General features: G+C 60.9%; 48 protein-coding genes and 1 pseudogene (2 of these 49 cut by a window edge). 17 read left to right on the plus strand and 32 right to left on the minus strand.

Features of this window, described 5'->3' with window-relative positions:
- The 4 genes from ABGT83_RS10435 to ABGT83_RS10450 all read left to right on the plus strand — a co-directional run.
- On the plus strand, positions 1-398 hold the end of the coding sequence (locus ABGT83_RS10435) for a conjugal transfer protein TrbL (RefSeq protein WP_346687456.1). 604 nt of this gene lie to the left of the window's left edge; 398 of the gene's 1,002 nt are visible here — the last part of the coding sequence; the start codon falls outside the window, past its left edge; it ends in the stop codon at positions 396-398.
- Positions 399-478: 80 nt separating this feature from the next.
- Entirely contained in the window at positions 479-970 is a 492-nt protein-coding gene (locus tag ABGT83_RS10440) for a DNA gyrase (RefSeq protein WP_346687458.1), read from the plus strand.
- Positions 971-979: 9 nt separating this feature from the next.
- Entirely contained in the window at positions 980-4,852 is a 3,873-nt protein-coding gene (locus ABGT83_RS10445; protein ID WP_346687460.1) for a VaFE repeat-containing surface-anchored protein, read from the plus strand.
- Position 4,853: 1 nt separating this feature from the next.
- On the plus strand, positions 4,854-4,976 hold the full coding sequence (locus tag ABGT83_RS10450; protein WP_346687462.1) for a hypothetical protein: 123 nt from the start codon (positions 4,854-4,856) through the stop codon (positions 4,974-4,976).
- Between the two features lie 142 nt (positions 4,977-5,118).
- Here ABGT83_RS10450 and ABGT83_RS13475 read toward each other — a convergent pair whose 3' ends face one another.
- From ABGT83_RS13475 to ABGT83_RS10510, 13 genes are all read right to left on the minus strand, one after another.
- Positions 5,119-5,385 carry a helix-turn-helix domain-containing protein gene (locus ABGT83_RS13475; protein WP_418252474.1) on the minus strand — a complete coding sequence of 89 codons (267 nt, stop codon included), beginning with the start codon at positions 5,383-5,385 and terminating at the stop codon, positions 5,119-5,121.
- 101 nt (positions 5,386-5,486) lie between these two features.
- The gene (locus ABGT83_RS10455; protein WP_346687464.1) at positions 5,487-6,230 is read right to left on the minus strand and encodes an ABC transporter permease; all 744 of its coding nucleotides are present in this window, start codon (positions 6,228-6,230) and stop codon (positions 5,487-5,489) included.
- Complete coding sequence (locus ABGT83_RS10460; RefSeq protein ID WP_346687466.1) at positions 6,217-6,954, minus strand: ABC transporter ATP-binding protein; 738 nt, start codon at positions 6,952-6,954, stop codon at positions 6,217-6,219. The genes ABGT83_RS10455 and ABGT83_RS10460 overlap by 14 nt, the downstream gene beginning before the upstream one ends.
- Before the next feature lie 68 nt (positions 6,955-7,022).
- Positions 7,023-7,790: a MerR family transcriptional regulator gene (locus ABGT83_RS10465; RefSeq protein ID WP_346687468.1), complete on the minus strand. Its 768-nt coding sequence runs from the start codon at positions 7,788-7,790 to the stop codon at positions 7,023-7,025.
- Between the two features lie 44 nt (positions 7,791-7,834).
- Positions 7,835-8,359 carry a hypothetical protein gene (locus ABGT83_RS10470; protein ID WP_346687470.1) on the minus strand — a complete coding sequence of 175 codons (525 nt, stop codon included), beginning with the start codon at positions 8,357-8,359 and terminating at the stop codon, positions 7,835-7,837.
- Complete coding sequence (locus ABGT83_RS10475) at positions 8,356-9,546, minus strand: relaxase/mobilization nuclease domain-containing protein (RefSeq protein WP_346688033.1); 1,191 nt, start codon at positions 9,544-9,546, stop codon at positions 8,356-8,358. Before ABGT83_RS10475 ends, ABGT83_RS10470 begins: the two co-directional genes overlap by 4 nt.
- Before the next feature lie 11 nt (positions 9,547-9,557).
- Entirely contained in the window at positions 9,558-9,935 is a 378-nt protein-coding gene (locus tag ABGT83_RS10480; RefSeq protein ID WP_346687472.1) for a hypothetical protein, read from the minus strand.
- A gap of 289 nt (positions 9,936-10,224) precedes the next feature.
- Positions 10,225-10,488, minus strand: coding sequence for a helix-turn-helix domain-containing protein (locus ABGT83_RS10485; RefSeq protein WP_346687474.1), 264 nt, complete (start codon positions 10,486-10,488; stop codon positions 10,225-10,227).
- 93 nt (positions 10,489-10,581) lie between these two features.
- On the minus strand, positions 10,582-10,998 hold the full coding sequence (locus ABGT83_RS10490) for a YjdF family protein (RefSeq protein WP_346687476.1): 417 nt from the start codon (positions 10,996-10,998) through the stop codon (positions 10,582-10,584).
- 164 nt (positions 10,999-11,162) lie between these two features.
- On the minus strand, positions 11,163-11,519 hold the full coding sequence (locus ABGT83_RS10495; protein ID WP_346687478.1) for a helix-turn-helix domain-containing protein: 357 nt from the start codon (positions 11,517-11,519) through the stop codon (positions 11,163-11,165).
- A 17-nt stretch (positions 11,520-11,536) separates the two neighbouring features.
- Positions 11,537-12,892, minus strand: coding sequence for an MATE family efflux transporter (locus ABGT83_RS10500; RefSeq protein ID WP_346687480.1), 1,356 nt, complete (start codon positions 12,890-12,892; stop codon positions 11,537-11,539).
- Positions 12,893-13,287: 395 nt separating this feature from the next.
- Positions 13,288-13,668 carry a YraN family protein gene (locus ABGT83_RS10505; protein ID WP_346687482.1) on the minus strand — a complete coding sequence of 127 codons (381 nt, stop codon included), beginning with the start codon at positions 13,666-13,668 and terminating at the stop codon, positions 13,288-13,290.
- 306 nt (positions 13,669-13,974) lie between these two features.
- On the minus strand, positions 13,975-14,688 hold the full coding sequence (locus tag ABGT83_RS10510; protein WP_346687484.1) for a hypothetical protein: 714 nt from the start codon (positions 14,686-14,688) through the stop codon (positions 13,975-13,977).
- A 336-nt stretch (positions 14,689-15,024) separates the two neighbouring features.
- Here ABGT83_RS10510 and ABGT83_RS10515 point away from each other — a divergent pair, with 336 nt between their 5' ends.
- Complete coding sequence (locus ABGT83_RS10515; protein WP_346687486.1) at positions 15,025-15,438, plus strand: DUF3788 domain-containing protein; 414 nt, start codon at positions 15,025-15,027, stop codon at positions 15,436-15,438.
- Between the two features lie 119 nt (positions 15,439-15,557).
- On the opposite strand, the gene ABGT83_RS10520 is transcribed toward ABGT83_RS10515, so the two are convergent.
- Together ABGT83_RS10520 and ABGT83_RS10525 are read right to left on the minus strand one after the other, a co-directional pair.
- Positions 15,558-16,355 (minus strand): hypothetical protein, encoded by a 798-nt coding sequence (locus ABGT83_RS10520; protein ID WP_346687488.1) that lies wholly within the window; start codon positions 16,353-16,355, stop codon positions 15,558-15,560.
- Positions 16,346-17,470 (minus strand): amidoligase family protein, encoded by a 1,125-nt coding sequence (locus tag ABGT83_RS10525; RefSeq protein ID WP_346687490.1) that lies wholly within the window; start codon positions 17,468-17,470, stop codon positions 16,346-16,348. The genes ABGT83_RS10520 and ABGT83_RS10525 overlap by 10 nt, the downstream gene beginning before the upstream one ends.
- 767 nt (positions 17,471-18,237) lie before the next feature.
- Here ABGT83_RS10525 and ABGT83_RS10530 point away from each other — a divergent pair.
- Positions 18,238-19,680: an ATP-binding protein gene (locus ABGT83_RS10530; protein WP_346687491.1), complete on the plus strand. Its 1,443-nt coding sequence runs from the start codon at positions 18,238-18,240 to the stop codon at positions 19,678-19,680.
- A 203-nt stretch (positions 19,681-19,883) separates the two neighbouring features.
- Here the strand turns inward: ABGT83_RS10530 and ABGT83_RS10535 are convergent, their stop codons facing one another.
- The 10 genes from ABGT83_RS10535 to ahcY form a co-directional block, all read right to left on the minus strand.
- Positions 19,884-20,093, minus strand: coding sequence for a hypothetical protein (locus tag ABGT83_RS10535; RefSeq protein ID WP_346687493.1), 210 nt, complete (start codon positions 20,091-20,093; stop codon positions 19,884-19,886).
- A gap of 296 nt (positions 20,094-20,389) precedes the next feature.
- Entirely contained in the window at positions 20,390-21,643 is a 1,254-nt protein-coding gene (locus ABGT83_RS10540; protein ID WP_346687495.1) for a hypothetical protein, read from the minus strand.
- Positions 21,631-22,593: a ParB/RepB/Spo0J family partition protein gene (locus tag ABGT83_RS10545; RefSeq protein WP_346687496.1), complete on the minus strand. Its 963-nt coding sequence runs from the start codon at positions 22,591-22,593 to the stop codon at positions 21,631-21,633. Before ABGT83_RS10545 ends, ABGT83_RS10540 begins: the two co-directional genes overlap by 13 nt.
- Positions 22,586-23,371 carry a ParA family protein gene (locus ABGT83_RS10550; protein ID WP_346687498.1) on the minus strand — a complete coding sequence of 262 codons (786 nt, stop codon included), beginning with the start codon at positions 23,369-23,371 and terminating at the stop codon, positions 22,586-22,588. The genes ABGT83_RS10545 and ABGT83_RS10550 overlap by 8 nt, the downstream gene beginning before the upstream one ends.
- A 424-nt stretch (positions 23,372-23,795) precedes the next feature.
- Complete coding sequence (locus ABGT83_RS10555; RefSeq protein WP_009305493.1) at positions 23,796-25,166, minus strand: tyrosine-type recombinase/integrase; 1,371 nt, start codon at positions 25,164-25,166, stop codon at positions 23,796-23,798.
- Positions 25,123-25,437 carry a helix-turn-helix domain-containing protein gene (locus ABGT83_RS10560; RefSeq protein ID WP_239442811.1) on the minus strand — a complete coding sequence of 105 codons (315 nt, stop codon included), beginning with the start codon at positions 25,435-25,437 and terminating at the stop codon, positions 25,123-25,125. Before ABGT83_RS10560 ends, ABGT83_RS10555 begins: the two co-directional genes overlap by 44 nt.
- Before the next feature lie 68 nt (positions 25,438-25,505).
- Positions 25,506-26,018 (minus strand): type II toxin-antitoxin system PemK/MazF family toxin, encoded by a 513-nt coding sequence (locus ABGT83_RS10565; RefSeq protein ID WP_009305495.1) that lies wholly within the window; start codon positions 26,016-26,018, stop codon positions 25,506-25,508.
- A gap of 242 nt (positions 26,019-26,260) precedes the next feature.
- The gene (locus ABGT83_RS10570) at positions 26,261-26,713 is read right to left on the minus strand and encodes an RNA polymerase sigma factor (RefSeq protein ID WP_013981114.1); all 453 of its coding nucleotides are present in this window, start codon (positions 26,711-26,713) and stop codon (positions 26,261-26,263) included.
- Between the two features lie 823 nt (positions 26,714-27,536).
- Positions 27,537-28,256 (minus strand): 4'-phosphopantetheinyl transferase family protein, encoded by a 720-nt coding sequence (locus ABGT83_RS10575; RefSeq protein ID WP_009305497.1) that lies wholly within the window; start codon positions 28,254-28,256, stop codon positions 27,537-27,539.
- A gap of 41 nt (positions 28,257-28,297) precedes the next feature.
- Positions 28,298-29,554 carry an adenosylhomocysteinase gene (ahcY, locus tag ABGT83_RS10580; protein ID WP_009305498.1) on the minus strand — a complete coding sequence of 419 codons (1,257 nt, stop codon included), beginning with the start codon at positions 29,552-29,554 and terminating at the stop codon, positions 28,298-28,300.
- Positions 29,555-29,782: 228 nt separating this feature from the next.
- Here ahcY and ABGT83_RS10585 point away from each other — a divergent pair, with 228 nt between their 5' ends.
- The 3 genes from ABGT83_RS10585 (at position 29,783) to ABGT83_RS10595 (ending at position 31,182) form a co-directional block, all read left to right on the plus strand.
- Positions 29,783-29,923: a hypothetical protein gene (locus tag ABGT83_RS10585; RefSeq protein ID WP_021416144.1), complete on the plus strand. Its 141-nt coding sequence runs from the start codon at positions 29,783-29,785 to the stop codon at positions 29,921-29,923.
- A 44-nt stretch (positions 29,924-29,967) separates the two neighbouring features.
- Complete coding sequence (locus ABGT83_RS10590) at positions 29,968-30,159, plus strand: aspartate/glutamate racemase family protein (RefSeq protein WP_370751961.1); 192 nt, start codon at positions 29,968-29,970, stop codon at positions 30,157-30,159.
- A gap of 156 nt (positions 30,160-30,315) precedes the next feature.
- Complete coding sequence (locus ABGT83_RS10595; protein WP_001255868.1) at positions 30,316-31,182, plus strand: aminoglycoside 6-adenylyltransferase AadE; 867 nt, start codon at positions 30,316-30,318, stop codon at positions 31,180-31,182.
- A gap of 425 nt (positions 31,183-31,607) precedes the next feature.
- Here ABGT83_RS10595 and ABGT83_RS10600 read toward each other — a convergent pair whose 3' ends face one another.
- The 5 genes from ABGT83_RS10600 to ABGT83_RS10620 all read right to left on the minus strand — a co-directional run bounded on the left by ABGT83_RS10600 (position 31,608) and on the right by ABGT83_RS10620 (position 38,037).
- A complete protein-coding gene (locus ABGT83_RS10600; RefSeq protein ID WP_346687505.1) occupies positions 31,608-32,681 on the minus strand; it encodes a PLP-dependent cysteine synthase family protein in 1,074 nt (357 codons plus the stop codon).
- A 29-nt stretch (positions 32,682-32,710) separates the two neighbouring features.
- Entirely contained in the window at positions 32,711-34,003 is a 1,293-nt protein-coding gene (gene metK, locus ABGT83_RS10605; RefSeq protein ID WP_009305500.1) for a methionine adenosyltransferase, read from the minus strand.
- Positions 34,004-34,061: 58 nt separating this feature from the next.
- A complete protein-coding gene (locus ABGT83_RS10610; protein WP_232228699.1) occupies positions 34,062-34,310 on the minus strand; it encodes a metal-dependent transcriptional regulator in 249 nt (82 codons plus the stop codon).
- A 150-nt stretch (positions 34,311-34,460) separates the two neighbouring features.
- Entirely contained in the window at positions 34,461-36,197 is a 1,737-nt protein-coding gene (locus ABGT83_RS10615) for an ABC transporter ATP-binding protein (protein ID WP_009305502.1), read from the minus strand.
- The gene (locus ABGT83_RS10620; protein ID WP_009305503.1) at positions 36,187-38,037 is read right to left on the minus strand and encodes an ABC transporter ATP-binding protein; all 1,851 of its coding nucleotides are present in this window, start codon (positions 38,035-38,037) and stop codon (positions 36,187-36,189) included. Before ABGT83_RS10620 ends, ABGT83_RS10615 begins: the two co-directional genes overlap by 11 nt.
- Before the next feature lie 136 nt (positions 38,038-38,173).
- On the opposite strand from ABGT83_RS10620, the gene ABGT83_RS10625 reads away from it, so the two are divergent.
- Positions 38,174-38,851 (plus strand): TetR/AcrR family transcriptional regulator, encoded by a 678-nt coding sequence (locus tag ABGT83_RS10625; protein WP_009305504.1) that lies wholly within the window; start codon positions 38,174-38,176, stop codon positions 38,849-38,851.
- Here ABGT83_RS10625 and ABGT83_RS10630 read toward each other — a convergent pair whose 3' ends face one another.
- On the minus strand, positions 38,852-40,393 hold the full coding sequence (locus ABGT83_RS10630; protein ID WP_009305505.1) for a (2,3-dihydroxybenzoyl)adenylate synthase: 1,542 nt from the start codon (positions 40,391-40,393) through the stop codon (positions 38,852-38,854).
- A 145-nt stretch (positions 40,394-40,538) separates the two neighbouring features.
- On the opposite strand from ABGT83_RS10630, the pseudogene ABGT83_RS13480 reads away from it, so the two are divergent.
- The 7 genes and pseudogenes from ABGT83_RS13480 to ABGT83_RS10660 all read left to right on the plus strand — a co-directional run.
- Positions 40,539-42,020 (plus strand): annotated as a pseudogene (locus tag ABGT83_RS13480) (condensation domain-containing protein); the annotation flags it as partial.
- A gap of 12 nt (positions 42,021-42,032) precedes the next feature.
- On the plus strand, positions 42,033-47,861 hold the full coding sequence (locus ABGT83_RS10635; protein WP_346687510.1) for an amino acid adenylation domain-containing protein: 5,829 nt from the start codon (positions 42,033-42,035) through the stop codon (positions 47,859-47,861).
- Positions 47,858-53,251: a non-ribosomal peptide synthetase gene (locus tag ABGT83_RS10640; protein ID WP_009608914.1), complete on the plus strand. Its 5,394-nt coding sequence runs from the start codon at positions 47,858-47,860 to the stop codon at positions 53,249-53,251. Before ABGT83_RS10635 ends, ABGT83_RS10640 begins: the two co-directional genes overlap by 4 nt.
- Positions 53,248-54,270, plus strand: a complete 1,023-nt coding sequence (locus tag ABGT83_RS10645; RefSeq protein ID WP_009608947.1) for an NAD-dependent epimerase/dehydratase family protein — start codon at positions 53,248-53,250, stop codon at positions 54,268-54,270. The genes ABGT83_RS10640 and ABGT83_RS10645 overlap by 4 nt, the downstream gene beginning before the upstream one ends.
- Positions 54,267-55,250 carry a Gfo/Idh/MocA family oxidoreductase gene (locus tag ABGT83_RS10650; protein ID WP_009305512.1) on the plus strand — a complete coding sequence of 328 codons (984 nt, stop codon included), beginning with the start codon at positions 54,267-54,269 and terminating at the stop codon, positions 55,248-55,250. The genes ABGT83_RS10645 and ABGT83_RS10650 overlap by 4 nt, the downstream gene beginning before the upstream one ends.
- A complete protein-coding gene (locus tag ABGT83_RS10655) occupies positions 55,250-56,662 on the plus strand; it encodes an SLC13 family permease (protein ID WP_158295201.1) in 1,413 nt (470 codons plus the stop codon). Before ABGT83_RS10650 ends, ABGT83_RS10655 begins: the two co-directional genes overlap by 1 nt.
- Positions 56,663-56,684: 22 nt before the next feature.
- The gene (locus tag ABGT83_RS10660) at positions 56,685-57,446 is read left to right on the plus strand and encodes a thioesterase II family protein (RefSeq protein WP_013981123.1); all 762 of its coding nucleotides are present in this window, start codon (positions 56,685-56,687) and stop codon (positions 57,444-57,446) included.
- Positions 57,447-57,455: 9 nt separating this feature from the next.
- Here ABGT83_RS10660 and ABGT83_RS10665 read toward each other — a convergent pair whose 3' ends face one another.
- Positions 57,456-57,671, minus strand: partial view of an ABC transporter ATP-binding protein gene (locus ABGT83_RS10665; protein ID WP_346687514.1) — the end only. Its footprint extends 1,266 nt past the window's final position; 216 of the gene's 1,482 nt are visible here — the last part of the coding sequence; the start codon falls outside the window, past its right edge — the gene reads right to left on this strand; its stop codon occupies positions 57,456-57,458.

Consider the following 57,671-nt stretch of genomic DNA (forward strand, 5'->3'; position numbering starts at 1 on the left):
CGATGCTCGTCGTCGCGCTCGTGAGCTGGGTCGTCGTCATCGTCGCCTACGTGGTGGCGCTCGTCGTGAGCTGGGCGCGCGCCATACAGATCTACGTCATGGCCGCCTTCAGCCCCATCCCGCTTGCGCTCGTCTCGCTCGACGAGACGAGGCAGATGGGAGTCGGGTACCTGAAGAACTTCGCGGCGGTGTGCCTCGCGGGCGTGATCATCCTGGTCCTGCTGGTGTCGTTCCCCATCGTGCTGGGAGGGCTCGACGCGGCGAGCGCCGGCGTCCCGGTGGTCGACTCCATCGTCGGCGGGCTGTCCTACGCGCTGCAGTACCTGGCGATGTGCGTGCTGCTGATCCTCTCCCTCGTGAAGAGCGGGTCGTGGGCGCGGGACGTCCTGGGCGGGTGACGGCCGTGGCGAGCTCGGCGCGCGGGCCTTGAGGCCGGGCGCGGGAAAGGGAATCGGGATCAGGAACGAAAGGAGGAAAGATGCCCGAGAAGAAGAACGTCTACATCTCGCTGCACGAGGCGTTCGTGCGCGAGGGAATCCAGTACGCGGACAGGGCCACGGGCGAGCAGAGGTCCTTCAACGTCGCCCGCCTGCCCCCGGACACCGTGATCGAGGGGAGGGACGTCGGGGGCTACGAGTTCAGCCCCCTCTTCGTGAACCCCTCGAGGTTCCGGGGCGAGTATTGGAGGGACGTGCCCCTGCTCGCCGACCGCGAGGTGCGTCTGAGCAGGTCGGTCCTCGACGCGGAAGGCAGGCCGGTCGTCGGCGAGGACGGGAGGCGGGAGAAGGAGACCGTGACGGTCACTCCCGCGCAGATCAAGGAAGCGCTCTCGGAGGCGAGGAAGAGGTACTCCGAGCAGAACGCCCGCGACGGCAGGGGCCTCTCCGAGCGTGCGGCGGGCGCGAGGGGCGCGGCGGAGAGCATGGAGAGGGGCGGTCCCGCGCGCCCTTTCGCCCGTGAGCCGAGATAGGAGGAAGAGATGAACCGAACGGCAACGAGCCCGAGGACGGGTGTCGCGGCGCGGATACTGCTGGCCGCGCTCCTCGTGCTCGGCATGATGGCGCCCGCCGCGGCGGCACCGCCGAAGGCGCACGCGGCGGAGACCGGCAACCTGACGGTCGGCGGGAAGATATACTACGACGCCTACAACACCAACTGGTTCGACGTCGACGGGCAGATGGCGTGGTGCGGCAACCCCTCTATGGCGACGCCGGGATCCGGCACCTACGCCAAGCAGCCCCTCTCCGCCGCGAGCGGGAGGACGGCGGAGCTGGCGGCGGACATCTGGTTCTCCTACGGGTCCCCCGGGTTCGACGCCTCCATCTGGCCCGACCGGTGGTACGACGGCGGCGAGATGACGCCCGAGCGCTACACGGCGTGCGCGCATATCCTCATGGCCGACACCTATTCGAGCAGCGGCGACTTCGCCATGTTCGGGTGCTCGGCGGCGTTCCGCGAGTGGATCGGGTGGAACGTGCTCGGGTTCGACACCGCGGGCAACGTGTCCAACGAGGCCGCGGCGGGCAGGGTCATCGCGGCGCGTGCGGGGGAGGTCCCCTCCTCCTTCGAGCCCTTCATGCTCTACACGGGCGCGTCGACGCAGGTGATCCTCTCGTTCACCTACAGCACGACGGTCAAGGTCGCGAAGTCCGCGTCCGAGGGCTGGGCGCAGGACGACCCCGACTACTCGCTGGCGGGCGCGGTCTACGGCATCTACCGCACCCAGGGCGACGCCGAGGCGGACGAGAACCGCGTGGCCACGATCACGACAGGGGCGGACGGTTCCGGCGAGTCGGGGAGCCTGGGCGCGACACGGGACACGTTCTACGCCAAGGAGGTCAGCCCCTCCCCGGGCTACGCGCTCGACCCCAACGTATACGAGGTCACGCCCGAAAACGGCTACGCCTTCGCCTCCGAGGAGCCGCCCGTCACCGCGCGCATCGTGCTCAAGAAGGTGGACGCCGAGACCGGCGCGGGGGCCGCGCAGGGGGACGCGACGCTCGACGGGGCCGTCTACCAGGCGAGCTACGATCGCGGCGGCGAGACGGAGGCGGTCGAGGGGACGACCGTGGACGGGACGATCGTGTTCGAGGGCATTCCCCTCGGCGAGGTCGAGATCAGGGAGGCGTCGCCCTCCGGCGGCTACCTGCTCGACCGGGAGGTCCACCGCATCGAGGTGACGGCGGACATGGCCCAATCGGGCGGCGCGGTCGTCGAGGTGTCCCCCGACGGCGAGTTCGGCGAGCTCGTGCAGCGCGGCGGCTTCATCATCGGCAAGGGCGACGCCGAGCGCTACGACCACGAGGACGGAACGTTCTGGAACTACGCCCAAGGGGACGCCACGTTCGAGGGCGCGGAGTTCACCGTCTACAACCGCTCGGCTGCGGCAATCTGGCACGACGGCAACGGCGACGGGGAGCTGCAGGAGGGCGAGATGGTCGCCCCCGACGGCGTGGTCGCCGTCCTGTCGACCGAGTACAACGAATCGCTGGACGCATGGACGGCCTCGACCGGCGTTCGCGCGCTGCCGTACGGGACCTACGAGATTGTGGAGACGAAGGCCCCCGAAGGCTACACCGGCGAGGGGATCGTGAGCCACGTTGTGGAGATCCGCGAAGACGGGCAGTTCGACCAGCTCGTGGAAGCGGACGGCATCCTCAACGAGGTGGTCCGCGGCGGCGTGCAGGTGCAGAAGAACGACCTCGAGCTCGAAAAGAGCGAGGCGATCGGCGGCGCCGACCACTCGAGCCTCGACGACGAGGGCTACCTCGGCAGCTCGCTCGAAGGCATCGAGTTCACGATCGCGAACGCATCCGAGCACGGCGTCATGGTGGGCGGAACCTACTACCCCGCGGGCAGCGTCGTCGCCGTCATCGAGACGGCGTGGAACCCCGAGGCGCAGGCCTACACCGCCCAGACCGCATCCGACACCCTGCCCTACGGCACCTACACCATCGCCGAGACCGCCACGAACGACAGCTACCTGCTGACCGACGGCGCGCCCCGCACGTTCGAGGTGCGCGAGGACGGAGTCGTGGTGACTGCCGACGAGGACGGCGATGGGCTCCTGTGGAGCGACCAGGTTGTCCGCAACGACATGCACCTCCAGAAGAAGGGCTCCGTCGACGGGGAGAAGCTCGGCCTCGTGCCGTTCCTCATCACCAACGTCACGACGGGCGAGGCGCATGTGGCCGTGACTGACCGCAACGGCATGCTCTCGACATCCTCGGACTGGCGCAGCCGCGAGGAGGCGGTGAACGCCAACGACGCGCTCGTCGACGAGGACTACATCGACTCGGCGGACGTCGTGGAGGACTCCGGGATCTGGTTCGGCCTGGGCGAGCACGGCTCCACGGCGGAACCCGACGACGCCCTGGGGGCCCTGCCCTACGGCGAGTACACGATCGAAGAGCTGCGCTGCGAGGCTAACGAGGGGTACGCGCTTTGGTCGGACACGTTCAACGTGAGCCGCGACACCACCGAAACGTCCTTCGACATAGACCTCGGGACAGTGGACGACGCCCCCGAGCCCAGGATCGACACCGTTGCGCTCGACAAGGCCGACGGCGACCATTCGATATCCCCCGTGGCGAGCGTCGTCGTCGTCGACGAGGTGAGCTACGCGAACATGCCCCTCGAGGACCTGGTCGCCCGCGGCTGGCTCGTGGACAAGGCGACGGGCGAGCCTCTGGAAGTGGACGGCGCGGAAGTCGTCTTCGAGAAGGCGTTCGCGCCCATCTCGCCCTACGGGTCGGTGAGCGTGGAGCTCGCCTTCGACGCCTCAGGGCTGGCGGGGACCGACGTCGTGGTGTTCGAGCAGATCCTGCTCGACGGCGAGGTCATCGCCGAGCACGCGGACCTGCTCGACGCCGATCAGACGGTCTCGGTGGAGGAGGCCCCCGAGATCGGGACGGTGGCCACCGACGCGGCCGACGGTGACCACGAGGCGTCCGCCGACGGAACCGCACGCATCGACGACCAGGTGTTCTACAGCGGGCTCGAGAAAGGCGAGCCGCATAGGCTCGAGGGGACGCTCATGGACCCGGAGACAGGGGAACCCCTGCTCGTCGGCGGGGAGGCTGTAACGGCCGAGCTCGAGTTCACCCCGGCGGATGCGTCGGGCTCCGCGGTCGTCTCGTTCGAGCTCGACGCGAGCTCGCTCGAGGGGCGCAGCACCGTGGTCTTCGAGAGGCTCTACGACGCCGAGGGGAACCTGGTCGCCTCGCACGAGGACCTGGAGGACGAGGGGCAGACCGTGTCCTTCACCGAACCTTCGCCCGAGATCGGCACCACCGCGACCGACGGCGACGACGGGGACCACGAGGCGTACGCGGACGGCGACGTGACCATCGTCGACGAAGTCCGATACGAGAACCTCGAGGCGGGCGTCGAGCACGTCATGGTCGGAACGCTGATCGACCGCGACACCGCATCGCCCGTCGAGAAGGACGGGGAGACGCTCGCGGTCGAGGTGCCCTTCACGCCTGAGGAGGCCGACGGGACGGTCGAGGTCGTGTTCCACCTCGACGGCTCGGAGCTCGCGGGGCACACCCTCGTGGCTTTCGAGGAGCTTCGCCTCGACGGAGAAATCATCGCCAAGCACAAGGACCCCAACGACGAGGGGCAGAGCGTGCTACTCGTAGAGCCTCCCGCCGACACGCCGCCTGGGGAGAAAAGTCCCGGGAAGCCGGCGGGGACGCTCCCCAAGACGGGCGACTCCCTTCCGGTGGTTCCGCTTGCGTGCCTTGCCGGCGCGGCCGCCCTGGCTGGCGTCGCCGCGCTCATGGGCCGGCGGGCGGACGACCCCGCCGACGACGAGCGGCCCGCCGACGGCGCGGGGGACGGCGAGTAGCATGGCCGTCCTGCTGCACCTGGTCGGGATGGGCATGGGCTTCTGCGCGCTCGTCGCCTACGCCTGCCTGAAGGTGGGCGCCGAAAGCGAGCGCGCGACGGAAGACCTGGCCTATAGGGGATAGGAACGCGCGGAAAGGAGGCGAGAACGCAGGGAGCCGCCCGTCGGGCGGCTCCCTGCGCGTTTGGCCGAGAGTGGAATGCGAGCTGTCCCCAATCGGCGAGTCAGCCCATGGGGCCAGCCCGCCCTGCATGCAGCCGGAGCCTCTACGGGGTCCGGCTGCCTCGTTTCGAGATCGATCTATCCGCTATATCGCAGATCATCTTGCCTGAGACGAAGGTGCGCGGGTCGATGCGGAGGGCGATGCATAAGGCAAGGAACTCATCGATCCTTATCTCCCTTTGCCCGTTCAGAACGCGCCACAGGCGTTTCCTGTCCACCCCGATGCGGCGACTGAGCTCGGCGATGCTGACGCCTTGCAACCTGCGAGCTTCCTCGATGGCGGAGACTATCATGTCCGTTTCTTTCACCATCGACTAAACCTCGCCTTGGGACGTATCGAAGCCGACCGAACGACAACTCGCCTCCGGATTCCGAACGAGAGCGCCTCCACGCACGATGCGCCGCTATCGGCCTACTCCCACTTGAAGAAACGCACGGCAACCGCCGTGCACACGACCGCCCACGCGGCCATCACGACAACGGGCACGACGGCCTGGTCCGCCGGCAGGCCGAGGGACGTGGCCTTCAGGAGCTTCACGCCCTGGGTGAGCGGCAGGAGGTCGGCAACGCGCTGGACCGCCTGGGGCATCATCTCGTAAGGGATGGTGGCCCCCGACAGCAGCATCATCGGGAAGTACATCACACAGGCGAGGACGGAGGCGACCTTCTCGTTCGGCGCGAGGCCGCCCACCATCATGCCGAGCGCCAGGGTCGCCGCCAGCACGAGCGCGTAGGAGCCCGCGAACGCCGGCCACGACCCCGCGAACTCGTAGCCGAAGAACAGCGCCGCCACGCCGAACACGAGCACGGCCGAGACCAGGGCGTACACACTGTATATCGCCACTTGCACAGCGAGGATGAGCCCAGGGCTGGCCGGCGTAACAAAATAGCGCTTAAGTATCTTGCGGCCCCGATAGGCAGACACCACCAGCGGCAGGCCCATCGCGCCGCCCGCGCAGATGGAGATGGCCGACACGGCTCCCACCGACTGCGCCACGAACGTGTAGCCCGCCCCGTCGAACGCGGGCCGGTCGCCGAACATCATCCCGACGACCGCCATGACGACCACGGGCAGGATCACAGCAAAGATGGGCATGTTCATGTCGCGCAGGGACAGGCGGAACTCCACCCCGAAAAGCGTGCTAAAGGCTCTCATCGTCGGCTCCTTCCTCGGTTTCGGCGTAGGCGAGGTACGCATCCTCGAACGTTTCGGCCGAGCTCGAGGCTACGGCCTCGGCTGTCGTGCCCGAGAACGCGATGCGGCCCTTCCGCATGATGGCGATTCGGTCGCACAGCGCCTCCACCTCGTCCATGAAATGGCTGGTGAGCACTATGGTCAGGCCCTTCGACTTCATCTCGGCAAGAATCGCCCACACGCCCCGCCTCGCCTTCACGTCGAGGCCGGTGGTGAGCTCGTCGAGGAACACCACCTCGGGGCGCGGGATGAGCGCCAGCGCGACGAACAGGCGCTGGCGCTGCCCGCCGGAAAGCGACTCCACCGCCCGATTGCGCGCATCGGCGAGCCCGAAGCGGGCGAGCAGGCGCGCAGGGTCGTCGGCGTCGCGGTAGAGGGCTCGTGTCTCGCGGCACAGCTCGTCCACGGTGATCTTGTCCTGGTAGCGTGCCTCCTGGAACTGCACGCCGACCCTCTCGAACAGCTCCCTGCGCTGGGCCTGCGGATCCATCCCCAGGATCGTTGCACTTCCAGAATCGGGCGTCCGCACCCCCAGCAGGCATTCGAGCGTCGTGGTCTTCCCCGCGCCGTTCGCGCCTAGCAGGCCGAACGTCTCGCCGCGGGCCACCTCGAAGCTCACGCCCGCCACGGCGGGCTTCCCTCCGTACGATTTCCTCAGTTCGCGCACGCTTACGACAGTCTCCATGCGCCCTCCTTCCTTCCGGTCGCGGAGAATGTTAGGGAAGGCGCGAACCCTGGTGGCAAAGTGGAGGGTTAGGCTGCGGGGATTTCCTCCATGCGATGAAGGAGGTCTGTCATCTCGAAGGCGTTGCGCTCCGCCGCATCGAGGGACGTGAGCAGGCGGTCGCAGACCGTCATGATTTCGTCCTCGGGGTCGGGGCTGTCAAGCACCCGCCCGATGTCGGCGGCCGCGTCGCGGTCGAGCGCGCCGAGCAGGCGCAGGATGGAGGCGAGCGAGTAGTTCGCCGTGCGCAGGGCGCGGATAATGGAGAGCCGGTTGATGTCCGCAGCGGTGTAGACGCGGTAGCCGTTCACCCTGCGCCTGACCTGCAGCAACCCGTTCATCTCCCAGTTGCGCAGTGTGTCAATCGTGGTGTCGAGGCGGGCGGCCGCCTGCTTGCGCGTGAGCATGAGTTCTTCGCCGGACGCGTCGGGCTCGCCTGCTTGCTCGAGCAGCCTGCGGACCTGGCGCAGCGCCTCTTCGGCGGCGGCTCGCTCGCGGCGCAGATGCCCTATGCGCCGCTCCGTCAGTTCGAGCGCCTCGCCGTAGGACTGCCGTGCCATGGCGTCGATGATTGCGAGCACCTCCCGGCGCAGGCCGTTGTGCACCAGCTCGACCTTGAGCGCGGCGCGGACGAACCGGACCTGTGATACGTGCAGCTCCGTGAACACCCGGTAGCCGTTCGGGCGCCTTTTGGGCGCCGTGATGAATCCGAGGCGCTCGTACAGCCGAATCGTGTTCGGATGCACGCCCGCGAAGCGCGCGATCTGCGAGGTGGTGTATGTGGTCAGATGCTCCATCGGCTCAGTATAATGCCAAAGGCTCGCGAACGGGGCGTGCCCTCTCAGAATCGAGGTTCGCTCGGGGTATCGGGCCGCATACCCGACAGCATCGCCTTGAAGCATTCCGGGGGCACTCCCATGGCATCGAGGACATCCGCCTCTCGACCAGCCGAGTAGCCCAGAAGGAATCGATACGCTTCCATCGCCTTGGGCGAGAATCCCTCCGCGCACTCCCAAGCCCACGACAGCGCCGCCGCGTCCACCAGTTCTCCCGCGATCCTGACGAGCACGGTATCGCCGTCCACGGTCAGGCGGTTCAGGCGCTCCAGGTCGTCGCCGTCGGCGATGAGGAAGCTCCACCCGTCGCGCCTGCGGGCAACGGGAAGCCCCGTCGGCCCCGGCTCGTCCCGGTACGCGTCTGACGCCTCGTGGTAGTAGGTGCGCAGCCAAAGGCCGTTCCCTCCGACGTCGGACAGGTCGAGCGTGTAGTTGGTGAGGAGGTTTCCGGGCTGCGGGATCCCGTCGACGAGGCGGTCGGTGTCGAAGACGTCTATGCGCCCGCAGGAGTAGTACGCCTTCACTATCACCTCTCGCGCCCCTCCCTTCCCCTTTCATCCCTGCGGGGTGCGGGTGCGGCGTCGTCCCGCGGGGGCTGCCGATGGCGGGCTGCCTGCCGGAGGCTTCGCTCGGGCGCGGTCCTCGGCGCGGCGGGACGCTCCTCGGGGAGGATGCCGGCCTGTTGCACGTACTCGACGAGGCGCGGCGACGCGCCCTTTGCGGCGAGCCCGTCGAGGTCTGCGGCGCATGATGCGCGCGACGACTCGATGAGGGCGACCGCCTCGGACAGGGTCTTGAGCTCTTCCAAATCGCCGACCTCGACTGCGCGGCGCGCGATTGCGGCTATCGCCCTCTCGCCCGCGTCCGCGATCCTGCGCGCCCCGCCTGCGCGGAGCAGGGGTTGGAGCCGCTCGCGTCCGTACGACAGCCCCAGTCGCTCTCCGCTCACCTTCCGGGTCGGCGCGTCGGCGAGGGAGTAGACCCAATCCCTCCGGGCCGCCCTCGGGGAGTTATCCGAGACCTTCACGCCCAGCGAAGCGAGCAGGCTGCGGAACTCCGCCTCGCTGCGGGACACCGAGCGCGCCACCTTCACGCGCGCGCGGATGTCGGCCACCCAGGAGTACTCGCCGCGCTCGGCGAGCTCCCTCTCTGCCCGTCGGACGTGCTCGTCGCGGTGCGTCGCAGGCGCGCGTCGCGCGCCTCGCCTCGCCGCTCGGGCTGCGACGCCGGAGGGGGCGGGCGGCTCCAGCGGGGACATGCCGAGGGATTCCGCGATTCTCTGGAGCGACCTCGCGAGCGCCTTCGGGTCGGGGTCCTGTAGCCGCCTCCCCGTCTCGACGTCGGTGTTGTTCACGACCACGTGGGCGTGCGGGATGCCGTTGGCGTTGTCGTCGTGGTAGACGATGGCGACCTCGTGGTTAGGGAAGCTCTCCTGCGCCCACCTGGTCGCGAGCGCGCGCAGGCCGTCGAGCGAGACCCCGTCCTTCGGGTCGGGCGACACGACGTAGTGCTTGTACGTGCGGGCGCGCCGCCCGCGCCACGCCGAGTCGTTGCCGAAAAGGCGGCGCGTCTCGTCCATCGCCGCGGCCCAGTCGAACGCCCTCCCGGGCTCGGGAGGGTCCAGGTTGAGGCAGTCCTCCGCGAGGGCTCGGTTCTTCTTCGTGAGGTAGCGGCGGATCCCCTTCGTCGAGGTGTGGCCCGAGATGGCCTTGAGCATGGGCAAGCCGCTCACCTCCAGAGGGCGGCGAGCGCCTCGCCGGACAGCTTGGCCACCTCGCCCCGCAGGGACTCGACCGCCGGGCGCATCTCTTCGAGCTTGCGCTCCGCGCGGGCGAGCTCCTCCAGGACGTCGGGGGCGTCCATTTCGTTCGCCCTCAGGTAGTACGCGATGGCGTTGAGGGCGTGGACCGCCTGGTTGTAGTGGTGCCCCCAGCGCGTCATCTCGCGGGAGAGCTTGGCGGCGGTCGTGCGGTCGACTACCACGAGGCGGGCGCCGGTGCCGACGGAATCCGCGGGAAGCTGCAGAAGGACCCTCACGAGGTCGGAGACCGTCATGTCGAGCTCGCCTGCGAGCGCCTTGGCCGCGACGAGCTCACTTTCGGACATGCGCAGGTGCATCTGCTTGGGGCGCCTTTCCAAACGGCGGCTCGCCTCCTTAGGACTTGGGCGTGAAGCGGCGGAACCGCCGCAGGGGCGCGGGGGATCCCCCGCGAGAAGCGTAGCCGAGCGCAGGCGAGGCGGAGCGCCGCCGCCTCCGGCCGGGGCGGTTTGTCCCCGACGGGGGTACGCCCTCGGAACGAGGGAGCACTCCCAATCGCCGGGCGGCGGAGGAGGCGGCCAAGAGCTGTTCCGGGTGCTGTGTACACCGAACAGGCCTCTTGCTTTGGTTCGGGGTTCAGCGGCTCCCCGGCTCTTCCGCGATGCCTCCGCTTCTTATTTCGCGCATCAAATCCGCTGTCGCGAACGCCCCGATTCCCATCCCGAAGAAAACGCACAGCCTCACGAACTCGTCGACGCGCATGGCGCGCTCGCCGTTGAGGACGCGCCAGAGGCGCTTGCGGTCGACTCCCACGCGGCGTGCAAGCTCGGCAACGCTGATGCCGCGGTAGGCGCGCGCCTGCTCCAGCCGCATCACGATGCGGCCTTCGTCGTCGACCATTTCGCATTTTCCGGACGCCGCGCGATCGCATTGCTGCTGCCGGCTTGGTGGCGATGCGCTCATTTGATGAACTGCGGGGTGCGGCGATGAGCCTTAGCGCCCGCGGTGCTTCTGCTTGCGCTTCTCGGTCTTTTTCGCGAACCTCTCGCGACGCTGCTCTTCGCGGCGGGCGCGGGAAAGCGCCTCGCTTTCCCCTTTCGCCGCCTCGCGCTGCTCGGCAAGAGCCTGCTGCGCCTTCGTCCCCCGGCGGGCGCTCGACCGAATCTCTTTCTCGATCATCCGGCGGAGCCGTTTGGGGTTGACCCGCTTCGCCTGCTCGACCTGGACCTGGATGCCGTCCGTGAAGCGGAGCTCCCGCCACTTGTCGCACACGAAGCGCAGGACCTCCGGGGTCGTGGGCTCCGCGCCGAACACGTGGCGGGCGACGCGGTAATCCCCTTCGCTCTCGACTTCGATGATGCCGACCCAGAACGGGTCCTCGAACCGCACCGTGAGTTTGCTCATGCTCATGTGTCCTCCTTCACGCCGCATGTGAGCATGCTCGCGCGCACGTGGGAAGCACGCGCGCTTACGTGAAGGAGGGACAACCCAAGAGGCAGGTTACTGACGGGCTTGCCGCAACGGGGCCGCCCGCATCCCGACTACCCGACGGGATCGTGTTTTTACCTTCGCCGTCAGGATACCACCGATCCGCCGCGCGAGGAATGCCGCGTGGCGGGTTGCGAAGACGGGAGGGAAGGGCTCGGGTTTCCGCTAGGGACGATGCCAAGGGGCGCATCCAAATCAACGTCCCTCGCCGGCTTCGTCGGCACGAACATTCCGACCCCCATCCCGAAGAAGGCGCACAGCCTGACGAACTCGTCGACGCGCATTGCCCTCTCGCCGTTGAGGACGCGCCAGAGGCGTTTCCTGTCGACTCCGATGCGGCGACCAAGTTCGGCGACGCTGATGCCGCGCTCCCGCCGAGCCTGCTCTATGAGCCCGACCATGACGTCGGCGTCGTCCATTGGAGCTCGCGAAGGAAAGCCCATCCCTCCCCCTGCCGCTGCTAGAGCGTCTCGTCCTGTCCGGCGTTCCTCTTGGCCCAATGCCGGGCGTACAGCGCGCCGACCACCGACGGCAGCACCGGGGATGCCGCCTGAGCGGCGAACACGCCGAGGTAGCCGAGGCCCGCCGCGCCCAGCAGGACGGCGAGGCCAACCCTGCCCAAGAAGGCGTCCGAAAGCGAGTTCGCGAGCACCACGCGCGGGGCGCCCACAGCGAGCGCGAACGAGTCGAAGGCGTACATCGCCGCGTAGAAGAGGCCGTTCACGCTGCAGGTCACCCGCAGGTAGAGGACCGCCGCGTCGACGACCTCCGGCGTCCGCGCGCCGAGCGCGGCGACGAGCTGCGGGGCGAAGATCTGGACGAGGGCCTGCATGGCGAGCGTCACGCCGACGGCGAGGGCGAGCCCGACGCGCAGCGATTCGACCGCGCGTGCCGGCCTTTCGGCGCCCACGCACTGCGCGGCGGCGGTGGTTATCGCCTGCCCGACCGCCCAGCAGGGGAGCCCCGCGAGCGTGCTCGCCTTGAGCCCCACGCCCGCCGCCGCGGCGACGTCGGCCCCGTAGGAGTTCAGGATCGCGGTCACGACCACGTAGGAGACGTTGATGACCGCCTGCTGCACGGCCCCCGGCACGCCCAGGCGCAACACCTCGAGCGCTTCCGCCCGCGCGCCGCGCAGGGACGGAGCGAGGGAGCGGGCGCCGGGGAAGCGCGTACGGGCGACCGCGAGCGCCGCCGCTCCGGCGGCTCCCTGCGAGGCGACGGTCGCCCAGGCGGCCCCCGGGACTCCCATGCCGAGGCCCGCGACGAGCAGCAGGTCGAGCGCGACGTTACCCGCCGCGGAGAGCGCCATCGCCAGCATCGGCGTGCGCGCGTCCCCTTGCGCCTTCAGGAACGCGCAGGCGGCGTTCATGAGAAACGAGCAGCAGGACGCCCCGCCGACGATGCGGATGTAGGAAGCGGCGTCAGCCGCGGCTCCGCCCGGCACGCCCATGGCGGCGAACAGCGGGACCGCCCCGAAGAAGGAGGCCGCGGCGATCGCCGCCGAGAGCGCGGCGCAGACGACGAGGAGCGCAGAGAAGGCCCTGCGCTGGCCGGATACGTCGGCGGCGCCGGCGTGGCGGGCGACGACCGCGCCGCCGCCCGCCGTGAGGCCGACCACTATCGAGCTTATGACGAAGGCGACCGACGAGGCGTTGCTCACGGAGACGAGCGCCGTCTCGCCCAGGACGTGGCCGACTATGGCCATGTCGGCGAACTGGTAGAGGTACTGGAGCAGGTTGGCTGCGACGAGGGGCGTCGAGAACGACGCCATGCGCCGGGGCAGGGAGCCCTCGGCGAAGAACGCTTGGGTTGACATGGGTGAAAGCCTTTCGGATCCGGACGGAGGCGGCGCGCCCTGCGGCCGCCCGAGCTGCCGCGCCCCGGACGCCCCGGAACGCGAAGACGCCGCGGACGAGGGCCCGCGGCGTCTTCCGGTCAAGGCACGGCGCGGCGGGCGCCGGGACCTCGGGCCCCGCGCCTCGCGCCGACGTCTCTTTCCTATCTCACGCCCTGCGCGCTGCCTCGTCGGCGGCCGTGCCCAGGGCTCCTCCAATGCAGAGCGGTCTCATCGCGCGCCTTCCGTGTCGGATTCGCATGTCGGCGGCCACGGTACCGCTTCAGGGCGCCCGTGTCAACGGAAAGGCGACCTCCGCTGCGCAAAAGCCCCGGCCCGAAGGCCGGGGCTTCGCCCCTCGGGAGGGGCCAGGAGGTCTAGGCAACCTCCGTGAGGGCGTCGTCGAGCGCGGAGAGCGAGCTGATGTGGTGGCGGATCAGCGCCCGGTCGGGTCCGACGGCCACGAGCGCAACGTCGTCGAACCGGACAGGGCCCTCGTCCGCGCCCTTCTCCGCGAGGTAGGCGAGCGCCGCCCTCTCGCGGCGGGCGCGGAGCTCGCCCTGGTTGCGGCTCGGCGGGAAGCCCGCCGCGGCGCCGTCCCGGGCCGCTACCTCGACGAAGACCAGGTCGTCGCCGTCCCGCGCCACGATGTCGATGTCGCCGGCGGGGGACTTCCAGCCCACGTCCAGGACGTCGTACCCGCGATGGTGGAGGAAACGCTCCGCCGCCTGGACCGCGCGCTGCTTCAGATTCTCCATCGTTGACCTCCTTGATCGTTCCGGCCGGGCCCTTCTGCCCCGCCTCGTGGCCCGATCCCCGCCGGGGTTCGGGCGGTCCCGCAAGGGGGGAAGCGAAACCCGGAGGGCCTGAGCTTCCGCACGCCGTGGGAGCGCCCCTGCCGCGCGGAAGGTTTTCGCGGCCCTTGAGGGGGCGTCCGGTTCCCGGCGAGGATGGAGGGGTCGAGGCGGCGCGGGGGGTCCGGCCGGGTCGGGGAGGCGCGAGGGGGATCCGGCGTCCGCGCGAAGGCGCGCCCGCCGGGCCTCGCCGGCGGGCGCCCCTCGGGGCTAGGCGTCCTCGGGACGTGGCTTGATCCTCGCCGTGTCGCCGTGGACGTAGTTGTTGGAGTTCCAGGAGAAGTCCCCGTCGCGGCCGTAGCGGGCGACGTAGGGCAGGTCGGGGTACGCGATCCTCGCCGTGCCGCCGGGGGTCTCGACCCGGACGGGGATCCTGTTGCACTCCGGCTGGCCGAACCCGACGACGGGGTACGACCCCCAGGAGCCGTCGACGCCGCGCAGCCACACCTCGTCGCCGATCCGAAGCTCGCCGGCGGGGACCTCGACCGCGTCCAGGAACTCCCCGAGTCTCAGCCGCTCGGGCATGGCCTCGTCGAAGGCGCGCAGCATCTCGTCGAAGCCGTGGCCGCGCTGCCCCTCCCGCTCCTCGGCGAAGCGCACGACGTGCGGCGACCCGCCCTCGCGCCGCTCGGCTCGCAGCCGCTCGACGATGCGCCATCCGTCGATGACGTAGACGCCGTTGTCGCCGGGGTCCATGCGGACGTCGGTGGTGTAGGCGCCGACGCCGACCGACAGGGCGCCGCCGAAGAAGTTGCCGACCACCTGGGCGAGCCGCGCCCACCCGTAGTCGTCCTCGTTCGGCGGGCGGTAGCCCTGCAGCTCGCAGTACCTCAGCAGCGGCTCCACGGTGTCGCGGCCGCCGTTCCAGTGCAGGTAGAGGCCGACCTTCCGCTCGCGCGTGGTGATGACCGCCCTGTTTCCCATGGTTGCACCTCCTGGCTCGTCGCGGGCCCCGCCCTGTGCGGGCGCCCCGTCGGCGCGCACGCGCCGCGCGCAGCGCCGCCGGAGCAAGGGAGGAAGCGGAAACCGCAGGCCCGAGCTTCCGCCGCGGAGCCGGCGGAAGGTTTTCCGCGTCCCTTGCGCCGCCGGAGGCCGCGCGGCGGAATGGCGCGCGTCGGGGTCCCGCGCAGGACGGCCCCGGCGCGACGGGAGGGCGCCGGGAAAGGGCGCCCGGCCGGCAGGCGGCCCTGCCGCATCCTGGCAGGATGGCGCCGACGAAGCGAGGCGGGAAGCCGAGGGTCGATGCAGGGAGGAGGCGGGATGGCAAGGACGGAACCGACTCGGGAGGAGCTTGCCGAGCTGCTCGGCGAGCCCCTTCTCGCCGTCTGGCGGGAGCTCTGCGCCGCCATCGACGGGAGGTACGAGATGGACCGCGCGTGGGGCCCCGGAGGCAAGCGGTGGGACCTGGAGTACATGTACCGCCGGGGAGGCAGGACGCTGTGCGCCCTCCACGCGAGAAGCGGCTGCGTCGGGTTCATGGTCGTCTTCGGCGGCAACGAGCGGGCGAAGGTCGAGCGGATGCTCGGCGAGCTTTCCCCGTCGGTCCGCGAGAGGTACGAAGAGGCGACGACCTACCGCGACGGCAAGTGGGTGATGTTCGAGCCGACCGACGCGTCGGAGTTCGGGGACTACCTCAGGCTGCTCGCCGTGAAGCGCAGGCCGAACCGGGGGTAGCCGCCCTGCGCCGCCGCGGGGCGCGGTCCCTCCCGGGTGCGCCCCGCGGCCCGGAGGAGGGGCGGGCGGTGGATAGTGGACACGCCGCCGCGGCGCCCTGGGGGCGCTGCGGCGGAACGCTAGGCGAGTATCGCGTCGGCGGTCTCCGCAGCCTGCGCCTCGTCGGCGCAGTACGGCAGGTACTCCGCGCACTCCTCGAGCAGCGGGCAGGCGACGCACGCGGGGAACAGCCCGAGCTGCGCGAAGTCCGAGGGCGCGGGGTCGAAGCCCACGAACGCGTCGAAGAGGCGCCCCTGGCCGTCCTCGTCCCATCGCGGCGGGGCGACGGGGGCGGCGAGGTGGTTGAGGTTGGAGTAGAGCACCCCGTCCTTGGCCACCCACCGCCCGAACACGCCCACCTCGCCCGCGCCGTCCATGAGCAGGAAGCGCGAGCCCTGGGTCGACGAGGCTATGAGGCGGGACGCGCGCTTGTCGGTCACGAACCCCTCGCACATCGCGCGGAGCGGCGCGAGGACGCCCGAGGCGAACGCCATGCTGTCGGACACGCCCGCCCCCGTCTCGAGGCCGCTGAGCGTCCCGTTGTGCATGAACCCGACCTCGCAGCCGCCCTCCGTCTCCCGCATGCGCCCGTAGTCCTTGCACACGGGGAAGGGGTGGCAGCATCCCGGCTTCACCCCGCCGTGGGTGGCGATGCGGAAGTGCAGCGCCACGGGGATGCCCCGCGTGTCGCGCGCCTCCGTCAGCGAGCGCAGCGCGCGCTCGAACGACTCCCACTCCATGCATCCCTTCCGCCATCGGACGCGCCCGCCAGCGGGGAACATCAGCCCCGCGCCGTCGGGATTGCGCTCCCAGCACTTCCGCAGGGTCTCGAGGGTCGGCATGGCGACCCCCTTCGGCTTGTACACGATTACGCACATAGCGCCCCTCTCCTTCCTTCGGTCATCAGCTCCCTGGCGAGCAGATACGCGGCAAGCTCGTCCGACTCGGTCGGGCAGGCGTCCAGGACTCCGTCCGCCAGCTCGTACCAGTTGACGCGCTGCAGCATGCCGGGGGTGCTCGCCTTGGCGAGGTGGCACAGCCCCGCGACGAACTGGAAGGTCGCGAGAAGCGTCTCGGGCTTGAGCGTCCCCCTGAACAGCCTGAACTCGATGGTGTGCTCGTTGGTCGTGTTCACCGCGTGGTACCGGGTGTCCCTCGAGACGCGGGCGGCGCCCCTGGCGCTCGCCAGCCACCCGTCGCGGGACGCGGGCAGGCACGTGCGCCCCGCCCACTGGTCGAGCCTGTCCCGCCTGCGGCGGCTGAAGATGGCGAGCGGCTCGAAGAAGCGGTCGGCGACGGTGAGCAGCTTGTACTCCGCGAGGGCGCGAGCCGTCTCGCCCTTCCCGAAGAAGTCCCTGTTCACGTGGACGTGGAGGCCGCACGTCCTCGTGTCGTGCGAGCGCATCCCCTCGGCGACGGCGGCGGCGCACACGTCCGCCCACATCGCGCGCCCGCCCTCGGACATGAGGACGAGCGGGCTTATGGGATGCGTCACCAGCTCCACACCGCAGTCCAGCGAGCTGTCGCTCTTGAAGTAGACCCAGTCCTCGCCCCACTTCTCCGCGATGCGCGCCACGGCCGCCGCCCTGTCGCCGCCGTCCATCTCCAGCTCGATCCCCAGGACGAGGGAGTTTCCCGCCTCGCCCTCGGCCCGGTGGAATCGGGGGCGCGGCTTGTATCCGTAGGAGCAGATGGCGCCGTCGAGCCTTCGCGCGGAGCAGCGCCAGCACACCAGGTCTCCGTCGCGCCTCGCCATGTCGCCTGCGGGGAACCACTCCCCGCAGTCGGCGCACTCCGCGTAGCCCTCGGCGCAGTCGGGGCAGAGCGCCCGCCCGCGCCCGTCGCGGATGAACCCGCTTTCCCGCGGAAGGCGCCTGCCGCACCCGTCGCAGACCCTCGTCAGCTCCGACGCGCACGTCGGGCACAGGCGCCTCGGGTCGCCTTCCGCCTCCGCAGCTCGCCGCGCGGGGTCTGGCTCCCGCAGTTCCCGCACGGCTCGTAGCGCGCCTCCGCGCAGTCGGGGCACACGCCCCGCACCGCCGTCTCCTCCGGCGGGAACGGCGCCCCGCAGTGCCTGCAGAACTCCCACATCGCCTGCGTGTTCTCTGGGACGAAAGCCCTTCTCCTCGGCATGATGCCCTCCTTCTCGCCTCGCGCCGCGCCGTCGGGCGCGGCCCCTCATCGACCGATGCCTCGATGGCCGCCGATGCGCCCGCAGCGCAAGCGGAGGGCGTCGCGGGTTCCGCGCGCGGCAAGGGGGGAATGCGAAGGCCGCCCCGGCGGCCGGTGGTTTTCCGGGTTGTTTTGCGGACGCCCGGCGCCTCCTTCCCGGAAAAGAACCGGGGAAAGCATCGCGGCCCTTGCCGGGAAAGCGGGTTCCGCGGCAGGCTGCCGTCGCGAGGCTCGGTCCTTCGTGGAAGCGCGGTGTGCGGCCCGGCCGGGAGGCCGGGAAAGGGGATCCCCAAGGGCCCGCCCTTGGGCGCGGGTCCGGGGCGGCGCGAGCCCCGGGTTCCGGGAAGGGCTCGAACCGATCCGAGGGGGTCAGGGGTTCGACATGCTGACTTCGTTTACGCGGGCGTGAACAATCGGAGCATGCAGCGGCGTTTCGGCGCATCAGGACCGCATGGCGGTGCGGTTGCGGGAAAGCTGGGGCGATCGGGGTTCTGAAGCTTGATACGGCGATGTCACGGAGACGGGCGCGCACGAAGGATGTCTCAGGAGCGCGCTGGTAAAATGACGCCCATCAGGAACGGAGGGCACATGGACCGTCGCTTTGAGGAGAACAACGTCGAAGACTTCGCCGGGGCAAGGGAAGGCCACTACTTCGACCGCAAAAGCGCCCGCAAAGACGTGGACGAGATCGCCAAGCACGTGATGGCGTTCGCCAACGCGGCGGGCGGCAAACTCGTGGTGGGCATCGAGGACGACGGCACGGTGACGGGCTTCAAGCGCGACAAGGCGCACAGCATCGAGGGGTTCGAGCAGTCGTACCTGACGGAGCTCTCGCCCGCCCCCTCGGTCTCGACAGTCCGAGTGCCGGCGGTGAACGAAAAGGGAGAGGACGACCAGGTGCTCGTCATGGACGTGGCGTGCGAGGAGAGCCGCGTCGTCCGCCGCCGCAAGGACGGAAAGGTCGCCCTGCGAGAGGGGGACAAGAGCGTCTGGCTCGACTATGAGCAGATCAGAGCGCTGGAGTACGACAAGGGCGAGCACTACTTCGAAAGCGAGGTGCTGCTCGACTACGGCATCGAGGACGTGGACCGCGAGGCGCTCGCCATGTACAAGCGCGCCCTCGGGACGGACGTGGGCGACGAGAAGCTGCTGCGCAGCGTCGGCGCGCTCAAAGGAGGGCATCTCACCAACGCGGGCATGATGCTGTTCGGAGAGAGCCCGAGCGTCGCCCTGCCGCAGATGAGGATCAGGGTGCTCCGGGTGGACGGCACCGAGCTCGGAACCGGGTCGGGCCTGCGGATCGTCAAGGACCGCACGTTCGACGGCCCCCTCGTGAAGTCGATCCCCGAAGCGCGCGAGTTCATATCGACCCAGCTGAGGGAGTTCCAGTTCCAGGTCCACGGGACGATGGAGTTCAGGACCGTGCCGGAATACCCCGAGTACGCCTGGTTCGAGGGCCTCGTGAACGCCGTCACGCACCGCGACTACAGCATCCGCGGCGAGTACATCCGCGTGTACATCTACGACGACCGCATGCTCATCCAGAGCCCGGGCAAGCTCCCCAACATCGTGACAGTTGACAACATCAGGCACGTGCGCTTCTCGCGCAACCCCATCCTCGCGCGGGTGTTCACGGCGTTCGACTGGGTGCGCGAGCTCAACGAGGGCGTGGACAAGATCTACCAGGAGATGGCCGACGCCGGCCTGCCGGAGCCCGAGTACGAGAGCCAGGACGACTACTACCTCAAGCTCACGCTAAGAAACGATCTCGAGAACCGCATCCCCAGGATGAACGCGGGAGACGTCGGTAATCGTGTCGGTAATGTCGGTAATCATGTCGGTAATCAGCTGAGCGAGACGGAGGAGCGCGTCCTCGCACTGGTGAAGAGCGACCCCAAGACGAGCGCGAGAAAGATTTCCGACAAGCTCGAGATGAGCGTGAGGCAGGCGGAGAGAACGCTTGCATCGCTGCGGAAAAAGGGCGTCATAGCTCGAGAAGGCGGAACGCGCGGCTACTGGAAAGTGCGGTAATTCCTGCCAAAAGGACATGCGGATGCCGGCCATTCGTCGGATTGATCCGGCTTTATCCGGGTCGGCGCCTAGCGCAAACGACGCCAGGGCTGGCGGTTCGCATAGCGAAGCCAAATCCGAGCGGAAAAGCAAACTAGAGAGAAGACTAGATAGACTAAATGTTTGGTCTATCTAGTCTATGAATTAGTCTATCGAAAATCGTCCTAAATCCCCGCCCAGGCCGCATCGAGGTCGGCGGCGCAGCTCTCCACCACGCACCGCACCGCGGCTATCTCGGACGCCGTGACGGGCTCGCCGCCCGCCTTGTCCTCCAGCATGGAGAGGATCGAGGAGGCTCCTTCGAGCCTCTCGGTCGAGCGCACGATTGCGTCCACGACCTCTTGGGGTAGAGTTGTCTGACGGGTGCCTTCCACAGGGGCTTCCTTTCCTTGGCGGCGTCGTCGAGGGAAGGATGTCCTCAAGGGGCATGAAAAGAGAGGCATCCACCTCAGTTGTCACGCTGTTGGGAAATGTACGCCAAATACCCAAAACGGCAGATGCCCCTCTGTCCGGTATTTGGCGTACGAGTATTCAGTTAGCGTGACCGCACTATTATACGCGCTGGGGCCCGGCTCCATCCGAAATGCACGGCGCTTCGCGAAACGCCCCCGCCCTCACATGAACCGGAACACCGCGCGGAAGAGCCAGCGCAGGAACCTCGCGACGATTCTCATACGGCCTTCCTCCCCTCGGTCGTTCCGCGGCCCGCGGGCGCGCCCCCGAGCAGCCCCGCCCCGTGCAGCTCCAGGTACCTGCTGTAACGCTCCTGGCAGGCGTCCATGTAGCGGCGGTACAGCGCGTCGCCGGCGCACTCCCGGTCGACGTCGTCCCTGGTCGCATCTGGGCTCCTGTCGACGAGCAGCGAGAGCACGACGTTGCGCCGCGCCTGCACCTTGCGCCAGAGCTTGGCGAAGCCGGGGTCGGCCTCTGCGAGCTCGGCCATGCCGAGCGGCTCTCCGCCGCGACCGGCCACGTCGGGCGCCACGGGCTCGTCGGCCCACGCGGCGAGGCCGTCGTCGCCCTCCAGCCAGCGCAGCAGGTTCTTGGCGAGCTTGGCGTCGTCGCCGTTGCGCAGCCAGTAGTCCCTCGCGTAGGCGGCGTAGGCGTCGGCGATCTGCCCGGGCGAGAACCCCGACTCAACCTGCCGCCGCCATGCGGCGCGGCAGTCGCGCTTGAACCTCAGCGACGTCACGGGCTTGAGCGACGCGGCGCACAGCCGCTCGAACGCCTCGGGGAACTCGCCCTTCCTGTACGGCTCGAACGCCTCGCCCTCGCCCCTCTCGTCGGCGGCGCCCTCAGGCGCAGGAGAGGGGCTTAGTCGTTTATCTTTTTCGTCCTTCCCATCCGATGAGTAATTTATAGCGGCGGGTTTTCCAGATATGGGTTTTCCAGATATGGGTTTTCCGGATGTGGCTTTCCCGCATGTGGCCGAGCCAGATACGGATTTTCCCGTTCTGGGAACGACCTGGGCTTTTTCAGGTACGCACCCGTCATCGCCCTCTCGCGGGGGCTCTGCCGCCGACTCCCCGCCGCCGGACCCGGAGCCGCCCCTGGAGAACTCGGAGAGGACGGCGAAGCCCTCCGCGCGCAGCTCCTCGGAGACCGCCCCGTGCATGGCGGGGTCGTCGAGCGTTATCCAGGTCGCCTCCTCCGCCTTGAGGAACCGGCCGTTCTCGCTGCGCTTCCTGGCCCGGATGATGTAGCCCGCCTCCTCCAGCTCCCTGATGCCCGCGGTCACGGCGTCCACGCCGTCGCGCACCAGGGAGGCGAACCCGCGGATGGTGAACACCCATTCGGGGTTGCCCTCGAGCGAGCGGATCTGGCAGTAGATGCCCTTGGCCTTCAGGCTCAGGGACCGGTCGAAGAAGACGGTGTTCTCGACGTGGGTGAACGAGCCCTTGCCCCTGTGTATCACATTTCCCACGGCTCCCCTCCCTTCTCCTGGGCGGCGCGCCTGCGCTCCGCCTGCTCGAGCAGCTCGAGGGCGAGCACGACGCGGGCCTCCACCTCCTCGCGGGTGGCGGACGGCCGGAAGAACCGGGCTATGCTTCTCTTGGGGATCCTGAACGACTCGACCTGGTTGGGCTTCTCCTCCTCCATGACCGACCGCACGAGGGCGTGCGTGAGGGCGCCTTCCTGCGAGAAGCGCTTCAGCTTGATTGCCTGGGCGTGCGACGGCGTGCAGGCGTGCTCCGAGATGGCGTCGAGCAGCCAGCCCTGCTCCTCCTCGGACAGGTAGCTGGCCTCGACGGCCGGCAGCATGCGCATCCTGCCCTCGTCGACGAGGTCGAGGAGACCCGGGACGAGGTGCGTGAGCCTAAGGTATCGCCTGACCTTGCCGCCGCTCGTCCCCAGCTCCTCCGCTAGGACGTCCCTGGATTTCCTGCCCTTCGACTTGTGTCCATTTTGAACACAAGTGAGGTCGGTGCGCTCGCCCTGGCGCTTCATCGCCTCGAGCCTCATGGAGTAGGCGAAGGCCCGCTCGCTCGGCAGGACGTTCTCGCGCTGCAGGTTCGAGTCGACCATGGCGATGACGGCCTCGTCCTCCGTCATCTCCCTCACGATGCATGGCGCCTCCTCGAGGCCCGCGAGCTCGGCGGCGCGCTTGCGACGGTGGCCGCTCACGAGCGTGTACCTGCCGCCGTCGCCGGGCACCACGGTCAGGGGGACGAGGACGCCGCACGCGGCGACGCTCTCCGCGAGGGCCTCCATCTCTTCGTCGTCGGCGACGCGGAACGGGTGACCCGGGAACGGGTCGATGAGGCCGAGCGGGATGCGCTCCACGGAGCCCGCGGCGGCGGAGTCGCGCGCCTCCTGGGACGTGAATAGGTCCTCGATGCTCGGCAGCGGCACCGCCGCCCTCCTCCTAGCCACGGCGCTCCACCTCCTCCGCGAGGCGGGCGAACGACGCGGCAACCTTGCCATCGGGGTCGTACGAGAATACGCTTTCCCCTGCAGCGGCCGACTCCGCGGCGGAGACGGCGCGGGGCACCACGGTCTCGAAGACGCGGTACGCCTTCCCGTACTGCCCTCTGACGGCGCGCTCGACCTCCCTTGCGAGGTTGTTGCGGGAATCGTAGAGCGTGACGAGGATGCCCTCGACGGAGAGGCTGGGGTTTATCTGCCTCCTGACCCGGTTCACGGTCTTCAGGAGGCCGGTCATGCCGGATGCCGGGAGGTACTCGGCGGAGACCGGTATGAGGACGCTGTCCGCGGCGGCCAAGGCGTTGATGGGGATTATTCCCAGGGTGGGCGCGCAGTCGACGATGACGTAGTCGTAGGCCGGCTTGATGGGCGCGAGCCAGGCGCCCATCATCCGCTCGCGGGACATCGCCATGAACACCGCCATCTCCATGGCGGCAAGCTCGATGTTGGAGGGCATGAGGTCGACGCCCTCGCGGTGGCGGAGCGTCCCCGCCGCGGGGTCGTCGTCCGATCCCTCTATCGCCGCGGCGAGGTGCGTGGCGAGGGTCGTCTGCAGCGAGTCCGGGTCCCTCCATCCCAGGGACTTGGTCAGGTCGCCCTGGGGGTCGGCGTCGACGAGGAGCACGCGGCGGCCCCTTCTCGCGAGGGCCACTCCGAGGCTCAGCGCCGTTGCCGTCTTCGCCGTCCCTCCCTTCTGGTTGGCGACGGCTATCGTTCTGCATGTCATCGGTGTTCCTCCCGTCTGCGGCAAAGCCGCGTCCCGGGAGGCCAGGAGGCGTCGAATCTCAGGGGGCCGCGGGGCCCGAAGGCCCTCCGCAGCCCGCCCGCGTCGCCGCGTACTGCGTTCGGGGACGCCCGTCCCCGCCTGGGGTACGCGGTTGGAAAACGCGGGAGGAGGACTGGATTTTCCAGTGTTTCTTCCGTTTCGCAAGCCGTTCCCACTAAAGGAATGGGAGCGTAAAAACGCCCTTTGAAGTGGGATTATTTAAAAAATGGTTTGCAAGGGAAGTGAGCGGAACGTGCCAGCCAAAACATTGGGAAGCCTGGGCCTTACCACTTGGCGACGCCCGCAATTCATTCGCTGACTAAACGCAGCGCTTGAATTATAACGCATCCCAAGCAAAACGCAGCGGAATACAAAAGTTCCAAAACTATGCGGCCTGCGGCAGCGATTCGAGCCGTGAGACGTACCTGTTGGATAGCTCCCTGCTTGTCGAGGGGATGTAGCCCACATAGAGGTCGAGCGTATAGGACGGCGACGCGTGTCCGAGGATGACGGAGATGGTCTTGATGTTCTCGCCGCGAGCGAGGTTGATGGTGGCGAACGTATGCCGCAGCGCGTAGGGGCGCACGCCCTCGAACCCCACCTTCTCCACGAACCTTTGCCACTGCTTCTTGAGCACGTTGTAGGTGAGGGGCTTGTCAAGTTCTCCCACGAGAGGCGTGCTTGGGCCGGGCCTGATGCCCATGGCGCGCAGGCGTCTGCTCTTCTCCTCTATCCATCTGCCTATCTCGCGGGAGGTGTAATCGTCGATAGGAACCGTGCGGTACGACGAATCGGACTTCGTATACTCAACGATTTCCGCCGTCCCGTGTTCGAGCGACCCGGTGATTCTCGCCGAAGGGACGCCGCCGACGTTGACGCCGCCCATCTTCAAAGCGAGTGCTTCCTCGGGGCGCATCCCGCTGGAGAAAAGGGCGAGGCACGCCACCTTGAAAGGCGACAGGGGAAGCGCCTTCACTTCGTGGAGGAACCGCGCCGCATCCTCCTCCATGAGAGGGTCGATGAGCGGGCGGCTCTTCTTGAAGTTCTTGGAGAGGAAGCGCGCCTTCGCCACGTTCTTCTGCACGAGCTCCCTATCCAGCGCGTCGTTGAGGATCTCGCGGCAGAATTTGAGGATTTTGTGCTGCATATCGGGCCCGGCAACGCGCGGGGAGCCGAGCGGCTTCTTCTTCCGTCGATTCCCCTCGCGCACCGCCTGCTCGCGTTTCCTTTTCCATTCCTCCACGCGCTCGTTTGCCCACCGCCGCGAAATCTCGGGCACCTGAAGCAGGCATCGCTCCACGTCCATCGCCGTCAAATCGCGAAGGGGGATAAGCCCTATTACCTCACGCAGGTACTCGGCGTATCGCCGCTCGTTGGCTAGGGTTTGCCTTCCTATGGCCCCATTGCTGCGGAGCGCAATGTAACGCTCAACGTACTCTCCGAAAGGCGTTGCGGGACTCAGCGGTGAAACGTCTTGCGCCCCAATGCCCACCCCCGTCGTCCTATCTTCAAGCATTCTGTTGGCATCTTCCTCGAACTCGGCGATGCGCGCCCTGAGTTCTTCGCGCTTGTTGCGGGCGAACACCGTCCGCGACAGCTTCTTGCGCCCCATGACCCCCTGGAACTCGGCGGGCACCCTGATGCGCAGTTCGTAGGCGGTCGCTTTCGGGTCGTCGCGCTTCCTGCGGGGAAGCCCCTTCGCCTTCCTCGCCTCATCGAGATCCACGGGCTTGTCGCATTTGAGCGTCTTCGTCATTCTCTCCTCCATCTTCGCGCCTGTTCAGATAGCGTAGGAGGCAGAGCTTGGGAACCAGCCACTTCGACCCGAACTTGACCCCGCGCATCTCGCCCGCCGCCAACAGCTTCCTCACGCCCTGCGACGTGAGGCCCGTGAACTCGGCTATCTGGCAGGGGGTCATCATGTAGGGGTACGGTTCGAGCGCGGGCAGGAACAGCCCGCCAGGGTCGGCCCCGCAAAGCGCCTCGTCGTCAAACGCCGCCTCCGCGCGACGCTCATAATGAGCCATTTCGGCAGAGCGCGAAACGATGCGATTTTCCGCATCGCATGCTTGACAAGGGACGAAAGGCCGCGCGGTCATCTCCTCACGACCTTGTAGTCGTAGCCCGTGCGGGTATTGCAGATGGTGCAGGGCTCGCGTTGCTCCTGCTCGAAGTCCGCGCGCCACACCAGGTAGTCGTCCGAGTCGCAGAACGTCTGATGGCACTTCCTGCACAGCGTGAGCAGCATGAAGTCGTCTCCCGGCCCTTTGAGCCCCAGGCTCACGGCGAGTGCAGCGTCCACAAGCCTCATCTGCTCGGCGCCGATGTGCCCCGCCCTCCCGCGCAGGCGCAGCTTGTCGATGGTGCGCAGCTGCTCCAGGAGGGCGACCGAGCCCTCCCTGAGCCCGGCCGACGCGGGCACGGGTACGTGCACGGGGAGGTTCGCCTTGGGCTTGCCGGTTATGGCGGCGACGATGATAGTTTTGCTGCGCCTGTTGCCCGCATCGTTTTGCACGACGAGGACGGGACGCGTGCCTCCCTGCTCGCATCCCAGAACGGGGTCGAGGAAAGCGAAAAACACATCGCCCCTGCGCGGATGGTCGTCCATGAGGCACCTCCTTCGTTTCAATATGTAACTGCGGCCGAGAGTCGGGGTCGTCCGACCCGCGGCCGCCTGAAACGCCGCTTCCGCGGCTCCCGCTCGCCCACGAGGCCCCTCATGGCGTGGCGCGCTCTTGACCTTGCAAGGGCGGGCGGGTATGGGGCTGTCAAGGTTCCATCGAGGGATTTCCTCCCTCATAGAGACGGACAGCTAGGTGGGCGAAACGGAACCCCGCACGGAGAAAAACACTAGAAACCGGAAGAGAGAATCTCTTTCAGGTTCTCTCGCGCAAGACTGATGCTGCGTCTCACTGCGCGATCGGAGCACCTCTCTACTTCGGCTATCTTCGCCGTGGGCATACCAAGCAAGTGCCTCATCAGAAAACGCCTGCGTTGTGCGGCGGGTATCTGCTGGAACGCTTGAAACAGCGCTTCGGATTCCAGCTTCTCCATAAAGATTAACTCTGGGTCTTTTTCGGGATTGTTGGGGGCAAGAGAGGCTTCGTCCATCGACGCCAAGTGTAGTGAGTGTCTTGTCTCGCGGCGCTCCGTTCGCCAGAACTCACGCTGAAGTTCCTCTATGCCCTCGAATACTTGCCTGGGCAGATTTATCTCGGTTCGTTTGCCGTCAGGCGTCCTCACCACAATGCGATATTGGGCTTGGGAGTCGTCAATGTTCCTGCTTTCGTAAAATCGGGCCATATATTGCTCCTTCGGTTCAGACCCGCAGGAGCAACCGGCCGAAAGCGCAAAAAAGGACGGGCAGGACGTTTGGCTCCTGTCCGTCTGGCGGATCGGCGGGTATTTATTTACATCCTCAAGGATGTGCTACGTTTTGGGCAAATTCGTTATGCGCATAGTCCCATTGCTCTCGAACGTAAGCACGGTAAGCTGGCCCTTGCGTACTATTTCTACGCGACGCAGCTTTCTATCTGCCCGACAGACGAGCTTGCCGAGCGCATTCCTTACGTCTTGCATACAGCCACCTCCTCTCTGACGGAGCATGATGTCATGTTTGACCACATAGCGTCCCGACTTGAAAAGTCAAAATTCTGTCTGGTTCGACAATGGTGCTCCGCAGACTGTCGATCTTGGGGTGCTCTACGAGACGGATGGGTAATGCATCGTCACCGCTAAACTGACGGAAGATTCTCGCTCGGTCTATCGGTTCGCAAGTGTTTAGGGTTGTTGCGGGAGATTTTGCTTACGCCACAACAACCCCTTGGGCGTCATGCTGCAGCACAATGCATAAATATCCAATATTTTGTCTTAAAGGTTGTTGGAGCGATTCTGCTACTTTTCGGTCTTTGGCATGAAGCTGGAACGGAATATCGAGCGGGAGTTTAACTCGATATCCTTTTCGACAAGCTTTAACAAGAAAGAAATGAATTGCATTATGATGCAAAGAGCCAAGCGATAGTCCTGATGAACGAAGTACAAAGCGCGACTTTAATCTGAGGGTGAAATCTGCGACTTGCGCTAAACTGCGAATGTCGACAGTTATAATACGGAGTGACGTATCGAATCAAGATTCCGTCAAAGAGCCTGCTGTTGTCGTTATGAGGAGATTGAAAAATGGCACAAATGCCCATTGTCCGTTGCAGGAATATGATCTTTTTGATTTAAGCAGTTGGGCATGGTAGCGCCCAACAACCAGTTCTTTGGGTTGGTTGTTGGGACGATGTGAATCCAGATAAAACATGACCTCGCAATCAGTGAAATCGAGCCACTTCCCATACGTTGGAAACCATGCCTTGTAGACAGATTCTTTCGCGCTGAAAGTCAGCCTATCCCAAGATATATTTGGCTGACTGCAGGTAAGCTCACCCATCTGTTTTATCTCCTTCTTGCTCATTATCAAACTGTATATCTCTGATTCAATGGGGTTATTCGGCTCGGCGTCAATCCCGATAGTTCGAAATCGGTAATCTGAGGTGACTGCGGCAGCGGCATATCCTCTGCAATGCGTAATGCTCCCGCATATGTTTTTGGGCCAAATCGGTTCTCGGTTGGTACCGATGAGGATAGGAGGGTCATTGAAGCCCAGATGCGAGAGAGCGTTGCGAGCACATTTGCGCCCAACGGAAAACTCTTTCAGGCGTTTAGAAGAAAAACTTCGTGATATTTCCTTTTCTTTCCCAATAAGAGGAAAACCGTAAAAAGACCCCAGGTATTCTGAAGAAAACACTTCCTCTGGTAGTAAGGAGGCTAAAAAACCGGAATTGAATTTAGGAAAGCCAATCACAGCACCACCCCTAGTATGAACTATACACCCTTGTATACACTTTAAAAGTTCCAGCTGTTCATGTAGGCGATCTGCTCCTCGGTGAGGGTGTCTATCTTCACGCCCAGAGTCTCCAGCTTCACGCGCGCCACGCCGTCGTCGATGGCGGCGGGCACGTCGTACACCTTGTTCTCCAGCTCGCCCGCATGCTGGAAGAGGTACTCGGCCGCGAGCGCCTGGTTCGCGAAGCTCATGTCCATGACGGACGCCGGGTGCCCCTCGGCGCAGCTCAGGTTCACGAGGCGCCCCTGCGCCAGGACGATGACCGTGCGCCCGTCGGCAAGCGTGTACTCCTCCACGAGCGGCTTGATCTCCTCCACCTTCACGGCGTGCTCGCGCAGCCACTCCAGGTTGATCTCGCTGTCGAAGTGCCCGGAGTTGCACACGATGGCGCCGTCCTTCATGTTCTCGAACGCGGGCGCGTCCACCACCTTGCAGTTGCCGGTGACCGTCACCCACACGTCGGCGAAGCGCGCCGCCTCGGCGGCGGGCATGACCTCGTAGCCCTCCATGTGCGCCTCCAGCGCCTTCAGCGGGTCCACCTCGCACACGATCACGCGCATGCCCATGCCCTTGGCGCGCAGGGCGAGCCCGCTGCCGCAGTAGCCGTAGCCCGAGATCACGATGGTGCGCCCGCACAAAAGGCGGTTCGTGGCGCGCACGATGCCGTCGAGCGTGGACTGGCCCGTGCCGTAGTGGTTGTCGAAGCAGTGCTTCGTGTTCGCGTCGTTGACGTTGAACACGGGGTAGCCCAGCGTGCCCTCCTTCGCCATGGACACAAGGCGCACCACGCCCGTGGTGGTTTCCTCGGTGCCGCCGATGACGCCTTCCAGCTTGTCAATGTGGGTGGTGTGCAGCGCGGTGTCCAGGTCGGCGCCGTCGTCCATGATGATCTGCGGGTTCGTGGCGATGACCGCGTCGATGTGGCGGCGGTAGGTGTCCATGTCCTCGCCGGTGACGGCGAACACCTTGATGCCGAAGTCGCGCACGAGCGAGGCGGCGGTGTCGTCTTGGGTGGAAAGCGGGTTGCTGGCGCACAGCGCCACCTCGGCGCCCGAGGCCGCCAGCGCGCGCATGAGGTTCGCCGTCTCGGTGGTCACGTGCATGCACGCGCCGATGCGCACGCCCTCAAGCGGGCGCTCCTTCGCGAAGCGCTCGCGGATGGACGCCAGCACGGGCATGTCGCGCGCCGCCCACTCGATGCGGGCAAGCCCTGCGTCGGCAAGGTCGATGTCTTTGATGTCGTAGCTCTCGGTCATGGCGCTTCTTTCTTATGTTATCGACTGATCCTATGTCTGGTTTGGCGTCGATTAATCCTCAAACAACACCCTGTTTTTACCGCAGGAGTTGGGCAGGATTGGATTTATACAGATGATGGGAAACCGCAATATTGGGCGATTGATAATTACTTTATAACAGGAGAACGAAATACACATTTTTTAGGATGTGATGTAGTAAAACAACATCACACACTTACACAGATTATAATGGGATTGCTGAACAATGGGTTTGAGCTTAAAGTTGTAGAGGAAGCAGAACCGCCTAAAGAGATGATGGATATTCCGGGTATGGAAGATGAACTTCGCCGCCCGATGATGTTACTTGTAAAGGCGATAGCGAAAAAATAATATCTCTATTAGGAAAACTGATATACCCCAATTTAGAGAATGGCATAGTAATTCCTAGTGATAAAGAGAAAATGATTGCACTGGCAAATAAATACATTGAAAAAGAAAATGTAGATGCACTCATTCTCGCCTGTACGGAGCTGCCACTTGCCATAAAGCCCGAAGATGTTAATGTGCCAATCGTGAATACAACCCAAGTACATATCAATGCAATTTACCAATATGCAATTCGATAAAAATAGCAAAGCCAGCCGAGCCAGTCAACGGTCAAGATGAACGGCGCATTTCATGCGCCGCCGTTGACAGCCCCGCCCGTCTTTGCTAAAGGGTAATCAAGGCGGGAAAGCCCTAAAATGGCTTCACACCTATTTCAATAATTGGAGGAGATAAAAATGAGATCAGAAAAGGAAGTTTATGATATTGTTTTGAATTTTGCAAAAACAGACAAACGCATTCGCATGGTTACTTTGGAAGGATCTAGAACAAATACAAATATTCCGCCTGATGATTTTCAGGATTTTGATATTACTTTTTTTGTTACGGATATGGACAGCTTCACAAGTGATGATAAATGGCTAGATATATTTGGTGAAAGGTTGATTCTGCAAAAGCCGGAAGATATGGAATTATTTCCAGCTGTAGAAAAGGGATTTTCATATTTAATGCTGTTTACTGATGATGTTAAGATAGATTTAACTTTGCTGCCGCTGGAACTGATAGACGAGTATTTTACATGGGATAAACTGGTAAAGTTACTGTTGGATAAAGACAACCGTATCGTAAAGCCGCCAATACCAACGGATATAGACTACCACTTGCAGAAGCCTACTCAAAGAATGTTTGACGATTGCTGTAATGAATTTTGGAATACTACAACATATGTAGTAAAGGGCTTATGCCGCAAAGAAATTCTTTTTGCTATTGACCATATGAATGATATAGTACGAAAAGAATTGCTTCGCATGATTTCCTGGCTGATTGGTATCAAACAGGGATTTCATTTCAGTTTGGGAAAAAACTATAAATTTATGAAGCAATATGTCCCAGAGGAATTGTGGGAACGACTTATGTCCACTTATAATATGGATTCCTATCCCCATATGTGGGAATCCTTTGAACAATGTATGGCATTGTTCCGGGAGGTTTCGTCAGAAGTGGCATGCCAGTTGGATTACCAGTATCCACTATATGATGAAAAAATCAGTAATTATGTGATTCGGCAAAAGAAAAAATATGGCATTGAAGATGATAACAAATAAAATTTTTTCAATCGAAAAAATTTATTTTGATTATTCAATTTTGAAAAACTGAATACCTCAAAATCAGAAAGAGCGCGGACAAGCACTTTGAGGGATTGGCCGCCTTGTCCACCCATCCAGCGGGGCGGCGGGCGGCGGTCAAGGCCGGGTGTAACCCCGTTCATTTCAGCCTTGACGGTTGCCCGCTGTCCTGCTACTTTTCCGGGAGTGTGGCCACAACTTCGGGACACTTTGTCCACAAGTCGGAGCGTAGGACGAGGGACGGGGGCTTTCATATACCTGCCGCCGTTCTCTGAAAACAGGCCGATTTTTTGCTCATTCCCATTCGCAAAAATTCAGCCTGTTTTCCTGCCGGAGCAAACGGGGCGCAAGAAGCACCGCACCCCGTTTCCCCCGTCAGCCACGCCAGCGGTAGGTATAACACACTACACTTTGCAAGCAAAGTCGTGTGCCAAAGGGGGCACCCCTTTGGAAACCCCGGACAACAAAACAGGCGGTATGCTGCCCTCTCCGGGAGCATACCGCCGTTTGTTGTCAGCAGCCCGTTTCACGGTCTGCGTGTAGTTCCTTGTAAACTGACCTAATTCAGTGGAAAAATATCGTTCGCCCGTATCGGGCAGTAAAGTAACCACTGTCTTGCCCGAACCAAGTTGCCGAGCAAGCTGACGTGCGGCAACCACATTTGTACCGCCCGATACGCCGCAAAGCAAACCCTCCTCACGAGCAAGCGCGCGAGCCTCGTTGATAGCTTCCTCATCGGAAACCACGCAGATATCGTCATAGATGCCCTGATCAAGGATATCGGGAATAAGCCCATCGCCGATACCCATCTGCAAATGCGTTCCGACGCTTCCTCCCGAAAGAATCGCTGCGCTCTCCGGCTCAACGGCCCAAATGCATACATCAGGAAAAAGACGTTTGAGTGCCTGCCCTATACCGGAAATAGTACCACCTGTACCAATGCCCGAGCAGAATCCATGTATGGGCCCCTTCACGTCCTCTAAGATCTCAAGTGCTGTATGATAGCGATGCGCTAGTAAATTATCCCTGTTCTCGAACTGCTGTGGCACGTAAACACGAGGATCCTCGCTAGCCATACGCTTAGCCAGAGCGATGCATTTGGATATGCACTCTCCAATATCGCCAGCATCATGTACGACAATTACCTCAGCACCATAGTGGCGAACAAGCTTACGACGCTCTTCCGACACGCTGTCTGGCATAATGATGCGCGCACGATAACCGCGCACAGCACACACAAGCGCGAGCCCTATACCTTGATTGCCGCTTGTAGGTTCAACGATAATACTATCTGGCCCAATTTCGCCGCGGCGTTCGGCGGATTCAATCATCTGTAATGCCGTGCGCGTTTTAATGGAGCCTCCTACATTAACGCCCTCAAACTTAACGAGTATCTGTGCGGCATTCGCTTCAGATAACCGATTGAGACGAACGAGAGGTGTATGCCCCATGGCTTGCAGCACATTATCGTAAATCATGGAACTCCTTCCAAGGGGGTGCTAGCCCCTTATGCTAGCCTGCAGGTCTTTCGCAGATCCTCGGCGCGGTCGGTGCGCTCCCAGGTGAACTCGGGCAGCTCGCGGCCGAAGTGGCCGTAGGCGGCCGTCTTGCGGTAGATGGGGCGGCGCAAATCCAGCGCGTCGATGATGGCGCCGGGGCGCAGGTCGAACACCTCGGCCACCGCGCGCTCGATGGCCCCCACCGCCGCCTTCTCGGTGCCGAACGTCTCCACCATGAGCGACACGGGGCGCGCCACGCCGATGGCGTAGGCCACCTGCACCTCGCAGCGCGCGGCCAGGCCCGCGGCAACCACGTTCTTCGCCACCCAGCGCGCCGCGTAGGCCGCCGAGCGGTCCACCTTCGTGCAGTCCTTGCCGGAGAAGGCCCCGCCGCCGTGCCGTCCCATGCCGCCGTAGGTGTCCACGATGACCTTGCGGCCCGTGAGGCCGCAGTCGCCCATCGGCCCGCCGATGACGAAGCGGCCCGTGGGGTTCACGTGGATCTCCGCGTCGGGCGAGAGCGCCACGCCCTCGCCGGCCAGCACCGGGCGCACCACCTGCTCCACCACGTCGGCGCGCAGCCGCTCGTAGGGCGCCTCCTCGGCGTGCTGCGTGGACACGACCACCTTCTCCACCCACTTCGGCGCGCCGTCCTCGTAGCGCACGCTCACCTGGGTCTTGCCGTCGGGGCGCAGGTAGTCGAGCGTGCCGTCCTTGCGCACGGCGGCGAGGCGCTCGCTCATGCGCTGGGCCAGGTAGATGGGCATGGGCATGAGGGTGCTCGTCTCGTCGCAGGCGTAGCCGAACATCATGCCCTGGTCGCCCGCGCCGATGCGCTCGTAGGGGTCGTCCGCGGCCCCGCCGTGGGCCGCCTCCCAGCTCTCGTCCACGCCCTGCGCGATGTCGGGGCTCTGCTCGTGGATGGCGTTCACCACGCCGCAGGTGGTGCCGTCGAAGCCGTACTTGGCGCGGTCGTAGCCGATGCCGCACACCACCTCGCGCACGATGGCCGGCACGTCCACGTACGCCTGCGTGCGGATCTCGCCCGCCACGGCCACGAGCCCCGTGGTCGCAAGCGTCTCGCACGCGCAGCGCATCCGCGACACGTCGGCGGGCTGCCCGCTGGGGGCGATGTAGCCCTCGCGCTCGAGCTCTATCTCCTTGGAGATGATGGCGTCCAAGATGGCGTCCGATATCTGGTCGCACATCTTGTCGGGATGCCCCTCGGTGACGGATTCGGACGTGAACAGGTAGGATTTTGGCAAAGCGATCGATAAGCTTGGCCTTTGCTCTATCGTCATTTCAATTCTCTCTATACTTTAGATTGCCCATTATCCAGCTTATTTAGGTTGATGACCCTTATTGGACGTCCATCTTGCTCGACAGCTCCTTTTTTAAAGCCTGATATGACTCTTCGCTCATTGCGTGCTCCATGCGACAGGCATCCCTTTGTGCAATTTCAGTCGGAATGCCAAGGTTGGTAAGAACCTTGAAGAAGAAGCAATGGCGGTCGTAAACTCTTTCAGCGATTTTGCGTCCCCCATTTGAAAGGCGAACCAAACCTCGAGGCCTAAATTCAACATATCCTTCCGCGCTCAAGGAGGACATAGCTTTTGATATGCTTGCTCGCCTTGGAAAAACCCATTCTACTGGCCATATCCACTTGCCTTACAAAACCACCAGAACGAGTTTCGAGAATAAGCAGGTTTTCTAGATAGTCTTCCCTTGACTCACTCAAAGTCATCAGTTCCACCTCACTTAATTCAAAATCCGACCCGTCGACGACTGAAGCTCCACCATTTTCTTGAACAGGCTGTCTTCGCGCTCCATGAGCTCCGACGGCTTTCCTTGCTCGGCAACGCGGCCTCCATCCAGCACCACGATTTTGTCGGCGCTCATCACGGTTCTCATCCGGTGCGCGATGACCAGCACGGTTTTGCGTTCAAGGAGACACGATAGCGCCTCCTGCACCTTCGTCTCATTTTCAACGTCAAGTGAAGCGGTCGCCTCATCCAGAAGAACAATGGGGGCGTTTTTGAGGATCGCCCGGGCAATCGATATGCGCTGGCGCTCGCCTCCGGACAAAAGCGCGCCGTTCTCGCCTATCCTCGTTTCATAGCCCTTCGGCATGCGGGAGACAAAATCATCGCAGTTCGCCGCCCGAGCCGCCGCAAACACCTCCTCATCCGTGGCATCTGGCCTACCGAGTCGGATGTTCTGCATGATCGTGTCGTCGAACAGAACCACATCCTGGAACACTTGGGCGAAATCGACGAGAAGGGCCTCGGGGTCGACGGTCGAAACGTCCACGCCTCCGATGCTCACAACGCCATCGTCGGCATCCCAGAAACGGGCAGCCAGCTTGGCCGCGGTGGACTTGCCGCCCCCGCTCGGACCGACCAAGGCGGTCACCTCGCCCTCCTTCGCAACAAATGAGACGTTCGAGAGAACCTTCTCGCCTCCTTCGTACGAAAAAGTCACGTTGTCGAAAGAAATGTCGTGATTCGCCGGCTCGAATTCCATCGACCCGGTTTGAGGCCGCTCGTGCTCGATGGAGTGCATGCGCTTGATTCCGAGCTTGAGATTGAGAAGCTCCGTCACAACTTCAAGCACGGTGTTGATCGGATCGTAGAATCTCGTCACCACGAGAAGGAAGCAGAAGTACACCATGAACTCTAGTTCCCCCGATGCCAAAAGCAGGGCTCCGACGAGGACGGTCGAAGCTATTCCGAGCTTGAGGAACGCTTGCGCGGCCGACACGGGAACGGCACTCGAAAGCTCCGAGACGATCTGGGCCTTCTCCGCGCGATCGATCTTCTGATCCAGTTGCTCGAGATACGTTTCCGATTGGTTCGCCGCCGTGATCTCTTGGGCGCATTCGAGGTACTCCTGCAAGCCGTCCGCAACGTCAAGCTGGCGGTCGATGAGAAACTGCCCCTTCGCATCTTGGCTCTTCCGAGAGAAGGCGATGATGAGCAAGGCGATGGGAAGAACCCAGAGGGCGGCGATGGCCATCTTCCAGTTGAAGAGCAGAAGCATGATCGAGATCAATATGGTCGACGCGCCGGTTCCGAACAAAAGGGGCATGATATGGGAGAACATGCGCTCCTGATCGGCGCAGTCCTTCATGATGGTGGTGGTGAGGTCCGAGAGGTCGCGCCTTCCGAAAAAGGAAAGGGGCAATCTGCGCAGCACCTCGGCAAGCTCGATCCGCTTTCTGGCACTCTCGCCGTACACGACATTGTAGGTGAAATGGTATTCGAGCCATTGGGTCAGCAGCATGAGCAGGAGTATGACGACGATGGCTGCAAGATAGCCACCAAGAGCAGGGAGGGGCTTCGAGGGGTCGAGCAGATGATCCAGGTAGTCGTTGGTCGCCATGCACAGCACGCCAATGGGTGCCATCATGACGAGGTTGGCGAGAGCGCAGAAGAACGCGCCTCTCTTGAACTCGAAAGCACCCCGCTCGGTCAAAGCGAACTTCTCACGCAGCATCGTTGGCACCCCCTCCGATTCTCCAAGAGACTGATTTCTGATAGTCCTCCCACATCCGGCGATACACTCCCTTGCTTTCGACAAGATCCCCGTGGGATCCCGATTCCGAGATGGCCCCGTTCTCCACGACGCAGATCCTGTCCGCGCCCACCACGGTCGATAGCCGGTGTGCAATCATGAGAACGGTCTTGCCGTGCGTAAGACGCGCGAGCGCACGTTGGATAAGGGCTTCGTTTTCCGGATCGGCGAACGCTGTGGCCTCGTCCAAGACCACGATAGGCGCATCTTTCAGAATGGCCCGGGCAAGCGCGATACGCTGGCATTCGCCGCCCGACAGGTAGACGCCCTTCGCGCCGACCACCGTGTCCAAGCCCTCGGGCAGCTTCGCGATGATGTCGTCGCATTGCGCCGCGTGCGCGGCCGCCTCCACCTCCGCGCGCGTAGCCGACGGGCGCGCGAATCTGATGTTGTCAATGAGGCTGCGCTTGAAAAGCCGTGTGTTTTGGAAGACGAAGGAAACGGAATCCATCAGTTCCGAACGGGGAACATCCCGCACATCAACACCGCCGACAAGCACCCGTCCTTCATCGACGTCCCAGAACCTCGGAACAAGGCTTGCAATGGTGCTCTTGCCTCCTCCCGACGGCCCGACGAGCGCCATCGTTTCTCCTTCGGGAATCGCAAAGCTCACGTTCTTGACGGCAGGTGCGTCAGCGCCCGGATACGTGAAAGACACCCCTTCAAAAACGATATCGCACGTCCCGCTCGCCCTCCCGCCTTTCGCAGAACAGCAAGGCATCTCCGGCGTGGATAGGATCCCCTCGATTCGCATCACGGCATCTTGGGCCATCGCCGCAGCTTCAGAGGCGTACAGTATCTTGGTCATCATCGATGTCGTCACCGCGCTGAACACCACGTAGAAGAGGAAGTCCGTGAAGAACGACGCGAAGTCCCCTGCTGCCCCCGCAAGCAGGATGCTGGCGGGAACCAGCACAGCAAAGGTCGAGTTGATCGCCACGATCTGCACGACCTGCGGTTTTTCGCACAACTTCGAATAGCCATGGGCCATATCCCGGTACTGCAGGATGGCCTCCTTGAATGCGTTGAACGAATCGACCGTTTGCTGGAACACTTTGACGACGGGCATGCCTCGAACATATTCGGTCGCAGCGGCGTTCATTCGGTTCAATGCCTGCTGGTAGTTCGACACGAAAGTCAGATAGCTTGAGTTCTCATCGCTGCCTCCCCCTCCCATCATCCTCCAAATGCACGCGAAGGACACCGCGATGGGAACCAGGCACGCCAAACCCATGGCCCAGTCGAAGATGAACATCACGACGACAAACACAACGGGGGTGATGAGGGCTCCCACGAAATCAGGGAACTTATGGGCAAGCACGGACTCGGTCTGGCCGGCGCAGCCGTCGATCACCCTCCTTAGTTCGCCGGTCGAATGCTCGTCGTAGTAGCCAAGGGGAACCTTGGAGAGATGGTGGGTCGCGGCCTTCCTCATGTTGTTGCCGGTTCGGAATGCCGCGATATGAGTGCACATCAACGCCGCGAAGTACACCACCACTCCGGCCACCGCGAATCCGACTGCCAGCCATGCGTAAAAGGCCGCGCCACTCGCTTCGCTCCATTGAGGAGCCACTGCGACAAACTGCGACATGATAAACCAGACGCACACAAGGGGCATCACAGCAAGCAACGAATGCAGACCAGACAAGGCGCAGCCCACCACGGTGAGGATTTTGTAAGGCCCTGCGAAGTCAAGCAACCTGAACAGCGGATGGGGTGCTTTGCGTTTCGACTTTTTGTTCTCTGGGCTTTGTTCCGTCATTTCTCCTCCTGCTCTATTACCAGGACGTTGTTTTGCACTTGCAGCGACTTGAATATTTCCGCAAACTGACCGCGTTACGCTGGGGGTGCAAAAAAATGGTATTCTGTCGCAACCAGCAAATAGAAAGGTGCTGAATATGGGGTCGACGCGCCAGACAGCCGGCTTGCCAGCAATTGACGTGACTTCTATCTGCGATGCCGCCTTGAAGCTCACCAAAGAATTTGGCATAGATGGTTGGTCTATTCGTCAACTGGCTAAAGAAATTAACGCGTACCCAGGTGTCATTAATTACCACGTTGGTCGAAGAGAAGATGTGGTACATCTTGTTATCGAGCACGTTAATGCCGAAATCGACCTTCCTGAGCCTCGCGAGAATTGGAAACGATGGTTCAAGCTTCTTCTTGAGGGGATGCGTTCCACCCTGAGAAAGTACCCCGGAGTCGCTCGTAGACTCGCTGCCGTAGGTCCTGGCCTTGGGGAATCCGACCGCATTATCAATTGCGGCATTCAAGTGCTGAGAGATGCTGGGTTTGGCGATTGGTCCACTCTTGTTTATTCCGTTTTGCTTTGCCAAACTTGCGCGTTCGTTGCTACCGAGGATGACAGGGACAAAATGGACGATGTGCGCAAAGAGGTGGGGGGTTCGTATGCGAGTGCGCTTTCTGCGTCCGATCCCGGTATTGCCGCTTTGGCAAAAACGGTCAAACTCCTGACCGAAGAAGAAAGCCTGAGGAGAAGTTTTTTTGATCATCAGTTCTCAGTCCTTCTCGATGCTCTTCTCGGCGGATTGGAAGAGATTTTTTTAAAGGGCTGACTAGCGTATCGAGGTCTTAAGAGCATTTAAATCAATTTTTCCTATGGGGGTCAGGGGCAACAACTCACGAATCTCTACTCTGTCTGGATGCTTGAATGGGGCGATTCCTATGTTGTTTAAAAACTCCCTTATGGATTCCAAGTTGGGCGCATCGCCGCTGCAAACGATAAACGCACACGTCTTTTCGCCAAGGGCTTGATCCGGTATCCCGCAGACGGCTACGTCTACGATGCCGGGCATTTCTCTAAGACTTGCCTCTACGTCTTCCGCCGAGAAAGTCTCACCGCCACGGTTTATTGTGTTTTTCAGACGTCCCGTGATTTTGAAGTTGCCGCAGGGATCCCTCACCGCTAAATCCCCCGTATGATAAAATCCTTCCGAATCAAAAGAGCGCAGAGTAGAATATTCATCTTCGTAATATCCACTCATCAGATACGGTCCTTTCCATATCAATTCCCCTTCTTCGCCGTCTGCGCAAGGTTGCCCATCTTGTCCGATGATAAGAGGGCGATCGTTTTCGGAAAGGGGGAAGCCTTGGGTGGTAAAGGCGATTTCCTCTGGCGCTTCAGGGCTTGTCAGCGTCAATATTCCTTCAGTCATGCCGTATGATTGCTGGACAGCGCAAGAGAAAGCGGCAGAAAGCCTCTTGGCATCTTTTGCGGTAAATCGCGCACCTCCTACATGGATGGACTCAAGGCTTGAAAGATCAACAGGATACCAGTCGAGTGCGTCCATCCAGAGGTTTACCGCCGATGGAACTGCTGTTATTGTCGTCACTTTTGCAGAAGAGATCAATGGAAACACTTCATCGGGACTCACGCTTTCCGCCAAAATGACGGTGCCTCCTTTTTCTAGCGCACCAAGTGCGCCGGGGCATGCGAGCGGCAAATTATGGCATATCGACAAAGCTGCTAGGTATTTTGTTTTTTCGGAAAAAAGCGATCGGGAAGCCGCTTCCACGAAATTGTACACATAGCTGAAATTTGAGCGAGGAATAAGTTTAGGGAGTCCTGTTGTACCACCCGACGGAAGCAGGAACAAAATTGATGAGGAGTGGGGTGCTGTGGCTTGCCAGAGCTCTCCGCGCATATCCGAAACTGATCGATATTGATCGGAAGATCCGATGACAAAACATTTTAGCCTTGGATTGTCCTTTTTGATGGCTTTTGCTAAGGACTCGTAATCATAAGCCGGGGAAGAACACGGAACAATTAGGCAGGATGCATTTGACTTTGAGCAGAAATGAGAGATTTCCGCTTTGCGATGAGTCGGCAAAGCAAGTACGGGGATGCATCCTCTCATTACTGACCCGAACAAGATTATAAGAGATTCAGCTTTGTTTGGAAGCTGAAGGACGATCCTGTCCCCAGCTTCTATCCCCTCCGAAGCAAGGCAAGAGGCGAATCGCCTTGCCGCATCAAATAGCTCAGTGTAAGTATACGTGGTTTCTCTGTCGCGAACCGCAATATTTGCCCCATATTCACGCTCCCATTGCGCAATACGTTCAACAAGAGTGAAACCAACGTCGGTTGCCCTTCTCATAAAACCCCCTTCTGCCATCCGAAGCCTTAGAAGATATTTGCGCAATATTTGCAAACAACAACCCTTTCGCTATAAGTATACTATAGCTAACATTATGTTAGTATGCCTTATATTCAAAGACTTATTGCTTGAAAGGGCGGTTGGCATGTCTGAAGTATGCGTGGAGCTAGTTGGAAAGCTTGTTGGGGAAATGCTCGGACTGTCAAAAGAAGAACTAAGCCCTTCGGATAATCTTATCAGTTTGGGGCTAGGATCTCTTGACATTATGAGAATAGCTGGGTTGCTAACAAAGAATGGCTGCAATGTTACCTTTTCAGAATTGGTTTCGAATCCCTGTATGGCTTCTTGGGTAAATTTTGCAAGAGAGAGGTCTGCGAGAAGCTCGTCTAATGGCAGCCCTCTCCTCGGTTCCGCAAATTACAGCAAAGGCGACCCCTTTCCGATCACGTCCGTCCAACATGCCTATATGGTTGGAAGGCGAGACGGACAGGAGCTAGGGGGAACCGCTTGTCACGCTTATATGGAATTCGAATGCGGATCTCTCGATGCGGCCAAACTCGAACGCGCAGTGGAACTTCTTATTCTAAGGCATCCCATGCTGCGCGCCCGGTTCTCTGATGACGGAACAGCCCGCATCGAAGACAAAGTAACTTGGAAGGGACTAACCACCTACAGAGTGGAAGGAGCAGGCAATCCCGACTCGAGGATTGAAGGTATTCGCCAAGAATTAAGTCACCTACGTTTCGACATCGAGCAAGACGATCTCATAGATGTACGCCTTACTGTCGTATCACCGAAACGCACTATCATGCATATCAACGTCGATCTTCTTGCAGCTGATGTGCTTAGCATCCAAGTTCTCTTAGAGGATCTAGCGCATCTCTACGACGGAACGGATCTCGCCCCCATCGAGATAGACTTCATGGAGTATGCGAGAAGAACCGGAATCGGAGAAGACGCACGAAACGAGGATAGAGAATACTGGCTGAATCGAATAGACAACATGCCAGGCGGCCCCTCTTTGCCACTGAAAGCCCCTATGGAGAGTGTCAAAAGATCTCAATTCACTCGTATGGAGTACTTAATTGATTCTAAGTCTTGGAAGAACTTCACCGAGAAAGGACGGCAAATCGGGGTTACCCAATCTATGGGCATCGCCGCTGTTTATGCCAAGGCTCTTTCTCGATGGAGCGAAGACAAGAAATTTCTTCTCAACCTTCCGCTGTTCAACAGAAAACCAATTCACCCAGACGTTGACAAGATCGTATCCGACTTCACCTCTCTTATCCTTCTTGAGGCTGATTGCGCAAACGCAATTTCCCTTCTTGAACTAGCTTCTCAAATGCAAGGACGCTTTCAGCAGGATGTTGCGCACTCTTCATTTGGAGCTGTAGAGGTTTTGAGAGAGCTTTCTCACCGTTGCCCAAACGATCCCAAGAAAGCCCCTGTTGTATTCGCTAGCAATATCGGCACCCAATTTATCTCCAACAAAGTGGAAGATGTTTTCGGTCCCTTGTCGAAGATGCTAGCAGAAACACCACAGGTATTGCTGGATCATCAGATATACGATCATAAAAACGGGTTGCTTTTGGCGTGGGATTACGTTTCCGAATTGCTTGATGACAAAATAGCCAAACAGATGTTTGAGGCATATTGCACAGCAGTGCGCTTCTACTGCGAAAACGACTGGTCGGAGCCGTTCCCCGACCTGCTGCCCCCTTCGCAGCGCGCGGCGCGCGCCGAGGCGAACTCGGAGGGGGCCGACCTCGGCGGCGGGACGCTCCACGGACGGTTCTTCGCCCGCGCCCAGGCCGAGCCGGATGCCCCGGCGCTGCGGTGGGGAGCCGACGGCGAGGCGACCTACGGGGAGCTTGCCGGCCGCGCCCTGCGCATCGCCGGGGGGCTCGCCGCCGCCGGCGTGGGCGAGGGCGACCGCGTGGCCGTCAGGCTCCCGAAGGGGCCCGGCCAGGTGGCAGCCGTGCTGGGCGTGCTGGCCGCCGGGGCGGCGTACGTCCCCGTCGGCGTCTCCCAGCCCGAGGCCCGCGCGGCGCTCATCCTCGAACAGGCGGGCGCGTCCCTGTGCGTCGACTCCACCGAGCTGGCCCGCCTCGAGGCGGCCGACCCCCTCCCCGCGCCCGCCGGCCCCTCCGAGCGCGCGCTGGCCTACGTGATCTACACGTCCGGCTCCACCGGGGTGCCGAAGGGGGTGGCGGTGAGCCACGCCGCCGCGTGGAACACCATCGCCGATGTCGTGCGCCGATGGGGCATGGGGCCGGGAGATGCGGTCCTGGGCGTGTCGGCCCTTGACTTCGACCTCTCCGTGTTCGACATCTTCGGGGCCCTCTCGTTCGGAGCCGCCGTCGTGCTGCCCGACGAGGAGGAGCGCCGCGACGCATCGGCGTGGCGCGAGCTCGTCTCGTCCCGGGGCGTGACGGTGTGGAACTCGGCCCCCGCCCTGCTGGACGTGATGCTCGACGACGGCCCCGGGGCCGCGGCCGGTCTGCGGTTGGCCCTCGTCTCCGGCGACTGGGTGCCGCTGGGTCTGCGCTCGAAGCTGCCCGAGGGGGTGCTGCTCGTGGCCATGGGCGGCGCGACCGAGGCCGGCATATGGTCGAACTACTTCGAGGTCGGGGAGGTCGATCCGTCGTGGAGCTCGATCCCCTACGGCAGACCCCTCTCCAACCAGTCCTTCCGCGTCGTGGGCGAGGACGGCCTCGACTGCCCCGACTGGGTGCCCGGCGAGCTGTGGATCGGCGGGGGGAGCCTGGCCGACGGGTATCTGGGCGATCCGGGGAAGACGGCCGCCTCCTTCGTCGAGGACGGGGGGCGCTGGTACCGGACGGGGGACATGGGCCGCTACTGGCCCGGAGCCGTCTTGGAGTTCCTCGGTCGCAAGGATTCCCAGCAGCAGGTGAAGATACGCGGCCACAGGGTGGAGCTGGGCGAGGTCGAGGCCGCCGTGGCCGGATGCCCCGGGGTGAAGGGGGCCGTGGCCGTCGTGGCCGGCGAGCGCGAGCATCTTTTTGCTGTCGCAATCCCTGCCATCAGCGAAGCCCCCATCGCCTCAATTAGCGAGAGATCGCCAGTCGAGAACAGGGAAGCTGAACACACGCGGCTCACTGCGCTTTCTAATATTCTTATCAAAGAGCGAGGCTTGTCGAATGACAGGCTTTTTACGAACGAGCAGAGTGACGAATCTTCTTCACGATATCACGCGGTTATGGAAATGCTCTCTCGCAACACTTCAAATTGCTCAACAGTATGCCGAGACAACACATTGGAAGAAGCCGCTGATTTCTATGAAAAGATACTGACAGAAGCCGCAGACCCTTCCACGTTGTACGAAAGCGACAGGTTCTCTCCTGAAGCCCTCTTTCTCTCTCGCAACTCGTCCCAAAGAATCATCAAGGACGCAATCGCCACAATCAAGGCAATGGCTGAAACGCTTGGCCGCAAACTTAAAGTCGCTGATTTCGGATGCCGAAGTGGACGCATATCAGCCCTGTTGCTCCCCGAGGTCGCAGATACTATCTCGGAATACCATCTGCTCGACACTTCTCAATCTATGCTAGATATGGCCAAAACAAGGCTAGACGACTTTTCAGAAAAAGTGAGAACAGCAAAGCTTACAAAAGTTGTCGATCAAGATATTCATGCACGTTTCGATGTTGTGGTGTCGATAAACGCAATTCACACCATGGAAGAACCTTCTGAGGCAATAAGTGCTCTTGGAGAAACCCTAGCAGCAGACGGCAGGGCTTTCATTGTGGATCCCACCGAGTTTGCCCCTTCCGCAATGGTAACAGCTGCAATTGCCCAGTGCGCATTTGGCGATGGGGAACCGAGCGGTCTGCTTTCTCCCGAGAAATGGATCGACTCTCTTTCGGAGAAAGGATTGCGTGCCGACTGGGTAAAAATCGACGATGGCCTGTTCATCTCTCTGTCCAGCCGAACTTCTCCACCTATCGACCTCACACTTCTCCGCTCTACTCTAGAAAAAGAAGTTCCCGCATATATGGTTCCCGAGCATCTTGGAATCCTACCTTCTCAGCCGCTATCCAGAAACGGAAAAGTGGATAAAGGAAGCGTTAAAGACTGGGCTGAATTGTATTGCTCTTTCTGTGATGCATCTGACAATTATATTGAGCCAAATGGAGAAATCGAGAAAAAGGTTTCGTCTATATGGTCAAAATTCCTTGGAGGAAGGCGTGTCGGCCGCTACGATGGATTTTTTGAATACGGAGGAGACAGCCTAAGTGCTACGCGGATGATTTCCGCTCTTTCAAAAATTGGCATCAAAGCAAGTCTAAAGGAGCTTTTCGCCTCAGGAAATCTTGCAGACTTCTGCAAAGGGCTTTCCATTTCGTCTCCTAATAACTCCAAGGCAATCACTATCAATGAAGAGTTGAGATTTGAGCCGTTCGACCTCACCGAGGTACAGAGGGCATACACCATAGGAAGGACCAGCGGTCTCGACTTGGGCAAGGTAGGATCCTATTGCTTCTTCATGTTTGAAACTAGCGAATACAGTCACGACAGATTTGCATCAGCATGGAGGATTCTGCTCGAGCGTCACGGAGCCTTGCGCACTCTTCTAGTCAAGAATGGCGAGAAGCAGCAGGTGTATCGATCATCTGATCTGAATCTACCTCTGGCTGTCCAAAATGCAATGGATTCAAAAGATGCTCGTAAAATAGTCGAACAAGCAATGTCGCATAGATCGATAGATCTAACGAAATCTCCCGGCTTTGAAGCTCTCTCGGCAGTTTATAGCAGCGGTGCTGTTGTCGGTATTGGCTTCGACAACACTATGGTAGACGGCGTGAGCATGAGCACCGTTCTCGCCGAACTGGCCGAACTCTACGAGAACCCCGGGGCCGACCTCCCCGGCATCGGCCTGACGTTCAGGGATTTCGTCGTCGGGCACCGGAGAGACGGTCGCGAGGTTGAAGAGGCGGAGGGCTACTGGCGCTCGCGCTTGCCCGAGCTGCCGCCCGCGCCGCAGCTCCCCCTCGCCGCCGACCCCTCGACGGTCGGGGAAGGGAGGTTCGAGCGCCTGTGGCGGACGGTTGCCGAGCCCGAATGGTCGGCGGTCAAGGAAAAGGCCCGGCTGCACGGCATCACACCCTCGGCAGTCCTGCTTGCTTGCTACGCGAGGGTGCTGTCAGCCTGGAGCGGAGGGGGCGGCGTGACGCTGAACCTGACCATCTTCGACCGCCCCGAGGTCCATCCCGACATAGACAAGGTGGTGGGCGACTTCACCACCCTTCTCCCGGTGGCATGCCGCCCCTCGGCCGACGCGTCCGTCGAGGCCCAGATGAGGGGCGTCCAGAACGAGCTTGCCGGAGGATTGGAGCATAGGGCGGTCTCGGCCGTGTGGGTCCAGCGCGAGCTGGCGCGCTCCGCAGGGACCTCCGGAGTGGTTCTGCCCGTGGTGTTCACAAGCGCCCTCGGCCTGAGTAGGTTCGATCTCGACGGCGGCTTCATGGATTATCTGGGCGGCCTGTCCCAGACTCCACAGGTGTGGCTCGACCACCAAGCCATGGAGAGAGGCGGCGGCGTCATGCTCTCGTGGGACTACGTGTCCGAGCTGTTCCCCGACGGAATGATCGCCGATATGTTCGATGCGTACTGCTCGGCCGTCTCCTCTTTGGCGGCCTCAGACTGGTCGGAGCCGTTCCCCGACCTGCTGCCCCCTTCGCAGCGCGCGGCGCGCGCCGAGGCGAACTCGGAGGGGGCCGACCTCGGCGGCGGGACGCTCCACGGACGGTTCTTCGCCCGCGCCCAGGCCGAGCCGGATGCCCCGGCGCTGCGGTGGGGAGCCGACGGCGAGGCGACCTACGGGGAGCTTGCCGGCCGCGCCCTGCGCATCGCCGGGGGGCTCGCCGCCGCCGGCGTGGGCGAGGGCGACCGCGTGGCCGTCAGGCTCCCGAAGGGGCCCGGCCAGGTGGCAGCCGTGCTGGGCGTGCTGGCCGCCGGGGCGGCGTACGTCCCCGTCGGCGTCTCCCAGCCCGAGGCCCGCGCGGCGCTCATCCTCGAACAGGCGGGCGCGTCCCTGTGCGTCGACTCCACCGAGCTGGCCCGCCTCGAGGCGGCCGACCCCCTCCCCGCGCCCGCCGGCCCCTCCGAGCGCGCGCTGGCCTACGTGATCTACACGTCCGGCTCCACCGGGGTGCCGAAGGGGGTGGCGGTGAGCCACGCCGCCGCGTGGAACACCATCGCCGATGTCGTGCGCCGATGGGGCATGGGGCCGGGAGATGCGGTCCTGGGCGTGTCGGCCCTTGACTTCGACCTCTCCGTGTTCGACATCTTCGGGGCCCTCTCGTTCGGAGCCGCCGTCGTGCTGCCCGACGAGGAGGAGCGCCGCGACGCATCGGCGTGGCGCGAGCTCGTCTCGTCCCGGGGCGTGACGGTGTGGAACTCGGCCCCCGCCCTGCTGGACGTGATGCTCGACGACGGCCCCGGGGCCGCGGCCGGTCTGCGGTTGGCCCTCGTCTCCGGCGACTGGGTGCCGCTGGGTCTGCGCTCGAAGCTGCCCGAGGGGGTGCTGCTCGTGGCCATGGGCGGCGCGACCGAGGCCGGCATATGGTCGAACTACTTCGAGGTCGGGGAGGTCGATCCGTCGTGGAGCTCGATCCCCTACGGCAGACCCCTCTCCAACCAGTCCTTCCGCGTCGTGGGCGAGGACGGCCTCGACTGCCCCGACTGGGTGCCCGGCGAGCTGTGGATCGGCGGGGGGAGCCTGGCCGACGGGTATCTGGGCGATCCGGGGAAGACGGCCGCCTCCTTCGTCGAGGACGGGGGGCGCTGGTACCGGACGGGGGACATGGGCCGCTACTGGCCCGGAGCCGTCTTGGAGTTCCTCGGTCGCAAGGATTCCCAGCAGCAGGTGAAGATACGCGGCCACAGGGTGGAGCTGGGCGAGGTCGAGGCCGCCGTGGCCGGATGCCCCGGGGTGAAGGGGGCCGTGGCCGTCGTGGCCGGCGAGCGCGAGCGCTCGGTGGTGCATGCGTTCGTGGTCGCCGACGAGGGGGCTGACGTGGATCCGGCCGGGGTGCTGTCCCGCGTGGCCGGGCTCCTTCCCTCCTACTTCGTCCCCCATGACGTGACGGTCCTAGACGAGTGGCCCTTGAGCGCGAACGGGAAGGTCGATCGAAAGGCCTTGGCCGGCATGGCCCCCGAAGCGGCCCCGTCCGCATCCTCCCTGTCCGAACCGGCCACCGAAGCGGAGCGCGCCGTGGCGTCGGTGTGGGAGGAGCTGCTCGATGCGGGGCCCGTCGGAAGGGAGTCGAACTTCTTCGAGCTGGGCGGCGACAGCCTCATGGCCATGAGAATGACGAGCGCTTTGGAAAAGCGTCTTGGATTCAAAATTGGACTTCAAGAATTTATATCCGATCCGACTGTAGCCGGAATCTGCCAAAAGATAGATACGACATGCGGGGACACATATGAGGAGGGAACCCTATGATGGACGAGATCCGATGCCTTCTTGAAGAGATGGCAGATGCGGGAATACGTTTATGGGTCGAGGACGGAAAGCTAAAATTCAGAGCGCCATCTGGAGCCATGACGGTAGAAAGGGCTAACCTGATAAAGAAGAACAGGGATGCTGTAATCGCAGCCCTCAACGAACCTCGCCCGATAAAGCGCGAGCCCGAGAAAAGGTACGATCCTTATCCTCTTACAGACATACAGCAAGCTTATCAGCTTGGCAAGAGCGAAGCTTATCCCTACGGCGGAGTGGGATGCCAAGGGTACATGGAGATTAGCTTGGGAGGCGTTGAATTCGAGCGATTGAACAACGCATGGCGAAAAGTGGTGGCTCGGCATGACGTACTTCACTCGGTCATTTCTGAAGACGGTTATCAGCAGGTGCTGGAAGAATATGATGTGGGATTGATTGAATTCGTCGAAGCCGAATCGCGAAGCTTAGAAGAGGTCGCTTCCGAATGTCGTAGAACCATGGATCACAAGGATTATGCAACCTCGGTCCATCCGTACGAACTGAAAGTGAGTACTGATGGGATTAAGTCAATCCTCCACATATCAGTCAACTTGGCTCTTTGTGACTTTTTGAGCATTACCATAATCCTCAATGATCTGGCTCGGGCATATGACGGCGAGCAACTAGATAGCAGCGACGAGATTTCCTTCAGAGATTTTGTCATGGATGCAAAAACCCGAGGAGTTTCCAGCCCTTCTCTAAAAGCAGATGAGGAATACTGGTCGGCACGCATTGACGAATTGCCTCCCGCCCCTATGCTTCCCATGGGGCCGAATCCTGACGTGCGAACGGGAGTTAGATTCATTAGGCACCAGATGAGCCTTACCGATAACGAATGGGCAGAATTCCGTCGCACAAGCGCAGAGAAAGGGGTTACCCCCACAGCTGCATTGGTCGCTGCATTCTCGGACACTTTGGCGCTGTGGGCGGAATCATCGGATTTCACGATCAATATGACAATGTTGAACAGGGGGGACGACATTCCTGGAATCATGCGTACGGTCGGTGATTTCACAATGTCAAGCCTATTGGGATTGATTCGTGACGAGCGCGCGCCCTTCTTCTCCCGCGCTCGTGCAGCGCAATCACAGCTATGGTCGGATCTTGAACATAGAAGCTTCTCCGGAGTCTCCGTGCTGAGAGAGATCGCGCGACGACGTGGACGTGCGGGCGGTGGGGCGCTCATGCCGTTCGTTTTCACGAGCAGCATCGGCCTACGCGGAGGATCGTCCTTGAGTGAAACAAGCCTCTTTCGTGGCTCTCGAGTCATCGGCGGACTTTCACAAACCCCCCAAGTATGGCTTGACTGCCAAGCGATGGAGTGGAATGGGTCTCTTGTAATCAATTGGGATGAGCGCGCTGGAGTCTTCCCTGACGGTCTGGTTTCAGATGCCTTTTCATCCTTCGAACAGACCCTTAGAAGTCTTGCCTCGAGCAAAGCGACATGGGAAGAGACACGAATAGTCCATTTACCTCAAAAGCAGAAACTTGTTCGTATCGCAGCAAACGACACCGGCAAAGAAATAGTGTCGAGTACCCTCCACTCAGACTTTATGAAGACAGCCCTCTCTCATCCAGAGCTCCCCGCCGTGCGATTGGGAGATGAGTTTGTGACATATGCGGAGCTGAGGGCGCTTTCCCTCAAAGTGGCCCATAAGTTAAAGCGAGGAGTTCGGACTGCGATCATTCTTGAGAAGAGCATTGCACAAGTAGTTGCGGTGATCGGCTGCAGCCTTGCCGGCGCTCCCTTTATTCCTCTATCCCCTGACCATCCTCGATCAAGAGTCGACACCGTTATGGGCAATGCGGAAGTGGGCGCGGTTCTCGCCAAAGCTGAAACCCTCGAAAGGCTTGACTTGGCCGGCAAAGAAGAGGCTATGGATATCGACCTTATCCTAAGCGATGACATTTCCGCTAACTTCGAGGATCGGACTTTGCCATCTGACGAAGCCTACGTGATCTACACGTCCGGCTCCACCGGGGTGCCGAAGGGGGTGGCGGTGAGCCACGCCGCCGCGTGGAACACCATCGCCGACATAAATTCTCGATTCAACGTTAGGCAGAGCGACAAGATCATCGGATTGGCCGAGCTAACCTTCGACCTAGCTATATATGATATATTTGGAATCCTTTCCGTCGGAGGAGAGCTTATCTTCCCCGAACCCTCATCACTTAATGATCCGTCGAGCTGGTGCGACGTAGTTGTTAAACGCAAGGTAACGATATGGAATTCTGTCCCCCAGCAGATGCAAATGCTTTCTTACTACCTTGATACGGCTCCGGATGTCCCCTCTCTTTCCTTGAGGCTCGCTCTCTTGTCTGGCGACTGGATACCCGTCTCTCTACCCAACGATATCGCAGATAAAATCCCTCACTTGAAAATGGTGAGCCTCGGCGGTGCCACCGAGGGAGGAATCTGGTCGATCTTCCACGAAATCAATCCATCGGATTCGGAAAAGGCAAGCATTCCCTACGGAAAGCCTCTTGCCAACCAGGAGTTTGATATCGTAGGACGCGAACTTGAATCGCTGCCTCTTCTCGTTCCGGGTGAAATCATCATTAGCGGAAAGAGCCTTGCTTCGGGCTACCTCAATGACCCTGTTCGAACATCCGAGAGTTTTATAATGCGGGATGGAGTGAAATGCTATCGAACCGGCGACATGGGCAAATACCTGGAAAACGGCGACATCGAGTTTCTCGGGCGTGCAGATCAGCAGATTAAAGTACGGGGTTACCGCGTCGAGCTAGGCGAAGTGGAAGCCGCTTTAGAAAAGGCACCGGGAGTGGACAAGGCTGTCGCATTTGCTGCCGACAACGATAAAACCGACAAGCATCTTCTCGCCGCAGTCATCGCCGAAAAGGTCAATCCCGACAAGGCAGAATCCTTGTTCAAGAGATCTACGGTCGCCATGAAAGAATGTATGAGAGATCGCTTCAGCAAAATGGCTGTCAACGAAGTTGCAGAGTATTGCCGCAAAGTTGACGAGGTCTGCTTGTCGGCCATGATGAATTTGATAGCAGATGCCGTTAGCAAAGATGGCTTCTCAATGGATGACATGATGCATGGACTCAATGCCAAAGAGAGGAACAGAAGGCTCCTAGAGAGATGGGCGAAGTCTCTCGTCGACATGAAAGCGCTCAATGCAAAGGGCGACTCGTTTTGCTTCTCGGACGATTATAAGAGAGGCGACATTGAAGCTTTATGGCAACAGCTCGAATCCTTGGAACTGAAAGTCGAGTACAGCAAAGGGCTTTTGTCGTTTTTGCACACATGCATAGATTCCTTATCCGGCCTCGTGTCGGGGAAAGTGGATCATTTATCCATACTTTTTCCCGAAGGTGGTTTTGATGTAGCCGCTTCAACCTACAGGGACAACCTAGCCTCCAAAACTCTCAACTCCACACTAGTTAGCATGGTTTCGGAATTTGCGCGCATCAAGGGTGGGTTGAGAGTTCTTGAGGTCGGGGCCGGTACGGGAGGCAGCAGCGACTCGCTCATCGATGCGCTTGAGGGAACGGGGAGCACATATCTTTTTACTGACATCTCTGAATTCTTCCTCTCTGAAGCCCGAAATCGCTACGAAGGTAAAAACTGGATTGGCTACGCCATCTACGATGTCAATAAGGATGCCAGAACTCAGGGACTTGCAGACAACTCATTTGATCTCATCGTAGGCGCAAACGTACTCCATAATTGCATCGATGTCCTTGCAGGGCTGGGGCAAATCAAATCCCTTCTTTCTCCGGGAGGCATTTTGGCCTTTATTGAGGCCACGCGCGAGAGCTTTCCCCTTATGGTCAGCATGGATTTCCAAGATGCCCTCGGGATGGAGTACTCGGATTTGCGTGCAGGAACCAGCAAGGTATTCCTTAACCTCGACGAATGGAGCGGAATCCTCGCAAAAGCAGGTTTTGGCTTGACGGACTGCTCTCCTACGAACGAAGAACCGGATCTCTTTGGCCAGCACCTGATAGTCGCACAAGCAAAGGCTGATATAGCCGCGCTTTCGGTCGATGATGTGGTATCAGCCGCACAAGAAACCCTTCCCTCATACATGATTCCTGAAGCCATTGGGATAATCGACACCCTTCCCCTTTCGAGAAACGGAAAGGTTGACAGAGCCGAGCTTAAACGCCTACCACTGCTCGGAAGAACGCAGTCGAAAACTGCGGGCATCGGAGATGAGAGAGACAGCTACCGTAGCGATTTGGAAGCACGCCTAGCTGTAGAGTTTTCTGAAGTACTCGGAGCAGATAGCGTCAGGAGGGATGATGACTTCTTTGAGCTTGGAGGCGATTCGCTTTTGGCCACCAAACTCGCAGCCCAGATAAAGAAGAACGTAGACGAAGCGGCTGAGCTTGAATGGGAGTGGCTTTTGAGAAAGATGATGGAAAGCCCAACGGTCAGCTCACTCGCACTCGCGCTCTCCAGTACAGAAGAAGCAGAAAAGGCCGCGCCCAAAGGGCAGATGGCGCCTGTTGTCGTATTGAAAGACGGAAACGGAGATGGCGTCGTTAACGTATTGGTGCATGACGGAACAGGCACTCTTGACCCATACCGCGACCTTATTAGCGCTTCGGGTGACAAACTCATCATCGGTGTGCAAATGCCCGACATGCAAAAAGCCTTGGATTATGACACCCGATCTCTTATAGAAACCCTCGGAAGAGAGTATGCCGACCGCCTCTCGGAATGGAATGGATGCAGCTTTAGGATAGTGGGATACTGCATGGGAGGTTTGATCGCAACAGAGATTGCAAGAAACCTGATGGAGCAGGGAGAAACCGTTGCCGATCTCTTTGTCATCAGCTCATATGGGTTCCCGTTCAAAATCACCGAAGACGTAATGATTGAGTATGCTTTTGCTCGCGTACTTAATGCCCCAACTGAAGACCTCGGGTATCCGAAAGACGACGAAGCCTTCGCCAACGCAATCGCTGATGCCCAGATCCGACACCCCGGAGTATTGGATCTTCTCGATGGTGAAGGCCCTGTTGTCGAAAAACTGAAGAAGATTGCCTCCCTAGATTCGAACGAGCGCATGCGTAGGATACTTTCAACCGTGACCGCCGATAGCAACGTCGTAGAAAGATTGACCCAAATTTACAGGACGTTCAAACATAATTTGATTGCAGTAATGGAATACGAATCAAAACCCTATCTTGGCCCTATCCACTTTTTGCGAGACAGTGGAAGAATGGGGCTATTCAAGAACATCGGTGGTGATGAAACGGTTTTCTGGAACAGCGTCGCCCTCATGGGGATAGACACCCAAGATATAGAAGGAGATCACTTTACCTGCATATCCGGAGAACACGCAAAAGATGTCGCAAAGAGAGTGGGGCTTCGATGATCGGAGTGCTTGGGTCGAGCGGGCATGTTGGATCACTGCTTGCCGACATGCTGAAAGCTAAGGGGTACGAGCTTCGCCTCGGTTCTCGCTCGGCCGGATTCATCGTCAACATGACAGACCCTAGTTCTTTGTCAAGATTTCTCGATGGATGCGATGCGGTGGTCAACTGCGCTGGCCCCGCGTATCTACTGAGCGAACCAGCAGCAAGAACCGCCATAAGCTCAGGCGTTGCATACTTTGACGTTGCCGGCTGCGAAAACCTGTGCAAAACCCTAGCTGACGAATCGGCGGAAACACCGGTTGTATTTTCTGCAGGAATGGTGCCGGGGCTCTCGGGTCTTCTACTAAAGATGGCTATTTCCGCAAACAAAGGACAGGATATTGTTGGCTTTGCCGGGGGAGTCCAAGATATCTCTCTGGGTGCTGCGGCGGATCTAGTTTTGAGCATGTCCGATACGTCGGGATATGGCAACAATGGCTCCATGTGGCGTAGCGGCGCAGTCCGCGAACTTGACCACGATCCAACCCCCGCCCCCTCTTGCTTTCCCGAAGGGTCGTTTTGCAGAGCCTTTTTGTCAGAAGAGGCGAGAGTCATAGCCGAGAAGGAGGCACTTCCAAGACTTGAATGGTATAACGTATTTGTAGGTGATCTGTTTTGCAAGGCTCTTGTCGACGCACAGTTGTCGAAAACCCAGAGCCTCGAAGAAGCAAGCAAGAAAATCAGCATAGCCGCATCCATCGATGCTATGGGTAGACAGGCATTTTATACGTTGGCTGCAACTTCTGGAGAAATGGCCTACATTGTTAAATCGGCCGACAGCTATGAGCTAACTGCAGCAGTGGCATGCTATGCCATAGAGAGTTTCCTTGCTGGGAGCATCCCCAATGGCGTATACAACTTGCCCGATCTGCTTGATCCAGAACTGGCGATATACGGAATTCTATCTTTGTCTAAGAGTGCTCGAATCGAAATTGCACCGTCAAAGTCTTTGTTTGAAGTCGAGGAAGGCGAGTTATGAAAGCCGTGGTTGTGGGGAGCACGTTCGGAAGCGTATATGCCGAGGGCATTAAGATTGCCGACGATGTAGAGCTGGCTGGTATTGTAGGCAGGGGGAGCAAGAGAAGCGCCGCCTTGGCTGCATCATACGGAGTTCCTCTGTATCAAGGGGCTAATGCCGTTCCGGCAAACATAGATCTTGCTTGTGTCGTGGTAAGATCAGCCATGGTTGGAGGAGATGGAGTTGAAATATCTCGCTCCTTCCTCGAGAAGGGCATTCACGTAATCCAAGAGCAGCCCATGCATAGCAGCGAGGTTCTTGAGCTGACCAGATGCGCTGCAGAACATGATTGCAAATTCATGCTTAACGGTTTCTATCCATATCTCGATTCGGTTAAGCGCTTCATTGATGCCGCAGCTTCCCTTCGCAAGGAACACGAATTGCTAAGCATAGATGTGACTACATGCGTACAAGTAGCATACCCTTTTGTAGAGGTGGTTGGGAAAGTGGCCGGAAGCTTGCATCCTTTCAGATTGGAGAAGATAGCAGATGCCGGTCCTTTTGACATCCTAGTCGGAGAAGTAGGAGGAGTTCCCCTTTCCGTTCGATTCCAAAACGAAATGGATTCCAGTGACCCAGACAATAATGCCATAGCCCTGATGCGGATGGATGTTTGCTCGGATAAAGGCATTCTGTCCCTATGCGACGTTTACGGAGATGTTCTTTGGACGCCACGGTTTCATGTCGGAAAGGCAGCAGCCGACAGCTCGAATCTCTCAACCGTCGAAAGCGCAAGTATTAACGTTCTTCATAGGAGAGCAGAGGCATATAATTCTATCCTCGCTGAACAGTGGCCGAAGGGGATTGCCAATATGCTCTCGGAGAGACTTGGAGAGCGCAACTCCCTTGCCACAACCCAATTCCAGATTTCCGCATGCCTAGCCTGGCAAGAGTTTACTTCGGCCTTAGGTGCCCCAAGCGAATTGAGGCAACGTCGTTAATGGTAGTCGAGCGAACAGCGTCATTTGGAAAGCTTCATTTAAAAGGCATTGTTGCTTCGGTAGGTTTGACCGCTGGGCTTCTCGTTTTGATATTTCCATTGCCGGAGTTGGAAAGCCCAGCACGTATTCAGCTTGCTCTCACTCTCGGTGCTTTATCGTTTTGGGCAAGCGGAGTGATGCCGGCCCCAATTACGGGCATGCTGTATATGGGGCTACTGCTCATCACGAACTCCTCTGATCCGCTAACAGTTTTTTCTGGCTGGACGAACGAAGGAGGCGGTCTATGGCTGGTGCTTTGCGCGTTTCTCATAGCTTCTGGAGTTGAAAGGTCTGGACTTGCTAGAAGAGCAGCTCTGAGTATTTGCGCATCCGGTCAAGTCAAAGGTTTTCAATCGCTCATTGCAGCGATAGCCGTCATAGAGCTGTTGTTCGCACTGATCATTCCAAGCGCCTTTGCAAGAACATTCGTCATATTGGCAGTTGCAAAAGAAGTGTGCAAAGAAAATAGCGTATCTGAGACGGATGCCGCTGTAATCAATTTTGCATGTTTTGCGCTTGCAGTTCCCACGACACTTATCTTTTTGACTTCGGAACCAGCCCTCAATACACTCGTTGTTGAATATTCCGAATTAGGGTTGAGCTGGGTTGGCTGGTTCAGCACTATAGGCATTCCCAACATCATCTACTTATTTTTAGTGACAGTTCTGTTTATAAGAGTGTTTAAGCCGTCTGGAAAGGTCTTTGTAGATGGGGTAAAAAGCCGCGCTTCGTTAGAAGACCTTGGCAGATTGAGCCCTAAAGAAAAGAAGATGGCTTTGTGGCTCTCTCTGATGATTGCATTCTGGTTGCTTTACCCTTTCATGGGAATAGGTATAGCGTGGGGAACTATGCTTCTCACATCGCTTATGTTCCTACCTCGAATCGGAGTACTTGACGCAAAAGCTTTTGCAGACGTTCCCGTGGGAACTCTTGTATTCCTCACCTGTGCGTTGTCGATCGGATCTGTAGGCGAAGCCACAGGTATGAGCCAGTGGATTGCCGATACGGCGCTCCCAGCTTCTTTACCAAGCGATATTCTGTCAACCGTCATTTTTATATCAGCAATATCATTGGCCATCCATACTTTGATAGGATCAGTGTTGGCCACCGCTGTCGTTATTTTTCCCATACTGATATCGTTCGGCGATGTAGCGGGATTGGGCGTAAGCGATGCGGGCGCTGTTCTGATCGCATACCAAATGATTGCCAGCCAGTTTTTTCTTTCGATGCATCAGGCACCGATTGCCTCTGGCATGGAGCTTGCTGGGTACGGCGAAAAGACCGTAATGAAGCTTGGCGCTCCCATGACTTGCCTTGCGCTTGTTCAGCAGGTACTCGTGACTGGCTGGCTTTTTCTTGCAGACGTTTTGTAGGATCGCTCCTAGGAGGACAAGCGTGAACAATTGGATAGTCGATCTCAATCAGAAAGAGCAAGCGAGAGGAACAGCTTTGGTATTTGTGCCCCATGCGGGCGGAGGACCCAATGCATTCAGATCTGTCGCACGCGAGATTCGCAGGAAACTTCCTGTCTACGCTATTTGCTATCCAGGTCATGAAAATAGAATATCGGAGCCTCTCGTAGACGATTTCTCGTTTGTAGCAGAGGGAATCGCCAAAGCAGCGTCCGCATATTTTGAAGATCGACCTTTTGCCTATTTCGGACACAGCATGGGGGCCTCCCTTGCCCATGAAGCAGCTCGAATCGCAGCGCTGGATAAACTGCATGGCCCTTCGCATTTGATAGTATCAAGCCGAGAAGCTCCTTCGAGCATCAGAGAGGCCCACGTCCACCTCTATGACGATGCCGAATTTAGGGAAGAATTGCTTCGCGTAGGCGGAATATCTCCCGAGGTGCTCGAGATAGACGAACTCTGCGATATATTTTTGCCGATCATTCGGAACGACTACAAACTGATAGAAGAGTACGTTCCTACAGAAAATTATGAGATGGGCATCGACTGTCCCGTTACGGCTTTCTTAGGGAAGGACGATCCGGAAGCTCTGGAGAATGAAATGAGGGATTGGGCAAACGTTACGACAGGCTTCTTCGAGATGAGGCATTTCCAAGGAGGGCATTTTTACTTCATGGACGATGTTTCCCAAGTCGCCACTGCTCTAGTCGAAACGCTGCACAACAACAGACAATCCAGCGTCTAGATCGCCACACTAACCCTCGAAAGGCACGGCGTTTTCCTCCTCGCAGGTGTAGCGCGCCACTCTTTCCGCATGGGTGACAACGACAAGCGCCAAGCCCTCGTCTCGTTTCAGCTGGTTCAACGTATCGAGGATGTCCTTTTGAGTGGTGGGGTCGAGGGCGGAGGTCGATTCGTCGCAAACAAGCACCTTGGGCTCATGGGCGAGGGCCCGGGCGATGGCAACGCG

It is taken from the genome of Enteroscipio rubneri (assembly GCF_963929405.1).
Lineage (GTDB): Bacteria > Actinomycetota > Coriobacteriia > Coriobacteriales > Eggerthellaceae > Enteroscipio > Enteroscipio rubneri.

Bases quoted from the DNA above. Each gene is read 5' to 3' on its own strand.
- ABGT83_RS10520 (WP_346687488.1), bottom strand. From the start codon at position 16,355: ATGTGCGTAATCGTGTACAAGCCGAAGGGGGTCGCCATGCCGACCCTC.
- ABGT83_RS10500 (WP_346687480.1), bottom strand. From the start codon at position 12,892: ATGTCAACCCAAGCGTTCTTCGCCGAGGGCTCCCTGCCCCGGCGCATG.
- ABGT83_RS10450 (WP_346687462.1), top strand. From the start codon at position 4,854: ATGGCCGTCCTGCTGCACCTGGTCGGGATGGGCATGGGCTTCTGCGCG.
- ABGT83_RS10465 (WP_346687468.1), bottom strand. From the start codon at position 7,790: ATGGAGCATCTGACCACATACACCACCTCGCAGATCGCGCGCTTCGCG.
- ABGT83_RS10635 (WP_346687510.1), top strand. From the start codon at position 42,033: ATGTTTGAGGCATATTGCACAGCAGTGCGCTTCTACTGCGAAAACGAC.
- ABGT83_RS10510 (WP_346687484.1), bottom strand. From the start codon at position 14,688: ATGGGAAACAGGGCGGTCATCACCACGCGCGAGCGGAAGGTCGGCCTC.
- ABGT83_RS10645 (WP_009608947.1), top strand. From the start codon at position 53,248: ATGATCGGAGTGCTTGGGTCGAGCGGGCATGTTGGATCACTGCTTGCC.
- ABGT83_RS10440 (WP_346687458.1), top strand. From the start codon at position 479: ATGCCCGAGAAGAAGAACGTCTACATCTCGCTGCACGAGGCGTTCGTG.
- ABGT83_RS10620 (WP_009305503.1), bottom strand. From the start codon at position 38,037: ATGACGGAACAAAGCCCAGAGAACAAAAAGTCGAAACGCAAAGCACCC.
- ABGT83_RS10630 (WP_009305505.1), bottom strand. From the start codon at position 40,393: ATGAGAAGGGCAACCGACGTTGGTTTCACTCTTGTTGAACGTATTGCG.
- ABGT83_RS10530 (WP_346687491.1), top strand. From the start codon at position 18,238: ATGGACCGTCGCTTTGAGGAGAACAACGTCGAAGACTTCGCCGGGGCA.
- ABGT83_RS10550 (WP_346687498.1), bottom strand. From the start codon at position 23,371: ATGACATGCAGAACGATAGCCGTCGCCAACCAGAAGGGAGGGACGGCG.
- ABGT83_RS10610 (WP_232228699.1), bottom strand. From the start codon at position 34,310: ATGTCCTCCTTGAGCGCGGAAGGATATGTTGAATTTAGGCCTCGAGGT.
- ABGT83_RS10480 (WP_346687472.1), bottom strand. From the start codon at position 9,935: ATGTCCGAAAGTGAGCTCGTCGCGGCCAAGGCGCTCGCAGGCGAGCTC.
- ABGT83_RS10495 (WP_346687478.1), bottom strand. From the start codon at position 11,519: ATGGGCTTTCCTTCGCGAGCTCCAATGGACGACGCCGACGTCATGGTC.
- ABGT83_RS10585 (WP_021416144.1), top strand. From the start codon at position 29,783: ATGGGATTGCTGAACAATGGGTTTGAGCTTAAAGTTGTAGAGGAAGCA.
- metK (WP_009305500.1), bottom strand. From the start codon at position 34,003: ATGACGATAGAGCAAAGGCCAAGCTTATCGATCGCTTTGCCAAAATCC.
- ABGT83_RS10615 (WP_009305502.1), bottom strand. From the start codon at position 36,197: ATGCTGCGTGAGAAGTTCGCTTTGACCGAGCGGGGTGCTTTCGAGTTC.
- ABGT83_RS10505 (WP_346687482.1), bottom strand. From the start codon at position 13,668: ATGGAGAATCTGAAGCAGCGCGCGGTCCAGGCGGCGGAGCGTTTCCTC.
- ABGT83_RS10485 (WP_346687474.1), bottom strand. From the start codon at position 10,488: ATGGTCGACGACGAAGGCCGCATCGTGATGCGGCTGGAGCAGGCGCGC.
- ABGT83_RS10490 (WP_346687476.1), bottom strand. From the start codon at position 10,998: ATGAGCATGAGCAAACTCACGGTGCGGTTCGAGGACCCGTTCTGGGTC.
- ABGT83_RS10455 (WP_346687464.1), bottom strand. From the start codon at position 6,230: ATGAGAGCCTTTAGCACGCTTTTCGGGGTGGAGTTCCGCCTGTCCCTG.
- ahcY (WP_009305498.1), bottom strand. From the start codon at position 29,554: ATGACCGAGAGCTACGACATCAAAGACATCGACCTTGCCGACGCAGGG.
- ABGT83_RS13475 (WP_418252474.1), bottom strand. From the start codon at position 5,385: ATGGTGAAAGAAACGGACATGATAGTCTCCGCCATCGAGGAAGCTCGC.
- ABGT83_RS10655 (WP_158295201.1), top strand. From the start codon at position 55,250: ATGGTAGTCGAGCGAACAGCGTCATTTGGAAAGCTTCATTTAAAAGGC.
- ABGT83_RS10640 (WP_009608914.1), top strand. From the start codon at position 47,858: ATGATGGACGAGATCCGATGCCTTCTTGAAGAGATGGCAGATGCGGGA.
- ABGT83_RS10475 (WP_346688033.1), bottom strand. From the start codon at position 9,546: ATGCTCAAGGCCATCTCGGGCCACACCTCGACGAAGGGGATCCGCCGC.
- ABGT83_RS10625 (WP_009305504.1), top strand. From the start codon at position 38,174: ATGGGGTCGACGCGCCAGACAGCCGGCTTGCCAGCAATTGACGTGACT.
- ABGT83_RS10570 (WP_013981114.1), bottom strand. From the start codon at position 26,713: ATGGCCCGATTTTACGAAAGCAGGAACATTGACGACTCCCAAGCCCAA.
- ABGT83_RS10600 (WP_346687505.1), bottom strand. From the start codon at position 32,681: ATGATTTACGATAATGTGCTGCAAGCCATGGGGCATACACCTCTCGTT.
- ABGT83_RS10445 (WP_346687460.1), top strand. From the start codon at position 980: ATGAACCGAACGGCAACGAGCCCGAGGACGGGTGTCGCGGCGCGGATA.
- ABGT83_RS10555 (WP_009305493.1), bottom strand. From the start codon at position 25,166: ATGACGAAGACGCTCAAATGCGACAAGCCCGTGGATCTCGATGAGGCG.
- ABGT83_RS10565 (WP_009305495.1), bottom strand. From the start codon at position 26,018: ATGGACGACCATCCGCGCAGGGGCGATGTGTTTTTCGCTTTCCTCGAC.
- ABGT83_RS10460 (WP_346687466.1), bottom strand. From the start codon at position 6,954: ATGGAGACTGTCGTAAGCGTGCGCGAACTGAGGAAATCGTACGGAGGG.
- ABGT83_RS10560 (WP_239442811.1), bottom strand. From the start codon at position 25,437: ATGGCTCATTATGAGCGTCGCGCGGAGGCGGCGTTTGACGACGAGGCG.
- ABGT83_RS10650 (WP_009305512.1), top strand. From the start codon at position 54,267: ATGAAAGCCGTGGTTGTGGGGAGCACGTTCGGAAGCGTATATGCCGAG.
- ABGT83_RS10515 (WP_346687486.1), top strand. From the start codon at position 15,025: ATGGCAAGGACGGAACCGACTCGGGAGGAGCTTGCCGAGCTGCTCGGC.
- ABGT83_RS10595 (WP_001255868.1), top strand. From the start codon at position 30,316: ATGAGATCAGAAAAGGAAGTTTATGATATTGTTTTGAATTTTGCAAAA.